The following is a 56,343-nucleotide window of genomic DNA, read 5'->3' on the forward strand; positions in this document are numbered from 1 at the left end:
ATCTTCGGGAACGCCGTCTGGCTGGGGCCGTCCGCGGGGATCCAGCCCCGGTTCACCAGCAGGACCTTGCCGTCGTCCAGGACGAAGGGCGTCAGGACGTGGAAGCCGACCTCGTCGTCCGCGTTGGTGCGGCGGCGGACGACGACCTCGTGCGCGGTGTCGAAGCGGCCCTTCGCCGTGACCCGGCGGTACAGGTCGGCCTTGCCGACCTCGGCGCCGGGCGAGGTCATCGACTCGGCCGCCACCGGCTCGGCCGCCAGTGAGTCGGCGATCACCTTGTTCAGCGCGACCCGCTGCTCGTGTCGGTGCAGCTGCCAGAAGCCCAGCTCGATCATCGTGGGGATGAGCGCGACGGCGACGAGGGTGAGGATCACCCACTGCCGGGACAACAGGAAGCGGTACACCCCACGACCGTACATCTCGGGCCGCGGGGTGCTGCCGGTGGGGTGCGGTCGCCGGGTCCCGGTCAGGGGGTGCCGCCGGTGCGGCGGCGCCGCGCTTCTCCGGTCACTGGAGTGCCTCTGGTGGGTGCGGTGGGTGCGGTGCGGCCCGGCTGTCCGGTGCGTGCCGCGGGCGGATGCCGGAGCGGCGCCTCTCCGCCCGCCGGTGCGGCCCGGGGCTCAGACCCGGTCCACGATCCCCGCCTTCCCTTCCGCGCGGGCACAGTGGGCGCCGCAGTACCACTGGCCCTCGACCTCGACGCCCTGTCCGATGATCTGGACCCGGCAGTGCTCGCAGATCGGTGCCATGCGGTGGATCGCACAGGAGAAGCAGTCGAAGACGTGCACGGCGCCCTGTGCGTGCACCTCGAACGTCATTCCGTAGTTGTTGCCGCAGACTTCACATGTCGCCATGCGCCACAGGGTGAGCCGTCGCCGCGGCACGGGCGAGCGGGCGCCGGGCGAGTCGCCCGGCAATCACCCGTCCGTACGGCTGCCCCCCGGGGGTCCCCGCCGTCATGGCTCCCGCGCCGGTTCCACGTCCTCGAGGAGTTGGCCGAACGCCGCCTCGTCGACCACCGGTGTGCCGTACTGCCCGGCCTTGACCACCTTCGACGTGCCCGAGTCCGGGTCGTTGGTGACCAGGAGGCTGGTCAGCCGGGACAGGCTCGTGGCGACATGCAGTCCGGCCTCGGTCGCGCGGTCCTCCAGCAGCTCGCGCTCGACCGACGTGTCGCCGGAGAACGCGATCCGCATGCCCTGCTTGAGCCTTTTGCCCTCTTCGTAGCGGCCCGGGTTGGGATACGGGCAGGCAGGCCTCTTGCGCGAGGGACGCCACGAACTCGGCCGGTACCCGCCGTACCCGCCCGAGGCCTGCTGCCCGATGCGGGGCGCGGTCGACCACTCCGTCAGCGGCCGGCACTCGTGCAGCGGCAGCCGCACACCGCTCCGCGCCGCCGCCCGCAGGCTCGGCCGGAACGCCTCCGCCAGCACGCGCGCGTCGTCCAGCGCGTGGTGCGCGCGCTGCTGCACCACGCTGAAGTGCGCGGCCAGCGACGCCAGCTTGTGGTTGGGCAGCGGCAGCCCCAGCGTCTTGGACAGGGCGATGGTGCACAGCCGCTGACGCACCGGTGCCTCGCGCTCCGCGCGCGCGTACTCCCGGGCGATCATCTGCCAGTCGAACACGGCGTTGTGCGCGACGAGCACCCGGCCGTCCAGGCGCGTCGCGAACTCCTCGGCGATGTCCGCGAAGAGCGGCGCCCCTTCGAGCACCTCGCTCGTCAGTCCGTGGATCCACACGGGTCCGGGGTCCCGCTCCGGATTGACCAGCGTGTACCAGTGGTCCTCGACCTCGCCGCGCGCGTCCAGCCGGTAGACGGCCGCGGAGATTATCCGGTCGTCGCGGGCGAGTCCGGTGGTCTCCACGTCAACGACCGCGTACCCGTGGGGGTACGCGGCCGGCCACGCGGCGGAGGAGGACGCTGCGGTCGTGTGGTCTTCGAGCATGGTCACTGAGAATACGGGCCCGGACCGACACCCCTGTCCGTCAGGTGCGCGGCCACGGCCGCCTGTTCGGGCACCGTGCGCGTGGCCGGGGACGGAGCTGACGGACCGATACCCCTTGCCGGGGTGCCTCGTTGCGGCGGGCGCGCGGCGGGCCGGGGACCGGTCCGCCCGCCCGGATTTCGGGGGCACGCGCGTGCGCCATTGGCGGAGATCACCAAAAGCGGGGCGGTACCCCCGGTAATACTTGTCGGTAACAACCTCTAGCCCTGGCCGATCCGCCGTCCTACGGTGCAGCCATGCCGAACCTCCCCGATGTCGTGGTCTGGTCGATACCCGCCTTCGTGCTGCTCGCCGTGATCGAGATGATCAGCGTCCGGCTCCATCCCGACGAGGACGCGGCCGGCTACGAGGCGAAGGACGTCGCCACCAGCGTCACCATGGGGCTCGGCAGCCTGTTCTTCGACTTCCTCTGGAAGATCCCGATCGTCGCCCTCTACACGGCGGTCCACGAACTCACACCGCTGCGCGTGCCCGTGCTGTGGTGGACGATTCCGCTGATGCTGCTGGCCCAGGACTTCTTCTACTACTGGTCCCACCGCGGCCACCACGTCATCCGCATCCTGTGGGCCTGCCACGTCGTCCACCACTCCAGCCGCAAGTTCAACCTCACCACCGCGCTGCGCCAGCCGTGGACCTCGGTGACCGGCTGGCCGTTCTACGTCCCGCTCATCGTCCTCGGTGTGCATCCGGCCGCGCTGGCGTTCTGCTCCTCCGCGAACCTCGTCTACCAGTTCTGGATCCACACCGAGCGGATCGACAGGATGCCGCGGTGGTTCGAGTTCGCCCTCAACACGCCGTCCCACCACCGGGTGCACCACGCCTCCCAGGGCGGCTACCTGGACCGCAACTTCGGCGGGATCCTCATCGTCTGGGACCGTCTCTTCGGCTCGTTCGCCGCCGAGACCGAGCGGCCGGTGTACGGGCTGACGAAGAACATCGCCACCCACAACCCGCTGAGGGTCGCCACCCATGAGTACGCGGCCATCGCCAAGGACCTGAGGACGGCGGCCGACTGGCGCGAGCGGGCGGGTCGCGTGTTCCGCGGGCCGGGCTGGCAACCGGCGCCCGCGCCGAACCCGGAACCGGAACCGGAACCGGCGCCCGCGTCGAAGCCCGAACCGGCGCCGATGCCGCAGGCCGCGTCGAAGCCGGAACCCGCCGAGGAGACGGCGACCGCGTGAGACGCGCCCGCATCCTGCTCGCCGCCTTCGCCCTCGCCGCCGGCGCGGACCTCGTCTCCCTCGCCGTCGGCTTCGGCCCCGGGCACACCGCCGCCAAGCCGCTCCTGATGCTTCTGCTCGCCTCCTGGGCCGCCGTGCGGGGCGCTCCCCGACTGCTCGTCGCCGCGCTGCTGTTCGGCTGGGGCGGGGACGTGCTGCTGCTGTCCGACGCACAGCCCGCGTTCCTCGCGGGGATGGCCTCGTTCGCGGCGGGCCACGTCTGCTACCTCGCCCTGTTCCGGACGCACGGCCGGAACGCCGTACCACGTGCGCGTGCGGGTCTGCTCGCCGCCGGCTACGCCATCGCCCTCGTCGGCATCCTGGTCCTGCTGTGGCCCGGTCTGCCCGCCGGTCTGCGGGTGCCCGTGGCCGCGTACAGCGTCCTGCTGACGGCGATGGCGTACTTCGCCCTGACCCGGCTCGGTGCGGTCGCCGGGGCCGGCGGGGCGCTGTTCATGTTCTCCGACACGCTCATCGCCACCGGTCTCGCCGACCTGGCGCAACCGCCGCTGCCGGACCTGTGGATCATGGCCACGTATCCGGCCGCGCAATTCCTGCTGGCGCGGGGCGCGCCGGCCACGGAGCGGCCGGCACCGACGACGCGTCCGGCGGCACGGCCGGCCACGGTCGGAGCGGCCCGCGGCGGTGGCCTCCGGCCGCTCGGCGGCGGCCTGCGGTCCAGGCGTCCGGCTGCCGCACCGGCCGACCCCGGCCGACGCCCTGACCCCTCACCCTGACCCGGCCGGGGCGCCCGGACCTCTCACCACCGGATCGGCAGCGGCAGTGCCGTCAGCAGGCCCGAGACCGCGACCACCACGCCCAGTACGACGACCTCCGAGCGCGCGGGAGCACAGGCGGTCAGCGGGTCGGCCGCACGGCGCAGCCGGATCCGCGCCCACAGGGCGAGCAGCGCGACCGCGGCCACCAGAAGCACCTTGGCGAGCAGCACACGCCCGTACGCCGTGTCCGTCAGCTGGTCCAGCACCGTCTCCGGCGGCATCCGGCGCAGCGTGCTCCAGATGCCCGTCGCGGTGATCGCACCGAGGAGAAGGGCCGCCACACGCGCGTACCGGCCGAGCAGGGCCGCGCCCGTCGCCGTGCCGCCCCAGCGGCGAACGGTCCGCAGCACCTGCACCAGGCCGCCCACCCACAAGGCCGCACCGGTGAGGTGAACGAGTGTCAGGCCCGCGCCGACGAGCGGGGTGTGCTCGGTCGGGGGGTGGGCCCGCAGCGCCTCCGCGACGACCAGGGCGGCCAGCGGCCACACCTGCGTGCCCGGCCGGCGCGACAACGCGCACAAGCCCGCCACCGCGAACGCGTTGACCTCCAGAAGGGCCAGCCGGCCGTCCCGGGACGCGTACAGGCCGCCGACGTCGATCTGGTCGACGCTGTCCGGTACGAGGTTGCCCGTCGCGACCACGGAGGCCAGACCGAGCGCCGCGACGAAACCGACACCCGCCGCGTACGGCGACCAGCCGCGCGGCCGTTCGGCCGGGGCGCCGGGCAGGGAGCGCGCCAGCCGGTCCACGAACAACTCGCCCACCTGGACGCACAGCGCGGCGAACAACGCAGTGCGCAGCAGCGTCACTCCCTCGACCCCGGGGGCGGCGGCCTCCCCGGTGCGGTGCAGGGCGGTGGACGGTCCGAGCAGGGGTATCAGCGCGCCGAGCGCCACCAGGACGAGTACCGCGACGGCCCGGCCGACGCCGGGTCCCGGCACCGGCGCCACCCCGGGAGTGGGTCGTATCAAAGTCACCTCGAGATCTTCACCAGCCCGTACAGACCCGGGCAAGTGCCGGAAAACAACTGGGCGTAGACCATTCCGCCCATCGGTACGATCTCGATCCCCCCGGCGTTCGGATCCGACACGCGCAAAGGGCCACCGGAGGGCCGGACGCATCCCCTCCGCCGGCCGCCGGGCCGTCGGCGCCGGCCACGTCATCCGGTCCGTCCGTACCGTGCGGGCCCTGACTCAGTGGGCCTCCGCCGCGGCGGCCCATCGCAGCCGCACCTTCTTGCGCACGTCGGACGGCAGCAGTTCCCAGCCCTGCGCGGTGGCGGTCTCGACGACGTAGCGCCCGCCCACACCGCGGTAGAAGGAGAGCGGTATCTCGCACTCCACGGGCGGCTCGGGCTTGTCCGGTTCGGGCGGTGCCGACGCCAGCGCGGTCCAGTGGGCCACGATCTTGTCCACCCGCGCCCGGTAGTGAGCGGTGTCGCCCTCGTGCCGCAGCTGCCGCCAGCCGACGAACCAGGAGCCCAGGCGGACCACCCGGTCCAGCGCCGACTCCATCACGTCGCCGAAGCCACGCTCGTAGCCGGAGCTGAACATCGCGATCAGCTCCGTCAGCAGAGCGAGGACGATGAAGACGAGGAAGGTCGCGAGCCCCACCACGCACAGCACCGGGAAGCACACCACGGTCGCGACGAAACGCAGGGTCAGCAGCCACCTGGGCCGGACCGGCTCGGGGCCCCAGTTCGCGGGGTCTTGGTTGTCGGGCATGACGGAGATCCTGCCCTACGCCGTGCCCGGGCCGGACGGAGACCCCGTCCGGCCCGGATCACGAGGCCTTACCTGCTGACCGCGTCCAGCGCGTCCGCCATGCCCCAGCCGTAGAAGCCGTTGCGGTTCTTCGGGCCCTCGCACACCGCGTCGACCTTGCCGTCGCCGTTGATGTCGTAGGGGTTCGTGCAGGACGTGGCGTCCGCCTGCGCGTACAGCAGGGCCTTGACCATGCCCGGAGTCGCGTGCGGGTGCGTCGACTTGATCAGCGCGGCGACGCCCGCGACGTGCGGCGAGGCCATCGACGTACCGGCCATGTAGCCCCACCGGCCGCCGGGCAGCGTGCCCAGGATCAGACCGCTGGTCGCGGGCGGTGCCGGCGTCTGGTACGCGGTCGAGTCACCGCCGGGCGCGGCGATGTCGACGACGCCCAGACCGTGGTTGGAGAAGGAGGACTTGAGCCCCTTGGCGCCGGTCGCCGCCACCGTGACCACGCCGGGCAGCTGGGTCGGGATGTCGTAGCACTCGGACGGGTCGATCACCCGCTCCGTGGGCGTGGTGTCGTTGGGGGAGACCGGGTCGGTGATCTCGTCGGCGGAGAGGTCGTAGTTCTCGTTGCCGGCCGCGGCGACGTTGACCGCGCCCTTGCGCTCCGCGTACTTCGTGGACCGGGTGATGGCCTCCACGAGGGCCTTCTGGTCCGGGTCGTTCTTGCAGTTGAAGTACCAGGGGTCGGTGTAATAGCTGTTGTTCGTCACGTCGACGCCGTGCTCGGCGGCCCAGACGAAGCCGCAGACGACGGCCTCCGTGTAGAAGAAGCCGGCGGGGGTGGACACCTTGATGCCGGACACCTTCACCCCGGGCGCGACACCGGTCATGCCGACGCCGTTCTTGGCGGCGGCTATCTCGCCGGCCACGTGGGTGCCGTGCGGGCTCTCCGCCGCGCCGGGCCGCCAGGCTCCGTCCGCGGTGTCCGGCTTGCCGGTGACGCAGTTGACGGACGCGGCGCGGTCGAAGTTCGGGGCTATGTCCGGGTGGGTGTCGTCGACACCGGTGTCGATCACGGCGACCGTGACCTTCCGGCTGCCGAGCGACTTCTCGTGCGCCTTGTCCGCCTTGATGGCCGGCAGATCCCACTGCAGCGGCTCCAGCGGGTCCTGTCCCGCAGCGGCCCGGGCGGCGGAGACCTCCTGCGCGCCGAGCACCTTCGGCGTCCCCACGTCGGTGGTGGACTGCGCGGGCAGCGGAGCGGTCCGGGTCGAGCCGGCCGACTCCACTCCGCGCACCTTGCGGATGGTCCTGGCGAAGTCGGCGTTCGACGAGTGGACGACGACCACGCCGATCTGGTCGTACGACGTCACGATCGTGCCGCCGGCCTCGGCTATCGCCTTCTTCACGTGCTTCGAGGGGCCGTGCCCGGCACGGACGTTGACGACGTAGCTGAGCGAGGTGGCGTCGGCGGCGGTCGCGGCGGCCGTGGTCGGCTCCACCGCGGTCGCGGTGGCGTTCGGCAGGAACGCGAGAGTCGTGGCCATCGCCATTCCGACGGGGATCACCAGGGCGCGGCGGTGGCGCGAGTGAGGCGCTGTCATGGGTGTGAAGTCTCCATATGGTTCACGGAACGATGAACGTGCGGGAGCGTGGATGCGGCGCGACCGTTCCGGCCGCGCCGCACGTGGTGTGGCGGTCTACTTCACCGCGCGCAGGGCGTTGACGATGCCGGAGCCGTAGAAGCCGTTGACCCGCTTCGGGCCCGCGCAGGTGGCGTCCTGGACGCCGTCGCCGTCCTGGTCGTAGGACTCGGGGCAGCCCGGGTTGTCCGCCTGCGCCTTCAGGAGCGCCTGCAACTGCGCCGGACCCGCAAAGGGGTGCTCGGACTTCAGCAGCGCGGCGACGCCCGCGGCGTGCGGGGAGGCCATCGAGGTGCCCTGGAGGAAGGCGTACTGGTTGTTCGGCATGGTCGACAGGATGCGGCCGTTCTTCGACGGCGTGTCCGGGATCTGGTAGAGCCGGTCGCCGCCCGGCGCCGCCACGTCGACGACACCCTTGCCGTACGAGGAGTAGTACGACTTGAGGTTCTGCACGCCCGTCGCGCTCACCGTGACGATGCCCGGGAGCTGGGTCGGCACGTCGAAGCACTCGTGCGGGTCGATGGTGCGCTCGACCGGGGTGGAGTCGTCCGGGCTGGTGTCGTCCACGATCGCGTCGGAGTCGAGGTCGTGGTTGGAGTTGCCCGCCGAGGCCAGGTGCAGGGTGCCCTTCTTCTGGGCGTACAGCTGGGCGCGGTTGACCGCGTCGACGATGGCCTTCTGGTCGGGGTCGTCCATGCAGTTGTACAGCCACGGGTCCACGTAGTAGCTGTTGTTGGTGATCTCGACGCCCCGGTCGGCCGCGAACACGAAGGCGCACACGACGCTCTCCGGGTAGAACAGGCCGTTGTGCGGGTCGCTCACCTTGATGCTGGACACCTTCACGCCGGGCGCGACACCGGCGACACCGATGCCGTTGCGGGCCGCGGCGATCTCACCGGCGACGTGGGTGCCGTGGTAGTCGTCCGCGGTGTACGGGCGCCAGGCGCCGGCGCTGGTGTCCGCGACACCGCCGACGCAGTTGGCGGACTGGCCGGCGGAGAAGTTCGGGGCCAGGTCCGGGTGCGTGTCGTCGACGCCCGTGTCGATGACGGCGACGGTGACCTTCTTGCTGCCGGGGTTGATCCGCGCGGCCTTGTCGGCGCCGATCGCGCGCAGATCCCACTGGTCGGCCTCCAGCGGCTCGCTCGCGGGGCTCGCCGCCGAGGCGGCCTCGACCTTCGCGGCCTGAGCGGCGGTCAGATAGTCGGCCGCGCCGTCGTCCGTGGTGCCCGCGGCGACCAGCGGCGTGGTGCGCGTGGCGCCCGCCGACTGCACGCCGCGGACCTTGCGTATCTGGGCGCCGAAGCCGGGGTTGGCCGAGTGGACGACGATCACGCCGATCCTGTCGTACGTGATGACGACGGTGCCGTCGGCCTTGGCGATCGCCTTCTCCACCGACGCGATCGTGCGCCGGTCCGTCCTGGTGTTGACGACATACGCCAGGCTGGGCGCGTCCGTTGCTCGGGTGGCGGTCTCCGCCCGTGGTGAGGCTGCCGAGGCGGCCGTCGGCAGGAAGCCGAGCGAGGCGGTCAGCGACAGTACGACGGGCACGGCCAGCGCCAGCCGGCGTCTGGAGCGCAGATGAGCCATGGGGTCTCCACATCATCCGGAACGAAACCGGCCCGAGACACGTGTGGTGTCCGGGCAGGTGCATGACGAGCGGTGCAGGGTGAAGCTATCTCTCGACCTCGCTGGCCAGCAACGACTTACCGCGACAACTTCGGCCTTTCGCCGCATCGATTTTCGAAAGAAGTCCAACCGGTTGAACCGGTCCGCACGTGCCGCCGTGACGTTGAACAGGGAGCCCGAGCACGGTCGAGCCCCCTTTTGGATCACGGTCCGCGCCCACTAACATCGCGGCCCGGCCCATGTGATCCACATCACCATCACTGCATCCGCAACGCGAGGAGACTCCGTGGCCACCGACGCACCGCCCCCCTCGAAATCAGAACACCGACTCCCCTCGACCGAGGAGTTCGTCGAGGTGCAGCAGAGCGCGGAGTTCGGTGAACTGCGCCGCTCCTACCGCTCCTTCGCCTTCCCCCTCACCGTCGCCTTCATCGCCTGGTACCTGCTGTACGTCCTGCTGTCGAACTACGCGGGCGGCTTCATGGGCTCCAAGCTGTTCGGCAACATCAACGTCGCCTTCGTCTTCGGCGTCGCCCAGTTCGTCACCACGTTCCTCATCGCCTGGTGGTACTCGCGGCACGCCGCCGAGAAGCTCGACCCCAAGGCCGAAGCGATCAAGACCCGGATGGAGGGCGGCGCATGAGCCCCGTTCAGCAGACAGTTCTCGCCGCGGGTGAGGCGAGCGAGCACCGGCCGCTGATCATCACCCTGTTCGCGGCCTTCGTGGTGGCGACGCTGTTCATCACCGTCTGGGCGGGCCGGCAGACGAAGGACGCCGCCGACTTCTACGCGGGCGGGCGCCAGTTCAGCGCCTTCCAGAACGGCCTCGCGGTCTCCGGTGACTACATGTCAGCCGCGTCGTTCCTCGGCATCGCGGGCGCCATCGCCATCTTCGGCTACGACGGCTTCCTGTACTCCATCGGCTTCCTCGTCGCCTGGCTGGTCGCCCTGCTCCTGGTGGCCGAACCGCTGCGGAACTCCGGCCGCTACACGATGGGCGACGTCCTCGCCTACCGCATGCGCCAGCGCCCGGTCCGCACCGCGGCCGGCACCTCCACCATCGTCGTCTCGATCTTCTACCTGCTCGCGCAGATGGCGGGCGCGGGCGTCCTGGTCTCGCTGCTCCTCGGCATCACCTCGGACGCGGGCAAGGTCCTCATCGTCGCCCTCGTCGGCGTCCTGATGATCGTGTACGTCTCCATCGGCGGCATGAAGGGCACCACCTGGGTCCAGATGGTCAAGGCCGTGCTGCTCATCGGCGGCACCCTGCTGATCACCTTCCTGGTGCTGCTGAAGTTCAACTTCAACATCTCCGACCTGCTCGGCAAGGCCGCCGAGAACAGCGAGAAGGGCGCCGCCTTCCTGGAGCCCGGCCTCCAGTACGGCGCGACCGGCACCTCCAAGCTGGACTTCATCTCCCTCGGCATCGCCCTGGTGCTCGGCACGGCCGGCCTGCCGCACATCCTGATCCGCTTCTACACGGTGCCCAACGCCAAGGCCGCCCGTAAGTCCGTCAACTGGGCGATCGGCATCATCGGCGGCTTCTACCTGATGACCATCGCGCTCGGCTTCGGTGCGGCCGCGCTGATCTCACAGGAAGAGATCATCGAGTCCAATCCGTCCGGCAACACCGCGGCGCCACTGCTCGCCCTGCATCTCGGCGGCGTCGACTCCACCTGGGGAGCGATCCTGCTGGCCACCATCTCGGCGGTGGCCTTCGCCACGATCCTCGCCGTGGTCGCCGGTCTGACCCTCGCCTCGTCGTCCTCGTTCGCGCACGACATCTACGCCAACGTCATCCGCAGGGGGAAGGCCACCGGCGCGGAAGAGGTCCGCGCGGCCCGCTGGGCGACCGTCTTCATCGGCATCGTGTCCATCGGCCTGGGCGCCCTGGCCCGCGACCTGAACGTGGCCGGCCTGGTCGCCCTGGCCTTCGCCGTCGCCGCGTCCGCCAACCTGCCGACCATCCTGTACAGCCTGTTCTGGAAGCGGTTCACCACCCAGGGCGCGCTGTGGTCGATCTACGGCGGTCTGATCGTGGCCGTGGGACTCGTCCTGTTCTCGCCCGTGGTCTCCGGCGACCCCAAGGCGATGTTCCCCGACGTCGACTTCGCCTGGTTCCCGCTGAAGAACCCGGGCATCATCTCCATCCCGTTCGGATTCCTGATGGGCTGGCTCGGCACCGTCCTGTCCAAGGAGGAGCCGGACACCGGCAAGTACGCCGAGCTGGAGGTCCGGTCCCTGACCGGCACCGGCGCCCACTGAGCCCCACCCCGGTACGCGGCCGCGTCGTAGGCCTGTAGGTCCCTACGACGCGGCCGCGTCGTCGCTCGTGGGATCGGGCCGCTGATCCCGGCGCGCCGGTCGCGTAGGCTCGCAGGTGCCGGAGAATGGGTAGTGCCACGTGTGATCCGTCAGAGAGAACCACGAGGGAGGGGGCCACGTGCTCATCGACACCTATGGCCGGATCGCCACCGACCTGAGGGTCTCGCTCACCGACCGCTGCAACCTGCGCTGCACGTACTGCATGCCCGAGGAGGGTCTGCAGTGGCTCGCCAAACCCGACCTCCTCACGGACGACGAGATCGTCCGGCTCATCGACATCGCGGTCACGTCCCTCGGTATCAGGGAAGTCCGCTTCACCGGCGGCGAGCCCCTGCTGCGCCCAGGGCTGGTCGGGATCGTCGAGCGCGTCGCGGCCCTCCGGCCGCGCCCACAGACGTCCCTCACCACCAACGGCATCGGACTCAGGCGCACGGCGGCCGCGCTGAAGGCGGCGGGTCTGGACAGGGTCAACGTCTCGCTGGACACCCTCCGCCCCGACGTCTTCAAGACCCTCACCCGGCGCGACCGCCACAAGGACGTCATCGAGGGACTGCACGCGGCGCGCGAGGCGGGCCTGACCCCGGTCAAGGTCAACTCGGTGCTGATGCCCGGCCTCAACGACGACGAGGCCCCCGACCTGCTCGCCTGGGCCGTCGAGCACGACTACGAGCTGCGCTTCATCGAGCAGATGCCGCTGGACGCCCAGCACGGCTGGAAGCGCGACGGCATGATCACGGCGGGCGACCTCCTGGCCTCGCTGCGCACCCGCTTCGAGCTGACGGCCGAGGGCGACGACGCGCGCGGCTCGGCCCCGGCCGAACGCTGGCTGGTCGACGGCGGCCCGCACCGCGTCGGCGTGATCGCCTCCGTCACCCGCCCCTTCTGCTCCGCCTGCGACCGCACCCGGCTCACGGCCGACGGCCAGGTGCGCACCTGCCTGTTCGCCCGCGAGGAGACCGATCTGCGGGCCGCCCTGCGCTCCGGCGCGCCGGACGAGGAGATCGCCCGTATCTGGCGCCTGGCGATGTGGGGCAAGAAGGCGGGCGCGGGCCTCGACGATCCGGCGTTCGTCCAGCCGGACCGGCCGATGTCGGCGATAGGCGGCTGAGCGCTGCGGCTTGCGGACCGAACGGCCTCAACTCGCGGACTTCTGCCACTCCCGAAGAAGAACGACATCCTTCAAAAAGCCCCGGACACCGAGGAACTGAGAAAGGTGTTCCCGGTGTTCTTCGCAGGCGAGCCAGGTCTTGCGCCGTTCCGGCGTGTGAATCTTCGGATTGTTCCACGCCAGTACCCACACGGCGTCGGTACGGCAGCCCTTCGCGGAACAGATGGGTGTCTCGTCACTCACGGGTTCGTCTCACCACTGCGCAGAAAAGGCGACGCCGAGCAGCCACGGGGGGAGCTGCCCGGCGTCGGTCCGTCGCTCCGACGGGGGATGCGGAGCGCTTACGAAGTATGTCACGGGTAACCGGTTGCCGGGCACCGGAACAACATGATTGATCTGAGCTTTTCCTGAGCTTCCGACGCGCCCTTATTCAGGGCGTCCTCGCGCCGGATCACCCACGACGTCTTCCGGGACGGATTCCGAGAAGTCGCCGTTCCCGGCCCGCGGCGGCGCGATCATCGGCGGTGGCTGCACGGACACGAACGTCGTCGGCAGATCGGGTACGTTCTCCCGGCCGGCGTTCGCGATCACCACGGAGATGTAGGGGAGGATCGCGCCGAGGACCAGTGCCACGATCGCGACGTGCTGCTCGACGTTCCAGAGCACGGCCGCCAGGATCACCGCGAGGGTGCGGAACGACATCGAGATGACGTACCGGCGCTGCCGGCCGCGCACGTCCTCCTGGAGGCCCCGCCGGGCGCCGGTGATCCGGAACACCTGGGCGCTCCGGCCGTCACCATGCTTCCGCATCACATTCCACCATCCGCCCGCGAGCGACACTCTCCGGACCGCCCTGGATCCGCATCCGGCCGCAGACCGTTGCCGGACACCGTCCACGTTACGCCGCGCCTGCGCCGCGTACGAGACCGGGGCACCCCCTGCCTGCGCGAACGGCGTCCGCCGTAGCGCGTACGGGGCCACCCGACGTGCGCCGTACGACCGGCGGCCCGAGACTTGGCGTATTGCTCCTGTCGAGCGGTGCGAGGAGGCAGCCATGGGCTGGTTGTGGGCCATCATCGTCGGATTCGTGCTGGGCCTGATCGCCAAGGCGATCATTCCGGGCAAGCAGCACAGCCCCCTCTGGCTGACCACGATCTTCGGCATCCTCGGAGCGATCGCCGGCAACGCCATCGCCCAGGGACTCGGCGTGGCCGAGACGCCCGGCATCGACTGGAGCCGCCACGCGTTCCAGCTGATCGCCGCGGTGATCATCGTCTTCTTCGGCGACATGGCCTACATGTCGCTGCGCCGCGGCAGGCGAAGGGCGTAGCGCACCTGCCCGCGGACGGGCCCCGGCCGCGGACGACGGCGCGGGCCCGGGTACGGCGAAGGGGGCGGCCCCTGATGCGTGCGGGCCGCCCCCTTCGCCGTGCGCGCCCGCTCAGGCCCGGGTGACCTCGACCGCCGCCAGGTTCTTCTTGCCGCGGCGCAGCACCAGCCAGCGCCCGTGCAGCAGGTCCTCCTTGGCGGGGACCGCGTCCTCGGAGAGGACCTTCACGTTGTTCACGTAGGCGCCGCCCTCCTTCACCGTGCGGCGCGCGGCCGACTTGCTGGCCACCAGGCCCACCCCGGCGAACAGGTCCACCACGGGGCCCAGCTCGGTGACCTGGATGTGCGGCACCTCGGACAGGGCGGCGGCGAGCGTCCGGTCGTCCAGCGCGGTCAGCTCGCCCTGGCCGAAGAGGGCCTTGGACGCGGCGATCACGGCGGCCGTCTGGTCGGCGCCGTGCACCAGCGTCGTCAGCTCCTCGGCGAGCGCGCGCTGCGCGGCCCGCGCCTGCGGACGCTCCTGCGTCTGCTTCTCCAGCTCCTCCAGCTCGTCACGGGACTTGAAGGACAGGATGCGCATGTACCCCGAGATGTCCCGGTCGTCCACGTTCAGCCAGAACTGGTAGAACGCGTACGGCGTCGTCATCTCCGGGTCGAGCCAGACGGCGCCGCCCTCGGTCTTGCCGAACTTGGTGCCGTCGGCCTTCGTCATCAGCGGCGTCGCGATCGCGTGCGCCGCGGCGTCCGGCTCCAGCCGGTGGATCAGGTCCAGCCCGGCGGTGAGGTTGCCCCACTGGTCGCTGCCGCCCTGCTGGAGGGTGCAGCCGTACCGGCGGTACAGCTGGAGGAAGTCCATGCCCTGGAGGATCTGGTAGCTGAACTCCGTGTAGCTGATGCCCTCGGAGGACTCCAGGCGGCGCGCGACCGAGTCCTTCGTCAGCATCTTGTTGACGCGGAAGTGCTTGCCGATGTCACGCAGGAACTCGATCGCGGACAGGTTCTGCGTCCAGTCGAGGTTGTTGACCATGACGGCCGCGTTCTCGCCCTCGAAGGACAGGAACGGCTCGATCTGGCCGCGCAGCTTCTCCACCCAGCCGGCGACCGTCTCCGGGTCGTTCAGCGTGCGCTCCGCCGTGGGGCGCGGGTCGCCGATGAGGCCCGTGGCGCCGCCCACCAGCGCCAGCGGCCGGTGGCCGGCCTGCTGGAGCCGGCGCACGGTGAGCACCTGCACCAGGTGCCCCACGTGCAGTGACGGCGCGGTCGGGTCGAAGCCGCAATAGAACGTGACGGGACCGTCCGCGAGCGCCTTGCGCAGTGCTTCCTCGTCGGTGGAGAGGGCGAACAGCCCCCGCCACTTGAGCTCGTCGACGATGTCCGTCACGGTTCTCTTGTCTCCTCGGATGATCTTCGGGCAGTCGGGTGACCACCGCCTACGAGGTTATACGCCCCGGCTGACAGAGCTCATATTGAAATCGGGCACGCGCAGCGGCGGCATCGCGGCCCTGGTGAACCAGTCGCTCCACTCCCGCGGCAGCGTCTTCTCCGTCCGTCCGGCCTCCGTCGCGCGGCCCAGCAGACCGACCGGCGACTCGTTGAACCGGAAGTTGTTGACCTCGCCGATGACCTCACCGTTCTCCACGAGGTAGACACCGTCCCGGGTCAGGCCCGTGAGCAGCAGCGTCGCCGGGTCGACCTCGCGGATGTACCACAGGCAGGTCAGCAGCAGCCCGCGCTCGGTGCTCGCGACCATCTCCTCGAGGGAGCGCTCCCCGCCTCCCTCCAGGATCAGATTGTCGATCACCGGCGCCGTCGGCAGCCCGGTCACCCCCGCGCTGTGCCGGCTGGTGATCAGGTGCTTCAGCACGCCCTCGGCGACCCATTCGGTGGACGTCAGCGGCAGCCCGTTGTCGAACACCGACGAGTCGCCGCCCGAGGAGTGCGCCAGCATGAACGGCGCCGCCTCCAGCCCCGGCTCGCCGGGGCTGCTGCGCAGTGTCAGCGGCAGCTCGCTCAGCCGCTCCCCGACGCGCGTGCCGCCGCCCGGCTTGGAGAACACCGTCCGGCCCTCGGCGGCGTCCCGGCCCGACGCCGACCACATCTGGTAGATCAGCAGATCCGCCACGGCGGTCGGCGGCAGCAGCGTCTCGTACCGCCCGGCGGGCAGGTCGATCCGCCGCTCGGCCCAGCCGAGGCGTACGGCCAGTTCCGCGTCCAGCGCCGCCGGGTCGACGTCCTTGAAGTCCCGCGTCGACCGGCCCGCCCACGCCGAACGCGTACGGTCCGGCGACTTGGCGTTCAGCTCCAGCGTGCCGTTGGGCTGGTCGTGGCGCAGCCGCAGCCCCGCCGACGTGCCCAGATAGCTGGAGGTCAGCTCGTGGTTGGCGAAGCCGTACAGCTCGCGGCCGCCCGCCCGGGCCTGGGCGAAGGACTCGCCCAGCGCCGGCGCGAAGTCGGCGAAGACCGCGGACGACGTCTGGGCGGGCGCGTCGGTGAAGTCCGGCGACTCCGGCACGCCCGTGACCAGCGGCTGCGCGTCCTCGGCGGGCCCCGCCCCGCGCGCGGCGGCCTCCGCGGCCCGCACCAGCGGCTCCAGCTCGTCCACGGTCACCGCGGACCGCGAGACCACTCCGGAGGCCGTTCCCTCCGTGCCGTCGACGGTCGCGATGACGGTCAGGGTGCGCCCGCGCGTGACACCGTTCGTGGTCAGCGCGTTGCCCGCCCAGCGCAGATTGGCGGTCGAGTGCTCGTCCGCGATCACGACGCAGCCGTCGGCCCGGGACAGTTCGAGGGCGCGCTCGACGATCTCGTGCGGCTTGTTCACAGCAGCGCTCATCGGCCCGCCTCCTGCGTGGTGTTCAGAATGTTGACGCTCCGGAAGAGGGCGGACGGGCAGCCGTGCGACACGGCCGCGACCTGGCCCGGCTGGGCCTTGCCGCAGTTGAAGGCGCCGCCCAGGACATAGGTCTGCGGACCGCCGACGGCCGCCATGGACCCCCAGAAGTCGGTGGTGGTCGCCTGGTAGGCGACGTCCCGCAGCTGACCGGCCAGCCGGCCGTTCTCGATCCGGAAGAAGCGCTGCCCGGTGAACTGGAAGTTGTAGCGCTGCATGTCGATCGACCACGACCGGTCGCCGACCACGTAGATGCCGCGCTCCACCCCGCCGATCAGGTCCTCCGTCGACATCCCGGCGGGATCGGGCTGCAAGGACACGTTGGCCATGCGCTGCACGGGCACATGCGCGGGGGAGTCGGCGAAGGCGCACCCGTTGGACCGGTCGAAGCCGGTCAGCCGCGCGATACGGCGGTCCAGTTGGTAGCCGACGAGCGTCCCGTCCCTCACCAGGTCCCAGGACTGCGCCTCGACGCCCTCGTCGTCGTAGCCGACGGTCGCCAGTCCGTGCTCGGCGGTGCGGTCGCCGGTGACGTTCATCAGCTCCGAGCCGTAGCGCAGCTTGCCGAGCTGGTCGAAGGTGGCGAACGAGGTGCCGGCGTAGGCGGCCTCGTAGCCGAGCGCCCGGTCCAGTTCCGTGGCGTGCCCGATGGACTCGTGGATGGTCAGCCACAGGTTGGACGGGTCGACGACGAGGTCGTACAGGCCCGGTTCGACACTCGGCGCGCGCATCTTCTCGGCGAGCAGCTCGGGCAGCCGCGCGAGCTCGGCGTCCCAGTCCCAGCCGGTGCCGGTGAGGTACTCCCAGCCGCGTCCCACGGGGGGCGCGACGGTGCGCATCGAGTCGAACTCGCCGGTCGACTCGTCGACCGACACGGCGGTCAGCTGCGGGTGCAGCCGCACCCGCTGCTGCGTGGTCACGGTCCCGGCCGTGTCGGCGTAGAACTTGTTCTCGTGCACGGTGAGCAGCGAGGCGTCGACGTGGTCCACCCCGTCCGCCGCCAGCAGCCGCGCGCTCCACTCGCCCAGCAGCGCCGACTTCTCCTCGTCGGGGACGGTGAAGGGATCGATCTCGTACGCCGAGATCCAGGTCTTCTCGGTGTGCACCGGCTCGGCGGCCAGCTCCACCCGCTCCGACGACCCGGCGGCCTTGATCACCTGGGCGGACAGCTTCGCCATCGCCACGGCCTGCGCGGCGACCCGGGCCGCCGCGTCCATGGTGAGGTCCACGCCGGACGCGAACCCCCAGGTACCGCCGTGCACCACCCGCACCGCGTACCCGAGGTCGGTGGTGTCCGACGACCCCGACGGCCTGCCGTCCCGCAGCCGCCAGGACGCGCTGCGCACCCGCTCCAGCCGGAAGTCCGCGTGGTCCGCCCCCAGCGCACGCGCGCGTGCCAGCGCCGCGTCGGCCAGGGCGCGTAGGGGCAGCGCCGTGAAGGCCGCGTCGATGGTATGTGGCATCGAGGTCTCCCTGCTGTCGTCGCCTGTCGGGTCCGATCATGTCGCGCGGACGGTGTCGCGGACCACACGTTCGCGTTCGGCGCACGGACCTTTCTGTAGGGAACCGACAGTGAGTCCCCTGAGCCACTGTCGGTGATCGAATGTCCCGGAGAGCGGGCGGCCCGATAGGTTTTCGTACGAAGCCGCCTGTCATCCAGGTGTCCGGGCGGGTGTCAGACCGCTATCGAAAGGGTGATCCGTTGAGCCGCTCGGTTCTCGTCACCGGAGGCAACCGGGGCATCGGCCTCGCCATCGCCCGCGCATTCGCCGACGCCGGCGACAAAGTCGCGATCACATACCGCTCGGGTGAGCCGCCGGCCGGCTTCCTGGCCGTCAAGTGCGACATCACCGACCCCGAACAGGTGGAGCAGGCCTACAAGGAGATCGAGGCCGAGCACGGCAACGTGGAGGTGCTCGTCGCCAACGCGGGTGTCACCCGGGACCAGCTCCTGATGCGGATGTCCGAGGACGACTTCACCTCGGTCATCGACACCAACCTCACCGGCACCTACCGGGTGGTCAAGCGCGCCAACCGCGGCATGCTGCGCGCCAAGAAGGGCCGCGTCGTGCTGATCTCTTCGGTGGTCGGGCTGCTCGGCTCGGCGGGGCAGGCGAACTACGCCGCCTCGAAGGCCGGCCTGGTCGGCTTCGCGCGCTCCCTGGCCCGTGAGCTGGGCTCGCGCAACATCACTTTCAACGTCGTAGCGCCCGGTTTCGTCGACACCGACATGACCCGGGTGCTGTCCGACGAGCAGCGCGCCGAGTACGTGGCGCAGGTGCCGCTGCGCCGCTACGCGCAGCCCGAGGAGATCGCCGCCGCGGTGCGGTTCCTCGCCTCGGACGACGCCTCGTACATCACTGGAGCCGTCATCCCCGTAGACGGCGGACTGGGAATGGGTCACTGATCACCATGAGCGGAATTCTCGAGGGCAAGCGCGTCCTGATCACCGGTGTGCTGATGGAGTCCTCCATCGCCTTCCACACCGCGAAGCTGGCCCAGGAGCAGGGCGCCGAGATCATCCTGACCGCGTTCCCGCGGCCCACCCTGACCGAGCGCATCGCGAAGAAGCTTCCGAAGCCCACCAAGGTCATCGAGCTCGACGTGACCAACGAGGAGCACCTCGGGCGGCTGGCCGACGTCGTCGGCGAGGAGCTGGGCAGCCTGGACGGCGTCGTGCACTCCATCGGCTTCGCCCCGCAGGACGCGCTCGGCGGCAACTTCCTCAACACGCCGTTCGAGTCGGTCGCCACGGCCATGCACGTCTCCGCGTACTCCCTGAAGTCGCTGACCATGGCCTGCCTGCCGCTGATGCAGAACGGCGGCTCCGTCGTCGGCCTCACCTTCGACGCGCAGTTCGCCTGGCCGCAGTACGACTGGATGGGCCCCGCCAAGGCCGCCCTGGAGGCGACCAGCCGCTACATGGCCCGTGACCTGGGCAAGCAGAACATCCGCTGCAACCTCGTCTCGGCGGGCCCGATCGGCTCCATGGCCGCCAAGTCCATCCCGGGCTTCAACGAGCTGGCCTCCGTGTGGGACAGCCGCTCCCCGCTGGAGTGGGACCTGAAGGACCCGGAGCCGGCCGGCCGCGGAGTCGTCGCCCTGCTGAGCGACTGGTTCCCGAAGACCACGGGCGAGATCGTCCACGTCGACGGAGGACTGCACGCCATCGGCGCCTGAGCGCCGGCACGGACGTCCGCGTCACCGCCGAGGGCCCGCACCCACCCGGGTGCGGGCCTCGGCGTGTCCCCCGTTCGGCCCAGCAGGCCGGGCGGGGCGGGGGACGACTGGGCAGTCTGGATTACACACTCACCGCACGTCCCTCCCCAGCACGGCCGAGGAGGTCCCCCTTGTGCGCCTGTACCGCAGCCCGGCCCCGCTGACCGTCGCCCTGGCTCTCGCGCTCTCCCTGTCGTTCGGCGTGACGACGCACGCGCGCGTACCGTCCGAGGACTCGGCCGCCGCGCCGTTCGGCGCCGAGTGCCGGACCAGTGTCCAGGGCTCCCATGTGGTCGCCCACTGCCACAATCCGTATGTGGAGACCGACCGGGTCCAACTGCACATCGAGTGCGTCCGCTGGTGGGACCTGGACACCGACAGCGTCCCCGTGGACGCCGGGCCCGCGACGAGCGTCCGGCTCTCCGGCCGCTGCTGGAAGGAGATCGGCTCGGCCTGGGTCAGTCACCAGAACCGGGGGAGCTGAGCCGGCCGGGACGGCACATGAACGGATAGCCGGCCGCCTCCCGCGCTGCCGTCGCCGTGTCGCCCGCGCGGATCGCGTCCAGCAGCCGGGCGTGGTCCATGTACGTCTCCGGCGTCAGCTCGTGCCCGATGTCCTCGCGCAGCCAGTCCCGCAGCACCTCGCCCAGGTCCGCGTACATCGCGGTCATCACGTCGTTGTGCGAGGCGGCGACCACCGCCAGGTGGAAGGTCGCGTCCGCCGCCACGAACGCTTCCGCGTCACCGGACTCCCAGGCCTCCTCACGGCGGCGCAGCAGCGCGTCCAGGTGCTTGAGGTCCTTCTCGGTGCGCCGTTCGGCGGCGAGCTTGGCGGCGGCCGACTCCAGCGTCGACCGCAGTTCGGCGATGTGCCGCGGGTCGGCGCCCGCGAAACGGCGGTGCATCACCCCGGCCAGCTCGCTGGTCGCCACGACATAGGTGCCGGAGCCCTGGCGGATGTCCAGCAGACCGTTGTGCGCCAGCGCCCGGACGGCCTCACGGACCGTGTTGCGGGCGACGCCGAGCTGCTCGACGAGCTCGGGCTCGGTCGGGATACGGGAGCCGACCGGCCACTCGCCCGAGGTGATCTGGTTGCGCAGCTCGGCGATGACCTGCTCGGACAGGGCCGAACGGCGCGGATGGCTCAGGGGCATGGCACACCTTCGCACGGCAGGGGCGGCAGCGGCCCGCGGAGGGTTGGACAGCCAATCATCCCATGATTCTATGATGGGCCTCATGGTGAGCGAGGAAACCCGGACGGAGAGCCGGACGACGATGCAGCCCGACATACCCGGTCCGCCGGAGCAGGCCGGCCGGACCCTGCGTGAGACGTCGCCCGCACGCGCGTGGACCACGCGACTGGTGATCCTCGGCATCGTGCTGTCCGCCCTGAACCTCCGCCCCGCCATCACCAGCCTCGGCGCGCTCCTGGAGGAGGTCCGCGACGGGCTCGGCATGAGCGGCAGCGTCGCCGGTCTGCTCACCTCCGTGCCACCGCTGTGCTTCGCCGTCTTCGGCGTCATGGCGCCGCGCCTGGCCCGCCGCTTCGGCCCCGGCGCCGTGGTCTGCGCCGGGATGGCGGCCATCGCGACGGGCCTGCTGATCCGGCCGTACGCGGGCGGTACGGTCGGATTCCTGGCCGGCAGCGCACTCGCCCTGATGGGCATCGCGGTCAGCAACGTCCTGATGCCGGTGATCGTCAAGCGCTGGTTCCCGGACCGGGTCGGCTCCATGACCGGCCTGTACTCCATGGCGCTCGCCCTCGGCACGTCCGCGGCGGCCGCGGTGACCGTACCCATGACCGAGGCACTGGACGGCAGTTGGCAGTACGGGCTGGCGGCCTGGGCGGCCCTGGCGGCGGCAGCCGTACTGCCGTGGATCCCGCTGGTCCGGGACCGGGGAGCGGCGCCCTCCGGCCGGTCCGACCGGTCCGGCCCGTCCGACCGGTCGGACGGGCGGCAGCGGCACGCGCGTGACGAGGCGCCCGCGCTGCGCATCACCCGCAGCCGCACCGCCTGGGCCCTCGCCGTCTTCTTCGGTCTCCAGGCCACCGCCGCCTACATCACCATGGGCTGGATGGCACAGATCTTCCGCGACGCGGGCGTCGCCGCGAGCACGGCGGGCCTGCTCCTGGCCGTCACGATGGTGATGGGCGTACCGCTCGCCTTCGTGATCCCCCGGCTCGCCACCCGGCTGCCCCACCAGGGGCCGATCGCGCTCGCCCTGGGCGCGTGCGGTCTGGCCGGATACGCGGGTCTGTACTTCGCGCCGGCCGCCGGCGCGTGGCTCTGGGCCCTGCTGCTCGGCGTCTCGAACTGCGCCTTTCCGCTGGCGCTCACCATGGTCGGGATGCGGGCGAGGACGGGTGCCGGCGTGGCCCAGCTGTCGGCCTTCGCGCAGAGCACCGGCTATCTGATCTCCATCCCGGGTCCGCTCCTGGTGGGCGTCCTGTACCAGCACAGCGGCGGCTGGGGGCTGCCGATCGCCCTGATGGCCGCCCTCATGATCCCCCAGATGGCGGTGGGCGTCCTGGCCGGCCGCAACCGCACGGTCGAGGAGGAGGCGGCGGCCCGCTGACCCCGGCGGAACGCGGACGGGCGCCGGATGGGACACTTGCCGCATGCCAGTGCTCGAACCCAACCCCCCGAACGGCCAGAAGAAGATGCTCTTCGTCTTCGGCTCGTTCGTCGCCATTTTCGTGATCATCGGCGTCATCGCGGCGGTCGCCGCGCCGTGACGGAGTGTGCGCGGGTACCCCTGGGGGGTTCCTGCGCAGGCGCCGTGGCGGGTGCCGGTGCCGTGAGACGGGGTTCCGTCCGGCGCAGGCCCTCTCCGGGGCCGGTCCAGGCCGCCCATGGTGGTGCTGGCCCCACCATCCCCTAGGGGGTAAGGGTCAGGGTCAAGTGGGTGGATCACCGGATGGGTTGGCGGCTCCTACTTCCGTAGCTTCGAATCGTGGCCGCGGGAAGCGGGCCACGCCCCATCCGAGGACGGCCCCACGGAGGCATCATGTCGGCCCGCACGCACACCCGGCCCCCGGTCACCACGGGCCGCGTCGAGATCCGGCTGCCGTGGTGGGCGCTCGCCCTCCCCGTGATCGCCTTCGTCGCCCTGCTGACGCTGATGCTGAACCCGTCCGACGCCCACGCGACGACGGACCAGCCCGCGATCACCCACCTCGTCGAACGCGCCCAGCAGCTCATGACCCGCTGAGCACGGCTGGAGGCGCCCGTCAACTACCTGCGCCCCATGGCCTGTTTCATGCGAAGCTGGGACTCATGAGCGTCGCTGAACCCCGCAGGATTGTCCTCTTCCGGCATGCGAAAGCCGACTGGCCACAGGTGAACGATCACGAGCGGCCGCTCGCCGAGCGGGGCCGGACGGACGCCGCCGTCGCCGGACTCAAGCTGGCCGACACCGGCATCCCCTTCGACCTGGCCCTCTGCTCCACCGCGACCCGGACGCGCGAGACCTGGAAGATCGCCGTCCACGAGTTCTCGCACCGGCCGAAAACCGTCTACGAGGAGCGGATCTACGAGGCCTCGCCCGGTGAGCTGATCGCCGTGCTGAACGAGATCCCCGACGACGCGCAGAACGTCCTCCTCATCGGCCACAACCCCGGCGTGCAGGGACTGGCCGAGGTCCTGGCGGGCTCCGCCGAGCAGGAGCCCCGGGAGCACCTGAGCCGTCGCGGCTTCCCGGCCGCCGCCTACGCGGTGCTGACCTTCACCGGCTCCTGGAAGACGCTGGAACCGGGCGTGGCCACCCTGAGCGACTACTGGACGCCCTCCGACTGAGCGGCTGAGCGGCACCCGGCGCCCACCCGTCCGACCCGCACACGACGGGGCCCGGCACCCGCGCGGTGCCGGGCAGTCCCGGTCACAGGCCACAGGTCCGTGGGACGCCGGTCGGCAGGGACCGACGGCGCCGGTCGGCAGGGACCGATAGCGCCGGTCAGCTTTCCTCGTGCGCGTCCGCCGCCTCGACCTCTTCACGGGTGACGCCCAGCAGATACAGGACCGTGTCGAGGAACGGCACGTTCACGGCCGTGTGCGCCGCCTCGCGCACCACCGGCTTGGCATTGAAGGCGACCCCCAGCCCGGCCGCGTTCAGCATGTCCAGGTCGTTGGCGCCGTCACCGATCGCCACCGTCTGTGCCAGCGGTACGCCCGCCTCCGCGGCGAACCTGCGCAGCAGCCGTGCCTTGCCCGCCCGGTCGACGATCTCGCCGGTGACCCGGCCGGTGAGCCTGCCGTCGACGATCTCCAGCGTGTTGGCCTGCGCGAAGTCGAGACCGAGCCGCTCCTTGAGGTCGTCGGTGACCTGGGTGAACCCGCCCGAGACGACGCCCACTTGGTAGCCGAGCCGTTTCAGCGTACGGATCAGCGTGCGCGCGCCCGGGGTCAGCCGGACCTCGGCGCGCACCTTGTCCACCACGGAGGCGTCGAGCCCCTTCAGCAGCGCCACACGCGCGTGCAGGGACTGCTCGAAGTCGAGCTCACCGCGCATCGCGGCGGCCGTGACCTCGGCGACCTCCGCCTCGCAGCCGGCGTGCGCGGCGAACAGCTCGATCACCTCGTCCTGGATCAGCGTCGAGTCCACGTCCATGACGACCAGGCGCTGAGCGCGCCGGTGCAGGCCCGCCGCGACGACCGCGACGTCGACACCGAGCGCCGCCGCGTCCGTCACCAGCGCGGTGCGCAGCGGTTCGGTCTCCACACCGGACACCGCGAACTCGACCGCGGTCACGGGGTACTTGGCGAGCCGGAAGATACGGTCGATGTTGCCGCCGGTCCCGGTGATCCGGCCGGCGATCGCGGCCGTCGCCTCGGCGGTCAGCGGGTGCCCCAGGACCGTGACCAGGGAGCGGCCGAGGCCGCGGGGCCGGTTGTCGCCCAGGCCGGAGATGACCTCCGCCTGCATCTTCATCGAGTCCGCCCAGTTGTGGACGGTCGCCCGCAGGTCGCCCTCCAGCCCGCGGGGCGGCTCGGTCACCAGCACGCACAGCACCATCCGGCCCCGCGTGACGACCTGCTCGATGTCGACCACGTCGACGGAGAAGGCGGCGAGGGTGTCGAAGAGGCCGGCCGTGATGCCCGGCCTGTCCTTGCCGAAGATCTTGACGAGGAGTGTGGGGACGTCAGAGGTCTGCGAAGCGCTCATGGTGTTCCCACCGTAACCGGCACGCAGTGCCCCACGCCCCCGAGGTCCGCTCAGCGGACACCGAACAGTGGGTGACACCGGGTGTCGCTCCGGTGTCCGGAGACCGACACCGCGGCAACACGACGGCGGGACCCGACCGCGCCGGGCTGGTCAGCGCCCCCGGGGCCTCCCCGGTGGCGGCGGCCCCTCCTCCGGAGGTGGGGGGTCCTTCGGCCGTCGGGGTGGCGGCTCCACGGGCCGGACGACCGTGGGCGCCCCGTACACGTCGTCCACCGGCTCGGACCGGTCCGGCACGTCGCCGGGCGTCCCGCCTCCCTCGGACGGCTGCCCGGTGCCGTACGGCAGTGTCCCCGCGGGCTGCCCGGCGCCGTAGGGCAGTGTCCCCGCGGGCGGCCGGTGGGCGGGGGGCGGCGGCGTGGTGTCGGGCGGTCGACGGGGGTGGGGCGGTCCCGTGTCCCCGGGTGGTCGATGGGCGTGGTCGGGTGCGGGCGTGGCGTCCGACGGCCGGTGAGGGCGCGGCGGTCGCACGTCCTCGGGCGGTGGCGCGTCCCCGGGGGGCCGCGCGGCGCCCGAGGGCCGGCCCGCCGGCGGCGGCCACTCCGGGTCCGCCGGCCGTGCTCCGTCGGGGCGGGGCGCGCGACCGGGCCGCGGTGTCCCCGGCGGCGGCCACTCCGGGGCGGGCGCCCGCAACCCCTCCGACGGCCCCGCCGCGCCGGACGGCCCCGCCGCGCCGGACGGCCCTGCCCCCGGCCACCCGGTGCCGGAGGCCCGCGGGGCTTCGGAGCCCGGCGCCGCGCCGGGCGGCGGCCACGTCCCCCCGCTCTCGCGCAGTTCCTCCGGCACGCGCAGGTACGGATTGGTGTCGGGGTTCGGCGGCCGGTACGGAGCGCCGGGCACATACGGTCCCGCGGCGCCGGTCCCGCCCGGACCGCCGGTCCCGGTCCCCACGTCACCGAGTGCCAACGGCGCCGCCCGCCGCCCCGCGGCGCCGGTCGCGAGGGCCAGCAGCGCGCCGGCCGCACCCGCGCCGGCCCCCCACAGGGCGCCGAGCAGCAGCGCCGTCTCCGACCGGCCGCTCAGTTCGAGGCCCGCCCCGAACGCGTCGAACCCCAGCACCGACAGCGACGCGTCCAGCGACACCTCCGTCAGCCACGCGAGCAGTGGCAGCGCCACCGCGGTCACCAGGCCCAGGCGCAGCGCACACCGCCCGGCGAAGCCGAGGGCGCCGGGTTCCCGTACCGGCGTCCGGACCGCCTGCAGCACCCCCGCCAGCAGCATCGCCAGGGCCGCCGCCACGGCGAGCAGCCACACCCGTCCGTCCAGTTCGGCGAGCCGGCCGAGTGTGACGGGCTGGTCGGTGTCGACGAGCAGGTCGTCCAGCGGATCGGGCAGGAAACGGGTCAGCGCGCCGGACGCCTCCCCGTCCCACGGCACGAACAGGCCGAGCGGGATCCCCAGCCACACGCCGTTCGGCGCGCCGAGCAGCGCGGCTCCCGCGATCCGCTTCGGATGGTCGTCGCCCACGGCCGCGTACCCCGCCGCCGCGAGTCCCGCCGCCACCGCGACCAGCAGCACCGCGACGAGCGCCGAGACGGCGGGCCGTACGACCCGGTGCACGGCGTCCCAGCCGAGCGGCAGGGGAGTGCGGCGCGAGGCCAGCAGGGCGATCAGCAGCACACCCGCCGACCACACCAGACCGCCGAGCAGCGTGGCCGGCGTGTCCACGGAGAAGCCGACCGCCGCCTCCGCGTCGATCAGGTCGCCCACCCGGTCCGGCAGCAGTCCGCCGATGTCCCCGACGTCACCGAGTCCGGGGATCTCCAGACCGCCGGAGCCCGAACCGCCGGGCAGGTCGTCCAGGCCCAGCGAGCCGCCGTCGATCGTGATGACGTCGTGCCCGGCCCAGGCCAGCCCGCCGAGCGTCGCCACGAACAGGGCCGTCACCGCACCGGCGCGCGCGAGGAGTTCGGCCGGTGCGACGACAACTCCCGCCGTACGCAGGGACCGCAGGAAGAACCAGGACAAAAAGAGCGCACCGACGAGGCTCACCCCGAGTGGCGTGATCTCTATGGCCGTGGTGGCCTCCGCGCCTTTCAGTCCGAACGCGGACACATCGCCCGACGGCGTGACCGAACCGCCCGCCGCGAGCGCCACGACGGCCGCGGTCATCGGTCCGAGCGAAGCGGCCGAGTCCGCTTCCAGCAGATGCAGGCCGAGCGCCGCCGTCCCCGCCATCGCGATCAACGCCCAGCTCACGGAGGCGACGGCGGACAGCAGGATGTCCGCCCACGGCAGCCTCCTGCCGTACCGCGAGTTCTCGACTCTCATGGCAGACCCCCCGATCCGCGGCGCGGTGTGTCCCCGCGCTTGTCCCCCTCGCGTGGGATTACCACTCTCCGGGCCGGTTTCAACCCCGTCAACGGCACGAGCCGTTATGTCCGGACGCGGTCTTCACAAGGCCCGACTTTCGGTCAGGGGGCCGCTCCTGAAATAGTTCCCCCCGATGTTCGACATCCCTAGACTCCCTGCGACGGGGGTAACTCGGGGGACAACTCAGTGGGGCATGGAGTGCCGGAACTCGTACTGCAAACCAATGGACGAACCTGGACGCTCGACCCGTCCAGGGCATACACACTCGGACGCGATCCGCAGGGCGACATCGTGTACGACGACGCCAGGGTCTCCTGGCGCCACGCCACGGTCAGCTTCAACGGCCGCAGTTGGGTCATCGAAGACCACGGCAGCACCAACGGCACGTTCGTACAGGGGCAGCGGATCCATCAGCTGGAGATCGGCCCCGGTTCGTCGCTCAACCTGGGCAACGCGACCGACGGGCCGAAGCTGAGCCTGTCCGGAGACGCGGCGGCCGCCGCGCCCCAGTCGCAGCCCCGGCAGCAGCCGTACGCCGCTCAGGGCGCGAACCCCGGCTGGTCGCAGCAGGCGCCGCAGCCGCAGGCCCCGCAGGCCGGCTGGCAGCAGCCCGCCCAGTCGATCCCGCAGCAGCAGGGCGCGTCCGGGGGCCAGACGCCGAACATGCCCGGTGGAGGCGCGGGGGCGCCGCCGGTGTACGGGGACCGCAGCCCGACCACGTTCCACCAGTTCTCGCTGGGCCGCGTCATGCGCATCGGCCGCGCCCTGGAGAACGACCTGGTCGTCTCCGACCTCCAGGTCTCCCGCAACCACGCCGAGTTCCACTCGACGCCCGACGGTCGCATGGAGATCCGCGACCTCGGCTCGCACAACGGCACGTACGTCAACGGTCAGCCGATCGCCAAGGGCGGCTCCCAACTCCTCGGCCCGACCGACATCGTCGGCGTCGGACACTCGACGTTCCGGATCGTCGGCGACCGGCTGGAGGAGTTCGTCGACACCGGCGAGGTGTCCTTCTCCGCCCGCCATCTGACCGTCACGGTCGACGGCGGCAAGCAGATCCTCAAGGACGTCTCCTTCGGCGTCCCGGAGAAGTCGCTGATCGCGGTCATCGGCCCCTCCGGATCCGGCAAGTCGACCCTGCTCAAGGCGCTCACCGGCTACCGGCCCGCCAACGAGGGCGAGGTCCTGTACGACAACCGGAACCTCTACAAGCAGTTCGCCGAGCTGCGCCAGCGCATCGGTCTGGTCCCGCAGGACGACATCCTGCACAAGGAGCTGACCGTCAAGAAGGCCCTCAAGTACGCGGCCAAGCTCCGTTTCCCCGCCGACACCACGGCGCAGGAGCGCGAGGCCCGCATCGACGAGGTGCTGCGCGAGCTGAAGCTCGACATCCACAAGGACAAGAAGGTCACGTCCCTGTCCGGCGGCCAGCGCAAGCGTGTCTCGGTCGCCCTGGAGCTGCTCACCAAGCCCTCGCTGATCTTCCTGGACGAGCCGACCTCCGGTCTCGACCCGGGTATGGACCGCGACGTCATGCAGCTGCTGCGCGGTCTCGCCGACGACGGCCGCACGGTCCTCGTCGTCACGCACTCGGTGGCCGAGCTGGCACTGTGCGACAAGCTCCTGGTGATGGCACCGGGCGGTTCGGTGGCCTACTTCGGCCCGCCCGAGGAGGCGCTGAACTTCTTCGGCTACGACACCTGGGCCGATGTCTTCTCCGCCTTCGAGAACTACCGCGACTACGACTGGGCGGGCCGCTGGAAGGGCTCGCAGCACTACCAGATGTACGCCGCGGACATCGACGCCGTCGCCCCGCAGTCCGTACAGGTTCCGGCGATGCAGGCGATGAAGCCGCCCAAGCCGCAGGGCTGGATGTCGCAGTGGGTCACGCTGGTGCGCCGCTACACCTCGGTGATCGTCTCCGACAAGGGCTTCCTCGCCCTGATGGTGATCCTGCCGGCCGTGCTCGGCGCGGTGAGCCTGCTGATCGACGCCGACAAGGGCCTGCTGCCCAACCCGGTCAACCCGCAGACCGGCCGGATCGTCCCGAACGGCACGGCCACCACCGTGCTGCTGATCCTCGCGGTCGGCGCGTGCTTCGCCGGTGCGGCGAACTCGGTCCGTGAGCTGATCAAGGAACGGGTGATCTACGAGCGGGAGCGCGCGACCGGCCTGTCACGCTCCGCGTACCTGATGTCCAAGGTGTTCGTGCTCGGCATGATCACCGTGTTCCAGGGTCTGCTGGTCGGTGTCATCGGCTTCTCCAGCCGGGAGATCCCCGAGGAGGGCCTGGTCCTCGGCGGGCTGACGCTGGTGGAGCTGTCCCTGCCGATCATGGCGCTGGGCTTCACCTCGATGATGTTCGGCCTGATCATCTCCGCGCTGGTGAAGACCGCCGAGAAGACGATGCCGCTGCTGGTGATGTTCGCGATCATCCAGGTCGTCTTCACCGGCTGTCTGTTCGCCCTGAACGGCGCGGTCGGCGTCAACCAGTTCTCGTACCTGATGCCGTCCCGCTGGGCGGTGGGGGCCGCCGGGGCCACGCTGGACTTCAACAGGATCAGCCCGCCCGAGGAGGCCGGGAACAACGACCCGCTGTGGGAGCACACCGTCGGCGCCTGGGGCATGGACATGGCCGCGCTGCTCGCCCTCGGTGTGATCTGCGGGTTCTTCGTCGCCCGCTTCCTGCGCCGCCACGAGCCCGAGGTCATGCGCAAGTAGTCGTGCCCGCCGTACGCCGAAGGGCGGCACCCCCGTCAGGAGGGGTGCCGCCCTTCGGCGTACGGGACCGGAGGTCCGCGCCGGCCTCGGTCCACGCGGTGGTGTCAGTACGCTCCGAAGACGTTGTCGATCGAGCCGTACTTGTCCGCCGCGTAGTTCGCGGCGGCCGTGATGTTGGCGACCGGGTCGTAGATGTTCCACGACGTACCGGGGACGTGGTACGCCTGGAAGGTCGGCGGGATCACCTGGAGCAGGCCCTTGGACGGGACGCCGTTGACGGCGTTGATGTCCCAGTCGTTGATGGCGTTCGGGTTGCCCGAGGACTCCCGCATGATGTTGCGGTGCAGGCCGTGGTAGGAGCCGGGGATGCCCCGGTCCTGCATGATGTCCAGCGACTCCCGGATCCAGCCGTCGAGGTTGTCGGCGTAGCTCTTCGTCGCGGCGACGGTCTGCACCTCGACGCGCTGCGCTGCCCGGCTCGCGGCCGCCTCGGCGGCCCGCGCCTGCTCTGCCTGCCGCGCGGCGGCGGCCCGGGCGGCGGCCTTCTTCTCGGCAGCGGCCTTGGCGGCCTGCGCGGCGGCCTTCTTCTTCGCCTCGATCGCCTCGACCTTGAGGCTGGCGGTGGCCAGCTGGTCGGTGACGCTGGCCCGGACGTCCTTGACCGGCTCCGAGTGGAACACGACGGAGGACGACGGGGCGGCCTCGGTCGTGGTCGTCTGGCCGCCCGAGGGCACCGTGGTGAAGGCGAGGGCGGCGGCGCCGAGCGCGGCGACACCGACGGTAGCGATCTTGGTGTTCTTGGTCAGGGCGCGACCACGATCGCGAAGGCGAATGTTCTTGGGTATCACTGATGGACCTCTTCGAATAGCGCGGAGGTCGCTCTGCGTCCGGCGGGTGATCGTTCTTTCCCGCACTAACGCCGCGGGTGGAGACCCGCGGCGCTGAGCGACGGCAGCCATTCTTAGCGGCCGCAAAATTCCGAGGCAAAGGTGTGACCTACGACCCCGGGTAGTAGTCCATGCAGTGACAAAACGGGACAGACTGGGCTGTCTGTCCCGCTCCGACGGGAGTCTTTATCTCCTATTGACTTTCGTAAGTGATCTGCGCCCTATGTGCGGGCTCACACCCGGGGCGCACCGGTCTCACCGACCGTCGTCCGTGCGCTGCTCTGCGTAGGCCCCCTCCTCCGGAAGGAGGAGATGCACATCGCCGAACTCGTGCCAGAGGTAACGCGCCCGCAGCGCCGCTTCATACCCGCGATCGATCGCCGCCCTTCCGGCGACCGCCTCCAGCATCAGAAGGTGCGACGCCTCCGGCTCGTGGAGCCCGGTCAGCAGCCCGTCCACCACGCACACGCCCCGCTCCGGCGTGACCACCAGATCCGTCCAGCCCGCCGCGCCCCGGACCACCCCGTCCGGCCCCGCCGCGGACTCCACGGCCCGCACGGCGGTCGTACCCACCGCGATCACCCGCCCGTCGCCCGCCCGCACCGCGTTGATCAGCCGCGCCGACGCCGCCGGCACCGCGAACCGCTCCGGATACGGCGGCTCGTGCGCCTCCGCGGACGCCACCCCCGTGTGCAGCGTGACCGGCGCGAACTGCACCCCCCGGCTCACCAGCTCCGCCACCAGACGGTGCGTGAAGGGCCGCGCCGCGCTCGGCATCTCCGCGCTGCCCGCCCCGTCGGCCGACGGCAGCGCGAACACCGTCTGGTGGGCGGACAGGTCCTGGTCCCGCTCCGTATAGGAGTAGCGGATGGGCCGCCCGTGGTCCCGCAGCACCCCGAGGACCCCGGCACCGCAAGCCCGCCCCCACCACAACCGCCCGCCCCGCGCGCCGAGCGGCTCCTCCAGGACCAGCACCCCGCCCCCGGGCAGTCGCACCTCGGTCCCCTCCGGGCCGCCCCCACGGGCGCGCGTGGTGCCCCTGCCGTCCGGCTCCCGCAGCTCCACCGCCCACCGCCCGTCGTCCCCGCACGTCGAGAAGTGCACCACCACGCGCGCGTGCCCCACCCACCCGTCCACCGCGGCGGCCAGCGTGGCGGACGTGTTGACCACCAGCAGGTCCCCCGCCCGCAGCAGCCGCGGCAGCTCCACGAACGCGTGGTGCGACACCCTCGCGCCCCGCGACACCAGCAGCCGTACGGCGTCCCGGTCCAGCCCCGGCGCCCGCTGCTCCACCGGCACCCGCGCGGACAGCTCCTCCGGCACCCGCACCGCCAGCGTCATCGAGCCCCCTGCAGCAGGGCCGGCGCCCCATAGCGTCCGCTCGCCGGCCGCTCGTCCAGCAGCCGCAGGAAACCCGGCACGACGACGGCGGGCTCGGGCCGCGCACCGGCGTCGTCCGGCACGGCCGCCGCGTACAGGTCCGTGGCCATGTCGCCCGGGTCGACCGCCCACACCCGCAGCTCCGGCTCCTCGACGGCCAGCACCGCGGTCAGCTGGTCCAGGGCCGCCTTCGACGCCCCGTAGCCGCCCCACGCCCCGTACGCCTCGGCCGCCGCGTCCGAGCTGACCGAGATCACCGCCCTCGCCCCGGCCGCCCGCAGCAGCGGCAGCGCCTCCTGCACCAGGCCCAGCGCGGCCACCAGGTTCACCTCCAGTGCCCGCCGCAGCCCGTCCAGGGGCAGTTCCTCCAGGCGCACGAGCGGCTCGGCACCGAGCGCGCTCGCGTTGTTCACCAGCAGATCGACGCCGCCCAGCTTCCACGCCGCCGCCACCAGCCCGGCCCGGTGCGCGGCGTCCGTGACGTCCCCGGGCAGGGCCTCCACCCGCGTCCCGTGCGCCGAGAGCGCCGCCGCCGTCTCCCGCAGCGCCTCGGCCCCCCGCGCGTCCAGCACCAGATCCCAGCCGCGTGCGGCCAGCGCCTCGGCGAGCGCCCGCCCCAACCCCCTGGAGGCCCCCGTGATGATCGCTACCGGCATGACGCCCGTCCCCTCGTCGTTCCAGTCGTTCCGGTTGTGCCGCTCGTTCCGCACGTTGCTCGATCGGCTGCCCCCAACCTAGGAACCGGGCGGGCCGGGCCACCTCCGTCGCGGGCCGCAGAGCGGCGGGGTCCTTCGTCCTACGCCGACGGGCCGCGACCTGGGACCTAGGCCCTGCGGCCCAGGCGGGCGCGTCACCGGTCCGATCCGCGCTGTCGCACCCCGCCGGTACCGTGAGGACATGAATCACGGCCCCCGGTCCGGCCTCGCCGCGGTGAGTTCAGCGCTGCTGGCCATGAGCAGGCATCTGGAGGTGCGCGACGTCCTCAAGACGATCGTCGCCTCGGCCAGAGAGCTGCTCGACGCGCAGTACGCGGCACTCGGCGTCCCGGACGACCACGGCGGCTTCGCGCAGTTCGTGGTCGACGGCGTCAGCGACGCCCAGTGGCGGGCCATCGGCCCCCTGCCGCGCCAGCACGGCATCCTCGCCGCGATGCTCCGCGAGGCCACGCCCCAGCGCCTGGGCGACGTCCGCACCGACCCGCGCTTCGGGGGCTGGCCCGCCGCCCATCCCGAGCTGGCGGACTTCCTCGGCCTGCCGATCCGGGACGGCGACGAGGTCATCGGCGCCCTGTTCCTCGCCAACAAGAACTGCCCCAAACCGGAGGGCACCTGCGGCTTCACCGCGGAGGACGAGGAACTGCTGTCGATCCTCGCGCAGCACGCGGCGATCGCCCTGACCAACGCCCGCCTCTACGAACGCAGCCGTGAACTGACCATCGCCGAGGAGCGCTCCCGCCTCGCCCACGAACTGCACGACGCGGTCAGCCAGAAGCTGTTCTCCCTGCGACTGACGGCACAGGCGGCAGCGGCCCTGGTCGACCGCGACCCGGCCCGCGCCAAGGGCGAGCTGCAGCAGGTGGCCGTGCTCGCTGCCGAGGCCGCCGACGAACTGCGCGCCGCCGTCGTCGAACTGCGCCCCGCGGCGCTCGACGAGGACGGTCTGGTCGCCACCCTGCGCACCCAGATCCAGGTCCTCGACCGCGCCCACAGCGCGCGGGTGACCTTCACCGGCCGCGGTGTGCGCGCCCTGCCCGCGGCCCAGGAGGAGGCCGTGCTGCGGGTCGCCCAGGAGGCCCTGCACAACGCCCTGCGCCACTCCGGGGCCGACCGGGTCGACGTGACCCTGATCCGGCGCGGCAACGGCGCCGTCCTGCGGGTCGCGGACGACGGCGGCGGATTCGAACCGGGCACGGTGCGCCGGGCGGGTCGCCACCTGGGCCTGGTTTCCATGCGGGACCGGGCGAACGGCGTCGGTGGAAGCCTGACTGTGGAATCGGCGCCCGGGAAGGGCACGACCATCGAAATGGAGGTACCCGGTGGCTGAAGCGATCAAGGTGCTGCTCGTCGACGACCACCAGGTGGTCCGCCGGGGGCTGCGCACCTTCCTGGAAGTGCAGGACGACATCGAGGTCGTGGGGGAGGCCTCCGACGGTGCCGAGGGCGTCGCCCGCGCCGAGGAGCTCAGACCCGACGTCGTCCTGATGGACGTCAAGATGCCCGGCATGGACGGCGTCGAGGCACTGCGCAGACTCCGCGAGCTGGACAACCCCGCGCGCGTGCTGATCGTGACGAGCTTCACCGAGCAGCGCACCGTCGTCCCGGCCCTGCGCGCCGGCGCCGCGGGATACGTGTACAAGGACATCGACCCCGACGCCCTGGCCGGCGCCATCCGCTCCGTGCACGCCGGCCACGTCCTGCTCCAGCCGGAGGTGGCGGGCGCCCTGCTGTCCCAGGAGGAGGCCGGCTCCGGCCAGGGGAGGGCGGGCTCGCTCACCGAGCGCGAGCGCGAGGTGCTCGGTCTGATCGCCGACGGCCGCTCCAACCGCGAGATCGCCCGCGCCCTGGTGCTCTCCGAGAAGACGGTCAAGACCCACGTCTCGAACATCCTGATGAAGCTCGACCTCGCCGACCGCACCCAGGCGGCGCTGTGGGCCGTACGCCACGGGGTGACCGGCTGATCCGCACGCCCGTACGGCAACTCGGAAGGTTCCGCTCCGGGCTGAGATTCATACCGTCGTGGGAATGTCCCCCGAATGGCGCATCCTCCCTCCGCCCCCGCCGTTCTCCAAGGCGTGCTGCGGCGACTGCCGCGGCTATCGCACAGGAGGGCTCAGAAGTGAAGAACCTGAAGAAGGCGGCGGCAGTGACGATGGTGGCCGGTGGACTGGTCGCCGCCGGGGCCGGCATGGCCTCCGCCACCGACGGCGCCACGGCCGCCGGCAAGGCCCACAACTCGCCGGGCGTCCTCTCGGGCAACGTCATCCAGGCCCCGGTGCACATCCCCGTGAACGTCGTCGGCAACAGCGTGAACGTCATCGGCGTGCTGAACCCGGCCTTCGGCAACCTCGGCATCAACCGCTGAGCTGCCTGCGCCGACGGCCGGTGACCGCGCCGTTGCACTGATCCGGGCGGCCGGTCCGCCCCGGTCGCCCGGGGCGGGCCCGATCCGAACGGTGGCGGTGCGCCGTCGCGGTGGACGACGCGACCGCCGTGGTCGCCGGGCGGCGGACCCGGGTCATGCGGGCAAGCTCCCGTCCGCATCCCGGCCGACGCCCGCGGCCACACCGCCGAACTCGCCGAGGCCCGCCCCGAGCGCCCCGGAGACGAGGCGGAGCACGGTGCGGCACCCGGCCGTACACACAGGCCCCGCCGGTCCTGCACGACCGGCGGGGCCTTCCCGCGCGCCCGCACCGGGCGCCGAGTCTTCTCAGGCGGCCGACGCGTTCAGCGAGCGCCGCGCTCCCGCTCCTCCACAACCGCGTTGTACGCCGCCACCTGTGCCCGCCGAGCCGTCCGCTCCACCGGCCGCAACGCCTCCGCCCGAGCCGCCATCTCCCCGGCGCTGACCGCGCCCCCGTGTCCGTTCTCGTACGCCACGGAGATCAGCAGCCCCACCCGCTGCGCCAGCTCCAGCACCCGCACCGCCCGTCCGGGATAGCCCGGCGCCAACGCCTCCCGCCCCCGCTCGGCCCGCGCCCGGTACGCGTCGATCGCGGACTGCGCCACCGGCCCCGACCCGGCCACGTCCAGCCGCGTCAGCACCTCGGTCGCCTCCCGCAGGGCCTCCGCCAGCTCCCGCTCGGCCTCGCCCAGCGACGGCACGTCCGCGGGCGGTGCCTCCCGGACCGGCAACACATGCCAGACGACCTCCACATGGAGATCGCCCTCGGGCCCGGCCTCGGCCACCTCGGGAACCAGCCCCAGCGCACCGCCGTGGCAGATCACCGCTTCCTCGGCCTCCAGCGCTCGCGCGTTGAACTCCGGCGGCCCGCTCAGCCCCAGCGGATGCCCGGGAGCCGGCAGCGCGACCCGCAGCCCGGTGACGCCGAGCGCCCGCAGTCGCCCCAGCGCGAGCGTGAGACCGACCGGCGCCGCCTCACCGGGCAACCCCTCCACCCGGTGCACGGCGTCGTCACCGACGATGGCGAGTACGGCGTCATCCGGCGAGACAAGTCCGGCAATCAGGGCATTTCCCCAAGCGGCAAGGCGTCCGGAGCGTGGTTCGGAAAGCATGCCTCCACCCTAAGTACCGGACCGATGGAATAGACCGGCCGACCAGTGGCGTAGATTTCCTTGAGGGCTGCGCCCACCGGCGCGGCGGACCGAGCCACAGGCGTACGCAACAGCCGAGAAGGCCACACTGCAAGGGGAGACAACGCGCTCATGAGCGATGTTCTGGAACTTCAGGACGTATCCGTGATCCGTGAGGGCCGGGCTCTCGTGGACCAGGTCTCCTGGTCGGTCAAGGAGGGCGAGCGCTGGGTCATCCTCGGCCCCAACGGCGCCGGCAAGACCACCCTCCTCAACGTCGCCTCCAGCTACCTCTACCCCACCAAGGGCACCGCCACCATCCTCGGCGAGACCCTCGGCACCCCCGGCACCGACGTCTTCGAGCTGCGCCCCCGCATCGGCGTGGCGGGCATCGCCATGGCCGAAAAACTCCCCAAGCGGCAGACCGTCCTCCAGACCGTGCTCACCGCCGCGTACGGCATGACCGCCGGCTGGCACGAGGACTACGAGGAAGTGGACGAGCAGCGCGCCCGCGCCTTCCTCGACCGCCTCGGCATGTCCGACTACCTGGACCGCAAGTTCGGCAGCCTCTCCGAGGGCGAACGCAAGCGCACCCTCATCGCGCGCGCCCTGATGACCGACCCCGAGCTGCTCCTGCTCGACGAGCCCGCCGCCGGCCTCGACCTCGGCGGCCGCGAGGACCTCGTCCGCCGGCTCGGCCGCCTCGCCCGCGACCCGATCGCCCCCTCGATGCTGATGGTCACCCACCACGTCGAGGAGATCGCCCCCGGCTTCACCCACGTCCTCATGATCCGCCAGGGCAAGGTCCTCGCCGCCGGCCCCCTCGAGCTCGAACTCTCCTCCCGCAACCTCTCCCTCTGCTTCGGCCTGCCGCTCGTCGTCGAGCAGGTCGGCGACCGCTGGACCGCCCAGGGCCTCCCGCTGTCCTGAACCGGTGAAACACCCGCGAAGAGACGGGTGAGAACGCCCGCCCCAGCCCGATCGCGCCCTGTCCGCGCACGATCCGCGGTCCTACCATGACCGTGTGGAAATCGACGCGTGGGTATGGTGGTTGGTCGGAGCGACGGGGCTCGGCATCGCGCTCGTCATCACCGCGATGCCCGAACTCGGCATGCTGGCCCTGGGCGCCGTCGCGGCGTCGGTCGTCGCCGGCATCTTCGGCGGTGACGCCGTGTTCCAGGTCGTGGTGTTCGCCGTCGTCTCGACGGCCCTGATCGCCGTCGTCCGGCCCATCGCCAACCGGCACCGCGCCCAGCGCCCCCAACTCGCCACCGGCGTCGAGGCGCTGAAGGGCAGACAGGCCGTCGTGCTGGAGCGCGTCGACGGCTCCGGCGGACGCATCAAACTGGCCGGCGAGGTCTGGTCGGCCCGCTCGCTCGACGCCGGCCGCACCTTCGAGGCAGGCCAGGAAGTGGACGTCGTGGACATCGAGGGAGCCACGGCGATCGTGATGTGACCTCGCACGACGCAAGGTGGCCGAACACCTCCCGCACGGTGCGACGGTCTGTCAGACTCGACCAGCAAGATCTTCAACAACCATAAGATCTGCACCATAAGAACTGCCGAAGGTGCCGAGGCGGAAGAAGGGTACGGGGAGCGACGATGGAACCGGTCATCATCGTCCTGATCATTCTGGTGGTGTTGGTCTTCATCGCCCTGATCAAGACGATCCAAGTCATCCCACAGGCCAGCGCCGCCATCGTGGAGCGGTTCGGCCGCTACACACGCACGCTGAACGCGGGCCTCAACATCGTCGTCCCGTTCATAGACACCATCCGCAACCGCATCGACCTGCGTGAACAGGTCGTGCCGTTCCCGCCGCAGCCGGTGATCACCCAGGACAACCTGGTGGTCAACATCGACACCGTCATCTATTACCAGGTCACCGACGCACGGGCCGCCACCTACGAGGTCGCCAGCTACATCCAGGCGATCGAGCAACTCACCGTCACCACACTGCGCAACATCATCGGCGGCATGGACCTGGAGCGCACCCTCACCTCACGCGAGGAGATCAACGCGGCCCTGCGCGGCGTCCTCGACGAGGCCACCGGCAAGTGGGGCATCCGCGTCAACCGCGTCGAACTCAAGGCGATCGAACCGCCCACCTCCATCCAGGACTCGATGGAGAAGCAGATGCGCGCCGACCGAGACAAGCGCGCCGCGATCCTCCAGGCCGAAGGTGTCCGGCAGTCCGAGATCCTGCGCGCCGAGGGCGAGAAGCAGTCGCAGATCCTGCGCGCCGAGGGCGAGGCCAAGGCCGCCGCGCTGCGCGCCGAGGGCGAGGCCCAGGCGATCCGCACCGTCTTCGAGTCCATCCACGCCGGCGACCCGGACCAGAAGCTGCTCTCCTACCAGTACCTCCAGATGCTGCCGAAGATCGCCGAGGGCGACGCCAACAAGCTCTGGATCGTCCCCAGCGAGATCGGCGACGCCCTCAAGGGCCTGTCCGGAGCGCTCGGCAACTTCAACCCCATGGGCGGAGGTTCGGCCGGACCCGGCTCCGCGACCAACGGCGGCCCGGGCGCGGAGCGCCGGGAGAAGCCGAGCATCGACTGACGACGCAGTGAGGCCCCCGCACCCTACGGTGCGGGGGCCTCACTGCGTCCGGTCACCCCTCAGGCAGCGGGCTGCGACAGCCAGTCCGGAAGCGCCTCCAGATCGTCCCGGGACATCGCCAGCAGCATCGCGTCCGCCGGCGTCGGCTCGAACGGCCTGTGCAGCAGCGGCATACCCGCCTCGTCCGGCGTCCGGTTCGCCTTGCGGTGGTTGTCCTCCGCACACGACGCCACCGTGTTCAGCCAGGTGTCCTGACCACCCTGCGACCGCGGCAGCACGTGGTCCACGGTCGTCGCCCGCCGCCCGCAGTACGCGCACCTGTGCCGGTCGCGCACCAGGACACCCCGCCTCGACCACGGCGCTTGTCTTCGGAAAGGCACCCGTACGTATCTGCACAGCCTGATCACCCTGGGCGCGGGTATGTCGACCTCGGCTCCGCGCATGCGCAGTTCGGGGTGGGCCTGCTCGACCACGGCCTTGTCCTGAAGCACCAGAACCACGGCCCGGTTCAAAGTCACCGTCGACAGCGGCTCGAAGCTCGCGTTCAGTACCAGCGTGTCCCGCATAAACCAGCCCACCTCCCGTGTGCACCGGCCCACCCCTCGGCGGGCTGGGATCAACTCTGGCCGGGCTCGCCGAGATGGACAACGCAATATCTGCTGCTCCACGGGGGTGCACCCCACGGCCCCCGGCAACAAAAATGCCCGCCCCTGATCACTTCCAAGACCAGGGGCGGGCAAACGTTCAGTGAACGTCAGACTTCGGCGGGCACCTCGTACTCGCCGATGAACTGGGCACGCGCCAGCGCGTGGAAACGCAGATTGAAGCCCACGACCGCAGGGCTGGCGTCCGAGCCGGGACCGAGCTTCTCCTGATCGACGGCGTACACCGTGAACACGTACCGGTGCGGCCCGTCCCCGGGGGGCGGCGCGGCACCGCCGAAGTCCTTGGTGCCGTAGTCGTTGCGCGCCTGCACCGCTCCCTCCGGCAGACCCTCGAACTTCCCGCTGCCCGCACCGGTCGGCAGCTCCGTCACCGACACCGGGATGTCGAACACGACCCAGTGCCAGAAGCCGCTCCCGGTCGGGGCGTCCGGGTCGTAGCAGGTCACGGCGAAACTCTTGGTCTCGGGCGGAAAGCCCTCCCACCGCAGCTGCGGTGAGGTGTTGCCGGCCGCGTGGACCTGAGCGTCCTTGAGCGTCGCGCCTTCCTCCACGTCCTCACTCGTGACCGCGAACGACGGCACGGGCGGGTGGAAGTCGTGGGGGAGCGGCCGCCGCTTGAGCTCGGTCACCTGGTACCTCCTGATCGGCTGGTTCAGTGGGTTCCGAGCCTAGAACCAGTTCCGCTTGCTGCCGACCTCGGACAGCCACTGGTTGAGGTACGCCACCCAGTCGGTGCCCTGGTAGTCGTGCAGCCCCACCTGGAACGAGCGGAAGGTGTCACTGCCCTCACTGAACAGGCCGGGCTTCTTGTCCATCTCCAGCACGACGTCCATGACCTGATCGTCGGCCACGAAGCTCAACTCGACCTGGTGCAGCCCGCGGTACTGCTGCGGCGGAAGGAACTCGATCTCCTGGTAGAACGGCAGCTTCTGGCGCGTGCCCCGGATGTGCCCGCGCTCCATGTCCGCGTTCTTGAAGCGGAAGCCCAGCTGGATGAAGGCGTCGAGAATCGCCTTCTGCGCGGGCAGCGGGTGCACGTTGATCGGGTCCAGGTCACCGGAGTCCACCGCACGCGCGATCTCCAGCTCCGTGGTCACCCCGATGTGCATCCCGCGCAGCGCCTGGCCGTCGATCATCGTGATCGGCGTCTCCCACGGGATGTCCAGCCCGAACGGCACCGCGTGCACGGCGTTCGCCTGCAGCTCGAAGGCGCCGCCCAGCCGCACCTTCGTGAACTCGACGTCCTGCTTGTACTCGGTGTCCTGGCCCTCGACCTCCACCTTGGCCTGGAGCCCGACCGACAGCGCCTCGATCTGCTGGTTGACGGACCCGCCCTGGATCCGCACCTCACCCTGGACGACACCGCCCGGAACGACGTTGACCTCGGTCAGCACCGTCTCGACCGAAGCCCCACCGGCCCCCAGGCTTGCGAGCAGCTTCTTGAACGCCATGTCTCTCCCTCGTTCACTACGTCTTTGACCACTACAAACGCAATCCGGCCGTGGCCGGTTCCGCTACCCCACCCTGGCAAGGCGACCGCACCGGTCGCCACCCCGCGTCCCCGACACGTCTGCATTACCCTCGGACGGCATGATCGCGACCCTCGACCGTACGCCCCTGCCGCGGGCGTTCTTCGACCGGCCCGTACTGGACGTCGCCCCCGACCTCCTCGGCCGCATCGTCGTCCGTACGACCCCGGACGGTCCGATCGCACTGCGCCTGACGGAGGTCGAGGCCTACGACGGCCCGAGCGACCCGGGCTCCCACGCCTATCGCGGGCGCACACCCCGCAACGACGTGATGTTCGGTCCGCCCGGCCATGTGTACGTCTACTTCACCTACGGCATGTGGCACTGCATGAACCTGGTGTGCGGTCCCGGCGGACGCGCGAGCGCCGTCCTGCTCCGCGCCGGCGAGATCATCGAGGGGGCGGAGCTGACGCGCAAACGTCGACTCTCGGCCCGAAATGACAAGGAACTGGCCAAAGGCCCGGCCCGTCTGGCGACCGCGCTGGACGTCGACCGCTCCCTGGACGGCACCGACGCCTGTGCCGCCGGAGACACCCCCCTCCGAGCCCTGACGGGCACCCCGGTGCCGCCCGACCAGGTAAGGAACGGTCCCCGCACCGGAGTCGCCGGCGACGGTGGCGTCCACCCGTGGCGCTTCTGGATCGCCAACGACCCGACTGTGAGCCCCTATCGGGCCCACACCCCCAGGCGGCGCCGAAGTTGACGCGTCTGCGGAAGGTGCGTAATGTAGCCCGAGCCGCTGAACCGGGTACTGCGATCGTCAGCAGCCGGAGCGGCCAAACCACTACCTATGTCACTCCCTCAGTGGGGCTTAATTCGTCATGTCCGCATGCTCGAATTCTGATCCCGAGGAACTCGATTATGAGTTGCCGAGGGAATCGGCTAACGTAGTGAATGTCGAAAGGCCGACAGGCGAAAGCCGACAAGCCCAAGACAAACCCCGCTGACTGGGGATCAGGTCGAGAAAAGGTCTGATAGAGTCGGAAACACCGAAGGGAAGCGCCCGGAGGAAAGCCCGAGAGGGTGAGTACGAAGGAAGCGTCCGTTCCTTGAGAACTCAACAGCGTGCCAAAAGTCAACGCCAGATATGTTGATACCCCGTCTCCAGCATCTGCTGGGGCGAGGTTCCTTTGAAATAACACAGCGAGGACGCTGTGAACGGTCGGATTATTCCTCCGATCGTTCCGCTCTCGTGGTGTTCGCCCCGATCACGGGGAAGCATTCACGGAGAGTTTGATCCTGGCTCAGGACGAACGCTGGCGGCGTGCTTAACACATGCAAGTCGAACGATGAAGCCCTTCGGGGTGGATTAGTGGCGAACGGGTGAGTAACACGTGGGCAATCTGCCCTGCACTCTGGGACAAGCCCTGGAAACGGGGTCTAATACCGGATATGAGCCTCTTCCGCATGGTTGAGGTTGTAAAGCTCCGGCGGTGCAGGATGAGCCCGCGGCCTATCAGCTTGTTGGTGAGGTAACGGCTCACCAAGGCGACGACGGGTAGCCGGCCTGAGAGGGCGACCGGCCACACTGGGACTGAGACACGGCCCAGACTCCTACGGGAGGCAGCAGTGGGGAATATTGCACAATGGGCGAAAGCCTGATGCAGCGACGCCGCGTGAGGGATGACGGCCTTCGGGTTGTAAACCTCTTTCAGCAGGGAAGAAGCGAAAGTGACGGTACCTGCAGAAGAAGCGCCGGCTAACTACGTGCCAGCAGCCGCGGTAATACGTAGGGCGCAAGCGTTGTCCGGAATTATTGGGCGTAAAGAGCTCGTAGGCGGCTTGTCACGTCGGTTGTGAAAGCCCGGGGCTTAACCCCGGGTCTGCAGTCGATACGGGCAGGCTAGAGTTCGGTAGGGGAGATCGGAATTCCTGGTGTAGCGGTGAAATGCGCAGATATCAGGAGGAACACCGGTGGCGAAGGCGGATCTCTGGGCCGATACTGACGCTGAGGAGCGAAAGCGTGGGGAGCGAACAGGATTAGATACCCTGGTAGTCCACGCCGTAAACGGTGGGCACTAGGTGTGGGCAACATTCCACGTTGTCCGTGCCGCAGCTAACGCATTAAGTGCCCCGCCTGGGGAGTACGGCCGCAAGGCTAAAACTCAAAGGAATTGACGGGGGCCCGCACAAGCGGCGGAGCATGTGGCTTAATTCGACGCAACGCGAAGAACCTTACCAAGGCTTGACATACACCGGAAACGTCTGGAGACAGGCGCCCCCTTGTGGTCGGTGTACAGGTGGTGCATGGCTGTCGTCAGCTCGTGTCGTGAGATGTTGGGTTAAGTCCCGCAACGAGCGCAACCCTTGTCCCGTGTTGCCAGCAGGCCCTTGTGGTGCTGGGGACTCACGGGAGACCGCCGGGGTCAACTCGGAGGAAGGTGGGGACGACGTCAAGTCATCATGCCCCTTATGTCTTGGGCTGCACACGTGCTACAATGGCCGGTACAATGAGCTGCGATACCGTGAGGTGGAGCGAATCTCAAAAAGCCGGTCTCAGTTCGGATTGGGGTCTGCAACTCGACCCCATGAAGTCGGAGTCGCTAGTAATCGCAGATCAGCATTGCTGCGGTGAATACGTTCCCGGGCCTTGTACACACCGCCCGTCACGTCACGAAAGTCGGTAACACCCGAAGCCGGTGGCCCAACCCTTGTGGAGGGAGCTGTCGAAGGTGGGACTGGCGATTGGGACGAAGTCGTAACAAGGTAGCCGTACCGGAAGGTGCGGCTGGATCACCTCCTTTCTAAGGAGCACTTCTTAATCAGCTTCGGCTGGTTCAGAGGCCAGGATGCGAGCGAACGTCTCGCACTGGTTGCTCATGGGTGGAACGTTGACTATTCGGCCAGGTCTTGGGTCGGGGGCTGCTAGTACTGCTCGTCAGAGCGTGGAACGCATGATCTTCGGACGGGAGCTGGCCGGGCACGCTGTTGGGTGTCTGAGGGAATGAACTTCCCCTCAGCTGCCGGCCCCGGTAAAAGTCCGCTTCGGTGGGCTGTGACGGGTGGTTGGTCGTTGTTTGAGAACTGCACAGTGGACGCGAGCATCTGTGGCCAAGTTTTTAAGGGCGCACGGTGGATGCCTTGGCACCAGGAACCGATGAAGGACGTGGGAGGCCACGATAGTCCCCGGGGAGTCGTCAACCAGGCTTTGATCCGGGGGTTTCCGAATGGGGAAACCCGGCAGTCGTCATGGGCTGTCACCCGCTGCTGAACACATAGGCAGTGTGGAGGGAACGAGGGGAAGTGAAACATCTCAGTACCCTCAGGAAGAGAAAACAACCGTGATTCCGGGAGTAGTGGCGAGCGAAACTGGATGAGGCCAAACCGTGTACGTGTGAGACCCGGCAGGGGTTGCGTATACGGGGTTGTGGGATCTCTCTTTTGCGGTCTGCCGGCCGTGAGACGAGTCAGAAACCGTTGATGTAGACGAAGGACATGCGAAAGGTCCGGCGTAGAGGGTAAGACCCCCGTAGTCGAAATGTCAGCGGCTTGTTTGAGAGACACCCAAGTAGCACGGGGCCCGAGAAATCCCGTGTGAATCTGGCGGGACCACCCGCTAAGCCTAAATATTCCCTGGTGACCGATAGCGGATAGTACCGTGAGGGAATGGTGAAAAGTACCCCGGGAGGGGAGTGAAATAGTACCTGAAACCGTGTGCCTACAAGCCGTGGGAGCGTCGGAATGTGCTTGCACATTCTCGTGACTGCGTGCCTTTTGAAGAATGAGCCTGCGAGTTTGCGGTGTGTTGCGAGGTTAACCCGGGTGGGGTAGCCGTAGCGAAAGCGAGTCCGAACAGGGCGTTTTTAGTAGCACGCTCAAGACCCGAAGCGGAGTGATCTAGCCATGGGCAGGTTGAAGCGGAGGTAAGACTTCGTGGAGGACCGAACCCACCAGGGTTGAAAACCTGGGGGATGACCTGTGGTTAGGGGTGAAAGGCCAATCAAACTCCGTGATAGCTGGTTCTCCCCGAAATGCATTTAGGTGCAGCGTCGTGTGTTTCTTGCCGGAGGTAGAGCACTGGATAGGCGATGGGCCCTACCGGGTTACTGACCTTAGCCAAACTCCGAATGCCGGTAAGTGAGAGCGCGGCAGTGAGACTGTGGGGGATAAGCTCCATGGTCGAGAGGGAAACAGCCCAGAGCATCGACTAAGGCCCCTAAGCGTACGCTAAGTGGGAAAGGATGTGGAGTCGCACAGACAACCAGGAGGTTGGCTTAGAAGCAGCCACCCTTGAAAGAGTGCGTAATAGCTCACTGGTCTAGTGATTCCGCGCCGACAATGTAGCGGGGCTCAAGCGTACCGCCGAAGTCGTGTCATTGCAGCATGTAGGGCCAACGCCCGCTGTGATGGGTAGGGGAGCGTCGTCTGCCGGGTGAAGCAGCACCGGAAGGTAGTTGTGGACGGTTGACGAGTGAGAATGCAGGCATGAGTAGCGATACAAACGTGAGAAACGTTTGCGCCGATTGACTAAGGGTTCCTGGGTCAAGCTGATCTGCCCAGGGTAAGTCGGGACCTAAGGCGAGGCCGACAGGCGTAGTCGATGGATAACCGGTTGATATTCCGGTACCCGCTGTGAAGCGTCAAACATCGAGCATCGTGATGCTAAGGCCGTGAAGCCGCCCTGATCTCTTCGGAGTTGAGGGGAGTGGTGGAGCCGCCGGACCAAGCGGTTAGTAGGTGAGTGATGGGGTGACGCAGGAAGGTAGTCCATCCCGGGCGGTGGTTGTCCCGGGGTAAGGGTGTAGGCCGTGCGATAGGTAAATCCGTCGCACTTGAGGCTGAGACCTGATGCCGAGCCGATTGTGGTGAAGTGGATGATCCTATGCTGTCGAGAAAAGCCTCTAGCGAGTTTCATGGCGGCCCGTACCCTAAACCGACTCAGGTGGTCAGGTAGAGAATACCGAGGCGTTCGGGTGAACTATGGTTAAGGAACTCGGCAAAATGCCCCCGTAACTTCGGGAGAAGGGGGGCCACGCCTGGTGAGAGCATTTACTGTTCGAGCTGGGGGTGGCCGCAGAGACCAGCGAGAAGCGACTGTTTACTAAAAACACAGGTCCGTGCGAAGCCGTAAGGCGATGTATACGGACTGACGCCTGCCCGGTGCTGGAACGTTAAGGGGACCGGTTAGCTCCATTTCGGTGGGGCGAAGCTGAGAACTTAAGCGCCAGTAAACGGCGGTGGTAACTATAACCATCCTAAGGTAGCGAAATTCCTTGTCGGGTAAGTTCCGACCTGCACGAATGGCGTAACGACTTCTCGACTGTCTCAACCATAGGCCCGGTGAAATTGCACTACGAGTAAAGATGCTCGTTTCGCGCAGCAGGACGGAAAGACCCCGGGACCTTTACTACAGTTTGATATTGGTGTTCGGTTCGGCTTGTGTAGGATAGCTGGGAGACTTTGAAGCTTGGACGCCAGTTCAGGTGGAGTCGTCGTTGAAATACCAGTCTGGTCGTGCTGGATGTCTAACCTGGGTCCGTGATCCGGATCAGGGACAGTGTCTGATGGGTAGTTTAACTGGGGCGGTTGCCTCCTAAAGAGTAACGGAGGCGCCCAAAGGTTCCCTCAGCCTGGTTGGTAATCAGGTGTTGAGTGTAAGTGCACAAGGGAGCTTGACTGTGAGACCGACGGGTCGAGCAGGGACGAAAGTCGGGACTAGTGATCCGGCGGTGGCTTGTGGAAGCGCCGTCGCTCAACGGATAAAAGGTACCCCGGGGATAACAGGCTGATCTTCCCCAAGAGTCCATATCGACGGGATGGTTTGGCACCTCGATGTCGGCTCGTCGCATCCTGGGGCTGGAGTCGGTCCCAAGGGTTGGGCTGTTCGCCCATTAAAGCGGTACGCGAGCTGGGTTTAGAACGTCGTGAGACAGTTCGGTCCCTATCCGCTGTGCGCGTAGGAGTCTTGAGAAGGGCTGTCCCTAGTACGAGAGGACCGGGACGGACGAACCTCTGGTGTGCCAGTTGTTCTGCCAAGGGCATGGCTGGTTGGCTACGTTCGGGAGGGATAACCGCTGAAAGCATCTAAGCGGGAAGCCTGCTTCGAGATGAGGGCTCCCACCCACTTGATGGGGTAAGGCTCCCAGTAGACGACTGGGTTGATAGGCCGGATATGGAAGCACGGTAACGTGTGGAGTTGACCGGTACTAATAGGCCGAGGGCTTGTCCTCAGTTGCTCGCGTCCACTGTGTCAGTTCTGAGGCAACGAACAGTTGCCGGCTTTGAGCCGAACAGACAATTGAAGAGTGTGCTTGTTCGCTCGAAACCAATAGGGTTTCGGTGGTTATAGCGTGAGGGAAACGCCCGGTTACATTCCGAACCCGGAAGCTAAGCCTCACAGCGCCGATGGTACTGCAGGGGGGACCCTGTGGGAGAGTAGGACGCCGCCGAACAATCTTTGAAAGGACCCCTGGTCACCAGCGATAAGCTGGGACCAGGGGTCCTTTTTGTTTTCCAGAGCGCGCCGGATGCACGGCTGCGCGAGAATGACTTGCGGTACCAAAGACAGGAGTCACCGATGTCCACCAACTCTCCCGAGGAACGACCGGAGCGCGACCAGCGCCGACGGGATGGTGGAGACCGCGGCGACCGTGGTGGTTACCGTGGCGGGGACCGTCGTGACCAAGGCGGCTTCCGGCGCGACAACGACCGGCGCGACAACAACCGTGGCGGCCACGACCGTGACCGTGGCGGATACGGCCGTCGTGATGATCGGCGTGGTGACGACCGTCGTGACGACCGCCGCGGTGACGACCGCGGTGATCGCGGCGGTTTCCGCCGTGACGATCGGCGGGACGACCGCCGCGACGACCGCCGTGACGGTGATCGGGGCGGGTACGTTCGGCGTGACGGCGACCGTGGTGGTGCGCGTCCGTCGGTCCAGCGTGACGACCGTGACCGCGGGCCGCGTCGGGACGACCGAGGCAGCCGCGCCGGTGGTTTCCGCCGTGACGATCGAGGCGGACGCCCTGGCGGCTTCCGTCGTGACGACCGCGATGACCGTCCCACCCCCCGCCGTGACGACCACCGCGGCGGATACGGCTCGCGTGACGATCGCCGCGGGGACGACCGTGGGGACCGAGGCGGATTCCGTCGCGACGATCGGCGGGATGACCGGCGCGACGACCGCCGTGACGACCGTCCCTCCTTCCGGCGGGATGACAGCCGTGGCAGCTACGGCCGGCGGGACGATCGCCGTGATGACCGGCGGGACGACCGTCCCTCCTTCCGGCGGGATGACAGCCGTGGCAGCTACGGCCGGCGGGACGACCGCCGTGATGACGGCGACCGAGGCTTCCGGCGTGATGACCGAGGCGACCGAGGCGATCGGAACGACCGAGGTTTTCGCCGTGACGACCGTGGCGACCGTGGTGGGTTCCGGCGGGACGACCGTGGCGGGTTCCGGCGCGACGACCGTGGCGACCGTGGTGGTTTCGAGCGTCGCGGCGATGACCGCGGCGACCGTGGGAACTACGAGCGTCGGGGTGATGACCGCGGGGATCGTGGTGGCTTCGAGCGTCGGGGTGACGATCGTGGCGACCGCGGCAGTTATGCGCGTCGGGACGACAGCCGCGGTGATCGTGGTGGGTTCCGCGGCCGTGACGACCGTGGGGCGCGCGGGCCGCGCCGGGACGACCGCGGTGGGCGGCCCGGTGGTTTCCGGGGCCGTGACGACCGGCGCGGTGGCACCGGTGGCCCCCGGTTCCGTGACGATCGGGACCGGGACAGGGACCGTGAGCCGATCAAGCGGCTGCCGATCCCCGAGGACGTGACCGGCGACGAGATCGACAAGGACGTACGGCAGGAACTGCAGAGCCTGCCGAAGACGCTCGCGGAGGACGTCGCCAAGAACCTGGTGATGGTCGCCAGGCTCATCGACGAGGACCCCGAGGGTGCCTACGGCTACTCCAAGGTCGCGCTGCGGCTGGCTTCCCGTGTGGCGGCCGTGCGTGAGGCGGCCGGGTTCGCGGCGTACGCGAACCAGAAGTACGGAGAGGCGCTGGCCGAGTTCCGGGCGGCACGTCGGATGACGGGCAGTGTGGAGCTCTGGCCCGTCATGGCCGACTGCGAGCGTGGGCTGGGGCGGCCTGAGAAGGCGCTGGACATGGCCGGGGCGCCCGAGGTGCACAAGCTGGACAAGGCCGGGCAGGTCGAGATGCGCCTGGTCGCGGCCGGTGCGCGACGCGACATGGGGCAGCTCGAGGCAGCCATCGTGACGCTGCAGAGCCCGGAACTGGCTTCCAGCTCCGTGCAGTCGTGGACCGCCCGGCTGCGGTACGCCTACGCCGACGCGCTGCTCGCCGCCGGTCGGGAGCGTGAGGCGCGTGAGTGGTTCGCGAAGGCCGTCGAGGCGGACCGGGACGGCAGCACCGATGCCTCGGACCGGCTCGCCGAGCTGGACGGCGTGGAGTTCGTCGACGCGCTCGACGCGCTCGACGAGAGCGACGACGGCGACAGCGTCCGTGCGGACGGCGACTCGGAGGCGGACGATCAGCAGGACCGCGAGGAGTGACGTCGGCCGACGGTTCCGTGTGAACGCGTGAAGGGGTGGGACCCGGTACGGGTCCCACCCCTTTTTTCGTGTCCTTCGTGACCTTCGTGTTCCTGGTGTTTCCGCGTGCCCCGCGTCAGGGTTCCAGCGCGCGGAGCACCAGTCCGGACGCCGGCTTCGGTCCGAAGGACGTCGACTTGCGGGGCATCGTGACGCCCTGGCGGGCCAGATCGCGTACGACTTCCTCGTGGACGGGGTGCATCAGTACGGCCGTGCCGCCGTCGCGTTCCGCCTTGGCGACCGTGGCGGCGGCGTCGTGGATGTACGCGATGTGCGCGGGGGAGTCCTCGGGAATGTCCCAGACGTGCGCGAGGAGTGTGGCGTGCAGGACCGTCGCGTCGAGGGTGCGCCAGGCGGCGGGGTGCTCGGCCGGGACCGTGCGCGCGAGCAGGTCCGGGTCGGGGCGGTCCACCAGGTGGAAGGCGCCGTCTCCGGCGAGGAGGAAGGCGTTGCCCGTGGCGGCGGCCTCGCCGAGCACCGCCAGGGCGTCGGCGAGCGACGCGTCGAGGCGGCTCACACGGAACCGGCCTTCGAGGGCGGCGAGGGCGTCGGCCACGGGCAACCCGTGCAGCAGGCGGTGGATGGCGCGGACGCGCAGCGGGTAGCGGACGGTGTCGACCAGGAGGACCAGGCCGTAGTCCCAGGGGCTCGGGGAGGGGTGCTCGGTGCGCAGGCGGAGGTAGGTCGCCCAGCGGTGGTGGCCGTCGGCGATCAGGGCCTGGTGCCGGGCGAGGTCGGACTGGATCCGGGCGAGGTCCCCGGGGTCCGTGACCGACCACAGGCGGTGGCTGAAGCCGTCCTCCGTGGTGGTCGCGAGGAGCGGGGGCTTTTCGGCGGTGCGTTCCACCACCTCGGTGGTGAGGGCCGCCGCGTCGTCGCCGCGGTAGGTCAGCAGGAGGGGCTCGAGGTTCGTGCAGGTGGCGCGCATCAGCGCCGCGCGGTCGGCGACGATGTGCGGCATGACGTCCTCGTGCGGCAGCACCACGCCTTCCGCCGGCTCCGAGACGCGCAGGGCGCCGATGACGCCGCGCTGGAGCATGCCCCGGCCGTCGCACTGCTCGTAGACGTAGAGGCCGGGCTCGGAGTCGGTGACGAGGATTCCGTCGGCGACCCAGCGGTGCAGGGTGTCGGCGGCCTGGGCGTCACGGGCCGCGGGGGTCGCGGCCTCCGGAAGGATCAGCCGAACGATGTTGTGCGGGTCCGCCGACTGGAGGTGGTGCAGGCCGTCGGGGCGTACGACCACGTCGTACGGCGGGGATGTCACGGCGGCCAGGCTGCCGACCCGATCGGGGTCGTAGCGGAGCCCTCGGAACGGCGTGAGTTCGAGGCCTCGGCGCGTCGTTGCTTCCGGGTGACCTGCTGTGTTCATCCCGGCATCGTACGTGTGCCAGTGACATGAGGGATGATCGAGGAAAGACACCGAGCCGAGGAGAGTAACCGAATGAGCCAGGGGGTCAGGACCAGGCCCGAGGGCAGTGGTCAGACGCTCAGCGGGGCGTACGACACGGCACTGCTCGATCTGGACGGGGTGGTGTACGCGGGCGGGAGCGCGATCGCGCACGCGGTGGATTCGCTGCGTTCGGCCAGTGCGGGCGGGATGCACCTCGCGTACGTCACCAACAACGCGCTGCGGACGCCGGACACCGTGGCCGCGCACCTGACCGCGCTGGGCATCCCGACGGCGGCGTCCGACGTGATCACCTCGGCGCAGGCGGTGGCGCGGCTGATCGCCGAGCAGGTGCCGTCGGGCGCCAGGGTTCTGGTGATCGGCGGCGAGGGGCTGCGGGTGGCGCTTCGGGAGCGCGGGCTCGTGCCGGTCGAGTCGGCGGACGATGATCCGGCCGCGGTGGTGCAGGGGTTCGGTGGGCCGGAGCTGCCGTGGGGGCGGTTCAACGAGGCGTGCTACGCGATCGCGCGGGGCGTCCCGTGGTTCGCGTCGAACACCGATCTGACGATACCGAGCGTCCGCGGGATCGTGCCGGGCAATGGCGCCGGGGTGGAGGTGGTGCGGATCGCGACCGGCGCGGAGCCGCAGATCGCGGGCAAGCCGCTGCCGCCGATGCACCGGGAGACGATCCTGCGCACCGGGGCGAAGCGGCCGCTGGTGGTGGGGGACCGGCTGGACACCGACATCGAGGGCGCGTTCAACGGGGAGGTCGACTCGCTGCTCGTGCTGACCGGGGTGACCGACGCGGCGCAGTTGCTCGCCGCGCCGCCGCAGCACCGGCCGACGTACGTCGACGCCGATCTGCGCGGCCTGCTCACCGGCCAGCCCGAGGTGACCGGGGCGGGCGACGGGTTCCGGTGCGGCGGCTGGACGGCGAAGGCCGGGGCGGAGCGACTGGAACTCGACGGTGACGGCGCGTCCTTGGACGGGCTGCGGGTCCTGTGCGCGGCGGCCTGGACGGCGGCCGGTGACGGCACGTGCGCGCTGGACGCGGAGAAGGCGCTGGCACGGCTGGGGTTGTGACGTGGCGTGGGCGTCCGGGCCGGCATCCGGATCTTGATTCAATCAGAGGGTAGGCTAACCTAACCCGCGTGTTGGTTGAAAGCCCTCCCGAACAGCGCGCGGACGTCATGCCCGCGCCTCCACGTCGCCGGGTGACGCGTGCCCTCGGGCTGCTCGCGGCCGCGTCGATCATGGTGCTCGTCGCGTTGTCGAGCATCACGATCGGCGCCAAGGAACTGTCCCTGGGGCAGGTCTGGCACGGGCTGTTCGAGAGCACGGGGACGTACGGCGACGTCGTGGTCGACGAGCGCCTGTCCCGCACCGTCCTCGGGCTCCTCGCCGGTGCGGCGCTCGGCCTGGCCGGTGCCGTGCTGCAGGCGCTCACCCGCAACCCGCTGGCCGATCCCGGACTGCTCGGCATCAACGCGGGCGCGTCCGCGGCGGTCGTCACCGCCATCAGCTTCTTCGGCGTCACCAGCCTGAGCGGCTATGTGTGGTTCGCCTTCTTCGGCGCGGCCGCGGTCGGGGCGCTGGTCTGGTTCCTGGGCGGCAGCCGGGGGGCCACACCGGTCCGGCTCGCGCTCGCCGGCACCGCGATCAGCGCCGCCCTCTACGGCTATCTCCAGGCCGCGATGATCCTGGACGACGCGGCGCTCGCCAAGATGCGCTTCTGGACGATCGGTTCGCTGAGCACGGCGACCGACGAGACCATCGCGCAGGTGCTGCCGTTCCTGGTGACCGGCTCGGTGCTCGCGCTGGCCCTGGCCCGGCCGCTGAACGCCATGGCCATGGGCGACGACACCGCCAAGGCGCTCGGCGCCAACCTCAACCGGACGCGGGCGCTGTCCATGCTCGCCGCCACCGTGCTGTGCGGGGCCGCGACCGCAGCTTGCGGGCCCATCGTGTTCGTCGGGCTGATGGTTCCGCACGTGGTCCGCTCGTTCACCGGGCCCGACCTGCGCTGGATCCTGCCCTACGCCGCCGTCCTGTCGCCCGTGCTGCTGCTCGGCGCGGACGTGCTCGGCCGGGTCGTCGCCCGGCCCGCGGAACTCCAGGTCGGCATCGTCACCGCGATCCTCGGCGGCCCGGTCTTCATCTTTCTCGTACGACGCCGGAGGACGGCCAAGCTGTGAAGAGCAACCGTGCCCTGCGCACGCCCGGCGGGCTGTCGGTGCGTCTGGACGTCCGGTCCCTCGTCGTCGTCCTCCTGCTGCTGCTCGCCGCGCTCGCCGCGAGCGTGCTGCTGATCGGCACCGGCGACTTCCCCATCTCGGCCGGCGACGTGCTCAAGACGCTGCTCGGCAACGGCGACGCCGGTCAGCAGTTCATCGTCAACGAGCTGCGGCTGCCGCGGGTCCTCGTCGCGCTGCTGGTCGGCGCCTCGCTCGGACTCGGTGGCGCGCTGTTCCAGTCGATCTCCCGCAATCCGCTGGGCAGCCCGGACGTGCTCGGCCTCGGCCAGGGCGCCACGGCCGGCGCGCTCGTCGTGATCGTGCTGTTCTCCGGTGACGCCGGCGCCGTCACGGCCGGCGCGCTCGTGGGCGGTCTGGCAACCGGTCTGGCCATCTACCTGCTGGCCTGGAAGCAGGGGGTGCACGGCTACCGGCTGGTGCTGGTCGGCATCGGCGTCTCCGCCGTCGTCACGGCCGTCAACGGCTATCTGCTGACCAAGGCCGACATCGTCGACGCGGCCCGCGCGGTGGTCTGGATGACCGGCTCGCTCAGCGGCCGGGACTGGGACCAGGTCTGGCCGCTGCTCGCGCTGAGCGCGGTCCTCGTACCGCTCGTCCTCGCGAACGGGCGCGGCCTGCGGATGATGGAGATGGGCGACGACGTGTCGTACGCCCTCGGGGTGCGCGTCGAGCGCGTACGGATGCTGCTGCTGGTGGCCGCCGTCCTGCTGACCGCCGCGGCCACCGCCGCCGCCGGACCGGTCGGGTTCGTGGCGCTCACCGCGCCGCAGCTCGCGCGCCGCCTGACCCGCTCACCGGGCCCGAACCTGGTGCCCTCGCTGTGCATGGGCGCGGCCCTCCTGGTCACCGCCGACTGGGTCTCGCAGCGCCTCCTGGGCGCGGACCAGCTGCCCGTGGGCGTGGTCACCGGCGTCCTCGGCGGGGTCTACCTGCTGTGGCTGCTGGTCACCGAACGCAGGGCGGGCCGGATATGAGCGGCCCCGCGACGCCGGGGGCGAAAGGCCCCGGGCAGAAGCCGGACACGAGCGGCTCAGCCGACGAGAACACCCGAAGGAGCACAGTGAACCGCCTGTCCGCCGAGAGCGTCACCCTCGCCTACGACCAGCGTGTCATCGCCGAGCAGCTGTCGGTGGAGATCCCCGACAACTCCTTCACCGTGATCGTCGGCCCGAACGCCTGCGGCAAGTCGACGCTGCTGCGCGCGCTGTCGCGGATGCTCAAGCCCGACCGGGGCCGCGTGCTGCTGGACGGGCAGGTCATCCAGTCGATGCCCGCGAAGAAGGTCGCCCGCACGCTCGGACTGCTGCCCCAGTCGTCCATCGCGCCGGACGGGATCACGGTCGGCGACCTCGTGGGCCGCGGCCGGTACCCGCACCAGGGCATCCTGCGCCAGTGGTCGGCCGAGGACGAGCGGGTGGTCCAGGAGTCCATGGCGCAGACCGGCGTCGCCGAGCTCGCCGACCGGTTCGTCGACGAACTGTCCGGCGGTCAGCGGCAGCGTGTGTGGATCGCGATGGCGCTCGCCCAGCAGACGCCGCTGCTGCTGCTCGACGAGCCGACGACGTATCTGGACATCCAGCACCAGATAGACGTCCTCGACCTGTGCGCGCAGCTGCACGAGGAGCAGGGCCGCACTCTCGTCGCCGTCCTGCACGACCTCAACCACGCCGCCCGGTACGCCACGCACCTGATCGCGCTGCGCGGGGGAGAGGTGATCGCCGCGGGCGCGCCGAACGACATCGTGACCGCCGAGCTGGTGGAGGACGTCTTCGGGCTGCGCTGCCAGATCATCGACGATCCGGAGACCGGGACCCCGCTGGTGGTGCCGGCGGCCCGCCGGGCACGCGCGCGTGCGACGGCGGACCGGACTTCCGTGGCCGCTTCCTGAGGCCGCGCTGCCGCTGAGGGGCCGCCTGAGGCAGCTTCCCCGCTGAGGGGGCCGCCTGGAGGCAGAGTCCCCGTACAAGGGGCTTCGTCAGGCAGGGACGCGGTGCCGCTGAACGGGCTCCCCGAGGCCGTACCGGCGCACGAACGGGCTGCCCCGGGCACCGCTCGGCCAAGGGCACGTCCGACGCCGCACCGCCGCTACAGGAGCTTCCTGAGGCGGAACACGTCCAACAGGCCGGCCTCCAGCTTCACCCGGCCCGATCCCCATGCCTTGGCGAAGTTCAGCTCGCCGGCGACGAGGGCCACCAGATCGTCGCCGGTCATGGCGAGCCGTATCTGCGCCCTCTCCAGCGGCTTGCCCGCAACCGTATGGTGCACCTCGATCCGGCCGTCCACGAGGCGGCCGACGAAGGTGGTGTCCAGGTCGGTGATGTGGCAGCTCACCGAGCGGTCCAGGGCGGCGGCGGCGCGGACGTCGCCCTCGGCGCCCCGCATGTGGTCCGAGAGTTTCTCCAGTGCGGCGCGGCACTCGTCGATCGTGGCCATCGCGACCGACGGTACCTCAGTGGTTCGGGGTAGCGTCGGGGCATGAACGACTCGGCTCCGCAGACGGAGATCCCGGAGGGGGAGGCGCCGGCGCGGCCGGAGCACGATCCGGCCGCCCCCGCCCCGCTCGGTGTGCCCCGCACTCCCACCGGCAACGCCGAGGTCGACGCGCAGCTGGAGCGGCTGGCCGACACCGACCACCTCGCCACCGACGGGCACGTCGAGGTGTACGAGGATGTGCACCGGGGGCTGCGTGACACGCTCACCGCGCTCGACGCCCGCACGGGGCCGCCGGCTCCCGTCCGGCACCCGGGTCCCGACCCTCACCGT

General features: G+C 70.1%; 50 protein-coding genes, 3 rRNA genes and 2 pseudogenes (2 of these 55 running past the window's edge). 31 read left to right on the forward strand and 24 right to left on the reverse strand.

From position 1 onward, the window contains the following. The 3 genes from DN051_RS29400 to DN051_RS29410 all read right to left on the reverse strand — a co-directional run. Positions 1–404: the 5' portion of an SURF1 family cytochrome oxidase biogenesis protein gene (locus DN051_RS29400; protein ID WP_053759601.1), read on the reverse strand. Its footprint begins 391 nt before the window's first position; only the first 404 of its 795 coding nucleotides appear in the window; its start codon is at positions 402–404; its stop codon lies off the left edge, out of view. A 216-nt stretch (positions 405–620) separates the two neighbouring features. Beyond that, a complete protein-coding gene (locus DN051_RS29405) occupies positions 621–854 on the reverse strand; it encodes a hypothetical protein (protein WP_053759641.1) in 234 nt (77 codons plus the stop codon). A gap of 102 nt (positions 855–956) precedes the next feature. Next, on the reverse strand, positions 957–1,946 hold the full coding sequence (locus DN051_RS29410; protein WP_112442502.1) for a DEDDh family exonuclease: 990 nt from the start codon (positions 1,944–1,946) through the stop codon (positions 957–959). A 296-nt stretch (positions 1,947–2,242) separates the two neighbouring features. Between DN051_RS29410 and DN051_RS29415 the strand changes: the two genes are divergently transcribed. Both DN051_RS29415 and DN051_RS29420 read left to right on the forward strand, forming a co-directional pair. After that, entirely contained in the window at positions 2,243–3,187 is a 945-nt protein-coding gene (locus DN051_RS29415) for a sterol desaturase family protein (RefSeq protein ID WP_112439839.1), read from the forward strand. Next, a complete protein-coding gene (locus DN051_RS29420; protein WP_079000988.1) occupies positions 3,184–3,963 on the forward strand; it encodes a lysoplasmalogenase in 780 nt (259 codons plus the stop codon). The genes DN051_RS29415 and DN051_RS29420 overlap by 4 nt, the downstream gene beginning before the upstream one ends. A gap of 23 nt (positions 3,964–3,986) precedes the next feature. On the opposite strand, the gene DN051_RS29425 is transcribed toward DN051_RS29420, so the two are convergent. The 4 genes from DN051_RS29425 to DN051_RS29440 all read right to left on the reverse strand — a co-directional run bounded on the left by DN051_RS29425 (position 3,987) and on the right by DN051_RS29440 (position 8,950). Continuing rightward, complete coding sequence (locus DN051_RS29425; protein ID WP_053759603.1) at positions 3,987–4,982, reverse strand: CopD family protein; 996 nt, start codon at positions 4,980–4,982, stop codon at positions 3,987–3,989. A gap of 216 nt (positions 4,983–5,198) precedes the next feature. Beyond that, entirely contained in the window at positions 5,199–5,729 is a 531-nt protein-coding gene (locus DN051_RS29430; protein ID WP_053759604.1) for a hypothetical protein, read from the reverse strand. 68 nt (positions 5,730–5,797) lie between these two features. Next, positions 5,798–7,321: a S8 family peptidase gene (locus DN051_RS29435; RefSeq protein WP_112439841.1), complete on the reverse strand. Its 1,524-nt coding sequence runs from the start codon at positions 7,319–7,321 to the stop codon at positions 5,798–5,800. 96 nt (positions 7,322–7,417) lie between these two features. Continuing rightward, positions 7,418–8,950: a S8 family peptidase gene (locus DN051_RS29440; RefSeq protein ID WP_053759606.1), complete on the reverse strand. Its 1,533-nt coding sequence runs from the start codon at positions 8,948–8,950 to the stop codon at positions 7,418–7,420. Between the two features lie 325 nt (positions 8,951–9,275). Here DN051_RS29440 and DN051_RS29445 point away from each other — a divergent pair, with 325 nt between their 5' ends. The 3 genes from DN051_RS29445 (at position 9,276) to moaA (ending at position 12,422) form a co-directional block, all read left to right on the forward strand. Continuing rightward, complete coding sequence (locus tag DN051_RS29445; RefSeq protein ID WP_053759607.1) at positions 9,276–9,632, forward strand: DUF485 domain-containing protein; 357 nt, start codon at positions 9,276–9,278, stop codon at positions 9,630–9,632. Next, the gene (locus DN051_RS29450; RefSeq protein WP_053759608.1) at positions 9,629–11,254 is read left to right on the forward strand and encodes a solute symporter family protein; all 1,626 of its coding nucleotides are present in this window, start codon (positions 9,629–9,631) and stop codon (positions 11,252–11,254) included. Before DN051_RS29445 ends, DN051_RS29450 begins: the two co-directional genes overlap by 4 nt. Before the next feature lie 178 nt (positions 11,255–11,432). Next, a complete protein-coding gene (gene moaA, locus DN051_RS29455) occupies positions 11,433–12,422 on the forward strand; it encodes a GTP 3',8-cyclase MoaA (RefSeq protein ID WP_112439843.1) in 990 nt (329 codons plus the stop codon). Positions 12,423–12,449: 27 nt separating this feature from the next. Here the strand turns inward: moaA and DN051_RS29460 are convergent, their stop codons facing one another. Further along, a complete protein-coding gene (locus DN051_RS29460; protein WP_079000990.1) occupies positions 12,450–12,665 on the reverse strand; it encodes a hypothetical protein in 216 nt (71 codons plus the stop codon). A gap of 183 nt (positions 12,666–12,848) precedes the next feature. Further along, positions 12,849–13,232: a DUF3099 domain-containing protein gene (locus tag DN051_RS29465; RefSeq protein ID WP_112439845.1), complete on the reverse strand. Its 384-nt coding sequence runs from the start codon at positions 13,230–13,232 to the stop codon at positions 12,849–12,851. A gap of 244 nt (positions 13,233–13,476) precedes the next feature. Between DN051_RS29465 and DN051_RS29470 the strand changes: the two genes are divergently transcribed. After that, positions 13,477–13,752, forward strand: coding sequence for a GlsB/YeaQ/YmgE family stress response membrane protein (locus tag DN051_RS29470; RefSeq protein WP_053759611.1), 276 nt, complete (start codon positions 13,477–13,479; stop codon positions 13,750–13,752). Positions 13,753–13,863: 111 nt separating this feature from the next. Here DN051_RS29470 and tyrS read toward each other — a convergent pair whose 3' ends face one another. Genes tyrS through DN051_RS29485 form a run of 3 tightly spaced genes read right to left on the reverse strand, consistent with a single transcriptional unit; the run spans position 13,864 to position 18,104 of the window. Then, positions 13,864–15,132: a tyrosine--tRNA ligase gene (gene tyrS / locus DN051_RS29475; protein ID WP_053759612.1), complete on the reverse strand. Its 1,269-nt coding sequence runs from the start codon at positions 15,130–15,132 to the stop codon at positions 13,864–13,866. A 57-nt stretch (positions 15,133–15,189) separates the two neighbouring features. After that, a complete protein-coding gene (locus DN051_RS29480; RefSeq protein ID WP_112439847.1) occupies positions 15,190–16,584 on the reverse strand; it encodes a metallopeptidase TldD-related protein in 1,395 nt (464 codons plus the stop codon). Then, positions 16,581–18,104, reverse strand: a complete 1,524-nt coding sequence (locus DN051_RS29485; RefSeq protein WP_053759614.1) for a TldD/PmbA family protein — start codon at positions 18,102–18,104, stop codon at positions 16,581–16,583. Before DN051_RS29485 ends, DN051_RS29480 begins: the two co-directional genes overlap by 4 nt. A 239-nt stretch (positions 18,105–18,343) precedes the next feature. On the opposite strand from DN051_RS29485, the gene fabG reads away from it, so the two are divergent. The 3 genes from fabG to DN051_RS29500 all read left to right on the forward strand — a co-directional run bounded on the left by fabG (position 18,344) and on the right by DN051_RS29500 (position 20,344). After that, entirely contained in the window at positions 18,344–19,048 is a 705-nt protein-coding gene (gene fabG / locus DN051_RS29490) for a 3-oxoacyl-[acyl-carrier-protein] reductase (RefSeq protein WP_053759615.1), read from the forward strand. 5 nt (positions 19,049–19,053) lie between these two features. Further along, positions 19,054–19,821, forward strand: a complete 768-nt coding sequence (gene fabI, locus DN051_RS29495; RefSeq protein ID WP_112439849.1) for an enoyl-ACP reductase FabI — start codon at positions 19,054–19,056, stop codon at positions 19,819–19,821. Positions 19,822–19,993: 172 nt separating this feature from the next. Continuing rightward, positions 19,994–20,344, forward strand: coding sequence for a hypothetical protein (locus tag DN051_RS29500; protein ID WP_053759617.1), 351 nt, complete (start codon positions 19,994–19,996; stop codon positions 20,342–20,344). Here the strand turns inward: DN051_RS29500 and DN051_RS29505 are convergent. Then, the gene (locus tag DN051_RS29505; protein ID WP_053759618.1) at positions 20,319–21,014 is read right to left on the reverse strand and encodes a FadR/GntR family transcriptional regulator; all 696 of its coding nucleotides are present in this window, start codon (positions 21,012–21,014) and stop codon (positions 20,319–20,321) included. The genes DN051_RS29500 and DN051_RS29505 overlap by 26 nt on opposite strands. Positions 21,015–21,135: 121 nt before the next feature. Between DN051_RS29505 and DN051_RS29510 the strand changes: the two genes are divergently transcribed. The 4 genes from DN051_RS29510 (at position 21,136) to DN051_RS29525 (ending at position 23,657) form a co-directional block, all read left to right on the forward strand. Continuing rightward, positions 21,136–22,437 (forward strand): CynX/NimT family MFS transporter, encoded by a 1,302-nt coding sequence (locus DN051_RS29510; protein ID WP_425471791.1) that lies wholly within the window; start codon positions 21,136–21,138, stop codon positions 22,435–22,437. A 43-nt stretch (positions 22,438–22,480) separates the two neighbouring features. Continuing rightward, on the forward strand, positions 22,481–22,597 hold the full coding sequence (locus tag DN051_RS47315) for an SGM_5486 family transporter-associated protein (protein ID WP_112439854.1): 117 nt from the start codon (positions 22,481–22,483) through the stop codon (positions 22,595–22,597). Between the two features lie 272 nt (positions 22,598–22,869). Beyond that, positions 22,870–23,073: a hypothetical protein gene (locus DN051_RS29520; protein ID WP_053759620.1), complete on the forward strand. Its 204-nt coding sequence runs from the start codon at positions 22,870–22,872 to the stop codon at positions 23,071–23,073. A gap of 65 nt (positions 23,074–23,138) precedes the next feature. After that, positions 23,139–23,657, forward strand: a complete 519-nt coding sequence (locus DN051_RS29525; protein ID WP_053759621.1) for a SixA phosphatase family protein — start codon at positions 23,139–23,141, stop codon at positions 23,655–23,657. 157 nt (positions 23,658–23,814) lie between these two features. Here the strand turns inward: DN051_RS29525 and serB are convergent, their stop codons facing one another. Next, complete coding sequence (gene serB / locus DN051_RS29530) at positions 23,815–25,023, reverse strand: phosphoserine phosphatase SerB (protein WP_053759622.1); 1,209 nt, start codon at positions 25,021–25,023, stop codon at positions 23,815–23,817. Between the two features lie 534 nt (positions 25,024–25,557). After that, positions 25,558–27,351 (reverse strand): annotated as a pseudogene (locus DN051_RS29535) (streptophobe family protein); the annotation flags it as partial. Between the two features lie 240 nt (positions 27,352–27,591). Here DN051_RS29535 and DN051_RS29540 point away from each other — a divergent pair. Continuing rightward, positions 27,592–30,117, forward strand: a complete 2,526-nt coding sequence (locus DN051_RS29540; protein WP_199314705.1) for an ABC transporter ATP-binding protein/permease — start codon at positions 27,592–27,594, stop codon at positions 30,115–30,117. 104 nt (positions 30,118–30,221) lie between these two features. Here the strand turns inward: DN051_RS29540 and DN051_RS29545 are convergent, their stop codons facing one another. The 3 genes from DN051_RS29545 to DN051_RS29555 form a co-directional block, all read right to left on the reverse strand. After that, on the reverse strand, positions 30,222–30,962 hold the full coding sequence (locus DN051_RS29545; RefSeq protein ID WP_053759643.1) for a transglycosylase SLT domain-containing protein: 741 nt from the start codon (positions 30,960–30,962) through the stop codon (positions 30,222–30,224). A 297-nt stretch (positions 30,963–31,259) separates the two neighbouring features. Next, entirely contained in the window at positions 31,260–32,345 is a 1,086-nt protein-coding gene (locus tag DN051_RS29550; protein WP_112439858.1) for an S-adenosylmethionine:tRNA ribosyltransferase-isomerase, read from the reverse strand. After that, on the reverse strand, positions 32,342–33,040 hold the full coding sequence (locus DN051_RS29555) for an SDR family NAD(P)-dependent oxidoreductase (RefSeq protein ID WP_112442504.1): 699 nt from the start codon (positions 33,038–33,040) through the stop codon (positions 32,342–32,344). Before DN051_RS29555 ends, DN051_RS29550 begins: the two co-directional genes overlap by 4 nt. A 241-nt stretch (positions 33,041–33,281) precedes the next feature. Between DN051_RS29555 and DN051_RS29560 the strand changes: the two genes are divergently transcribed. The 3 genes from DN051_RS29560 (at position 33,282) to chpE (ending at position 35,465) form a co-directional block, all read left to right on the forward strand. Then, complete coding sequence (locus DN051_RS29560) at positions 33,282–34,427, forward strand: GAF domain-containing sensor histidine kinase (RefSeq protein ID WP_053759626.1); 1,146 nt, start codon at positions 33,282–33,284, stop codon at positions 34,425–34,427. Then, positions 34,420–35,061, forward strand: coding sequence for a response regulator (locus tag DN051_RS29565; protein WP_053759627.1), 642 nt, complete (start codon positions 34,420–34,422; stop codon positions 35,059–35,061). Before DN051_RS29560 ends, DN051_RS29565 begins: the two co-directional genes overlap by 8 nt. A gap of 158 nt (positions 35,062–35,219) precedes the next feature. Beyond that, a complete protein-coding gene (chpE, locus tag DN051_RS29570; protein WP_053759628.1) occupies positions 35,220–35,465 on the forward strand; it encodes a chaplin ChpE in 246 nt (81 codons plus the stop codon). A gap of 362 nt (positions 35,466–35,827) precedes the next feature. On the opposite strand, the gene DN051_RS29575 is transcribed toward chpE, so the two are convergent. Next, positions 35,828–36,616, reverse strand: a complete 789-nt coding sequence (locus tag DN051_RS29575; protein ID WP_053759629.1) for a hypothetical protein — start codon at positions 36,614–36,616, stop codon at positions 35,828–35,830. A gap of 150 nt (positions 36,617–36,766) precedes the next feature. Here DN051_RS29575 and DN051_RS29580 point away from each other — a divergent pair, with 150 nt between their 5' ends. The 3 genes from DN051_RS29580 (at position 36,767) to DN051_RS29590 (ending at position 39,193) form a co-directional block, all read left to right on the forward strand. After that, a complete protein-coding gene (locus tag DN051_RS29580; protein WP_053759630.1) occupies positions 36,767–37,564 on the forward strand; it encodes an ABC transporter ATP-binding protein in 798 nt (265 codons plus the stop codon). A gap of 94 nt (positions 37,565–37,658) precedes the next feature. Next, positions 37,659–38,090 carry an NfeD family protein gene (locus DN051_RS29585; protein WP_079000994.1) on the forward strand — a complete coding sequence of 144 codons (432 nt, stop codon included), beginning with the start codon at positions 37,659–37,661 and terminating at the stop codon, positions 38,088–38,090. Positions 38,091–38,236: 146 nt separating this feature from the next. Then, positions 38,237–39,193 (forward strand): SPFH domain-containing protein, encoded by a 957-nt coding sequence (locus tag DN051_RS29590; protein WP_053759631.1) that lies wholly within the window; start codon positions 38,237–38,239, stop codon positions 39,191–39,193. Positions 39,194–39,252: 59 nt separating this feature from the next. Here the strand turns inward: DN051_RS29590 and DN051_RS29595 are convergent, their stop codons facing one another. From DN051_RS29595 to DN051_RS29605, 3 genes are all read right to left on the reverse strand, one after another. Continuing rightward, complete coding sequence (locus tag DN051_RS29595) at positions 39,253–39,759, reverse strand: HNH endonuclease (protein ID WP_053759632.1); 507 nt, start codon at positions 39,757–39,759, stop codon at positions 39,253–39,255. Between the two features lie 188 nt (positions 39,760–39,947). Continuing rightward, positions 39,948–40,487 (reverse strand): YbhB/YbcL family Raf kinase inhibitor-like protein, encoded by a 540-nt coding sequence (locus DN051_RS29600; RefSeq protein ID WP_112439860.1) that lies wholly within the window; start codon positions 40,485–40,487, stop codon positions 39,948–39,950. 39 nt (positions 40,488–40,526) lie between these two features. Next, positions 40,527–41,309 carry a sporulation protein gene (locus tag DN051_RS29605; protein ID WP_053759634.1) on the reverse strand — a complete coding sequence of 261 codons (783 nt, stop codon included), beginning with the start codon at positions 41,307–41,309 and terminating at the stop codon, positions 40,527–40,529. A 139-nt stretch (positions 41,310–41,448) separates the two neighbouring features. On the opposite strand from DN051_RS29605, the gene DN051_RS29610 reads away from it, so the two are divergent. From DN051_RS29610 to DN051_RS45930, 6 genes and pseudogenes are all read left to right on the forward strand, one after another. Further along, the gene (locus tag DN051_RS29610; RefSeq protein ID WP_112439862.1) at positions 41,449–42,090 is read left to right on the forward strand and encodes a DNA-3-methyladenine glycosylase; all 642 of its coding nucleotides are present in this window, start codon (positions 41,449–41,451) and stop codon (positions 42,088–42,090) included. Between the two features lie 518 nt (positions 42,091–42,608). Continuing rightward, a 16S ribosomal RNA gene (locus DN051_RS29620) occupies positions 42,609–44,131 on the forward strand. A gap of 305 nt (positions 44,132–44,436) precedes the next feature. Further along, a 23S ribosomal RNA gene (locus tag DN051_RS29625) occupies positions 44,437–47,557 on the forward strand. Positions 47,558–47,662: 105 nt separating this feature from the next. Then, positions 47,663–47,779 (forward strand): 5S ribosomal RNA (gene rrf, locus DN051_RS29630). The 16S, 23S and 5S rRNA genes sit together here, the layout of an rRNA operon. Before the next feature lie 311 nt (positions 47,780–48,090). Beyond that, positions 48,091–48,897: pseudogene (locus DN051_RS47835) on the forward strand (hypothetical protein); the annotation flags it as partial. 240 nt (positions 48,898–49,137) lie between these two features. Next, positions 49,138–49,899 carry a tetratricopeptide repeat protein gene (locus DN051_RS45930; protein ID WP_199315006.1) on the forward strand — a complete coding sequence of 254 codons (762 nt, stop codon included), beginning with the start codon at positions 49,138–49,140 and terminating at the stop codon, positions 49,897–49,899. A gap of 115 nt (positions 49,900–50,014) precedes the next feature. Here the strand turns inward: DN051_RS45930 and DN051_RS29640 are convergent, their stop codons facing one another. Next, entirely contained in the window at positions 50,015–51,307 is a 1,293-nt protein-coding gene (locus DN051_RS29640; RefSeq protein WP_053758152.1) for a DUF1015 family protein, read from the reverse strand. A 72-nt stretch (positions 51,308–51,379) separates the two neighbouring features. Between DN051_RS29640 and DN051_RS29645 the strand changes: the two genes are divergently transcribed. The 4 genes from DN051_RS29645 (at position 51,380) to DN051_RS29660 (ending at position 55,468) form a co-directional block, all read left to right on the forward strand. Further along, the gene (locus DN051_RS29645; RefSeq protein ID WP_112439868.1) at positions 51,380–52,408 is read left to right on the forward strand and encodes an HAD hydrolase-like protein; all 1,029 of its coding nucleotides are present in this window, start codon (positions 51,380–51,382) and stop codon (positions 52,406–52,408) included. Positions 52,409–52,476: 68 nt separating this feature from the next. Beyond that, a complete protein-coding gene (locus tag DN051_RS29650) occupies positions 52,477–53,520 on the forward strand; it encodes a FecCD family ABC transporter permease (RefSeq protein WP_079000699.1) in 1,044 nt (347 codons plus the stop codon). Beyond that, entirely contained in the window at positions 53,517–54,554 is a 1,038-nt protein-coding gene (locus DN051_RS29655; RefSeq protein WP_053758149.1) for a FecCD family ABC transporter permease, read from the forward strand. The genes DN051_RS29650 and DN051_RS29655 overlap by 4 nt, the downstream gene beginning before the upstream one ends. Next, the gene (locus DN051_RS29660) at positions 54,551–55,468 is read left to right on the forward strand and encodes an ABC transporter ATP-binding protein (RefSeq protein WP_112439870.1); all 918 of its coding nucleotides are present in this window, start codon (positions 54,551–54,553) and stop codon (positions 55,466–55,468) included. Before DN051_RS29655 ends, DN051_RS29660 begins: the two co-directional genes overlap by 4 nt. Positions 55,469–55,665: 197 nt before the next feature. Here DN051_RS29660 and DN051_RS29665 read toward each other — a convergent pair whose 3' ends face one another. After that, on the reverse strand, positions 55,666–56,013 hold the full coding sequence (locus DN051_RS29665; protein ID WP_053758147.1) for an SCP2 sterol-binding domain-containing protein: 348 nt from the start codon (positions 56,011–56,013) through the stop codon (positions 55,666–55,668). Positions 56,014–56,055: 42 nt separating this feature from the next. Between DN051_RS29665 and DN051_RS29670 the strand changes: the two genes are divergently transcribed. Beyond that, positions 56,056–56,343, forward strand: partial view of a hypothetical protein gene (locus DN051_RS29670; RefSeq protein WP_053758146.1) — the 5' portion only. Its footprint extends 48 nt past the window's final position; the window shows 288 of its 336 coding nt (coding positions 1–288); it begins with the start codon at positions 56,056–56,058; its stop codon lies off the right edge, out of view.

Origin of the sequence: Streptomyces cadmiisoli (genome assembly GCF_003261055.1) — a bacterium.
Taxonomy (GTDB): domain Bacteria; phylum Actinomycetota; class Actinomycetes; order Streptomycetales; family Streptomycetaceae; genus Streptomyces; species Streptomyces cadmiisoli.

Bases quoted from the DNA above. Each gene is read 5' to 3' on its own strand.
- DN051_RS29555 (WP_112442504.1), bottom strand. From the start codon at position 33,040: ATGCCGGTAGCGATCATCACGGGGGCCTCCAGGGGGTTGGGGCGGGCG.
- DN051_RS29405 (WP_053759641.1), bottom strand. From the start codon at position 854: ATGGCGACATGTGAAGTCTGCGGCAACAACTACGGAATGACGTTCGAG.
- DN051_RS29590 (WP_053759631.1), top strand. From the start codon at position 38,237: ATGGAACCGGTCATCATCGTCCTGATCATTCTGGTGGTGTTGGTCTTC.
- DN051_RS29575 (WP_053759629.1), bottom strand. From the start codon at position 36,616: ATGCTTTCCGAACCACGCTCCGGACGCCTTGCCGCTTGGGGAAATGCC.
- DN051_RS29610 (WP_112439862.1), top strand. From the start codon at position 41,449: ATGATCGCGACCCTCGACCGTACGCCCCTGCCGCGGGCGTTCTTCGAC.
- DN051_RS29665 (WP_053758147.1), bottom strand. From the start codon at position 56,013: ATGGCCACGATCGACGAGTGCCGCGCCGCACTGGAGAAACTCTCGGAC.
- DN051_RS29660 (WP_112439870.1), top strand. From the start codon at position 54,551: ATGAGCGGCCCCGCGACGCCGGGGGCGAAAGGCCCCGGGCAGAAGCCG.
- DN051_RS29645 (WP_112439868.1), top strand. From the start codon at position 51,380: ATGAGCCAGGGGGTCAGGACCAGGCCCGAGGGCAGTGGTCAGACGCTC.
- DN051_RS29465 (WP_112439845.1), bottom strand. From the start codon at position 13,232: ATGCGGAAGCATGGTGACGGCCGGAGCGCCCAGGTGTTCCGGATCACC.
- DN051_RS29470 (WP_053759611.1), top strand. From the start codon at position 13,477: ATGGGCTGGTTGTGGGCCATCATCGTCGGATTCGTGCTGGGCCTGATC.
- DN051_RS29415 (WP_112439839.1), top strand. From the start codon at position 2,243: ATGCCGAACCTCCCCGATGTCGTGGTCTGGTCGATACCCGCCTTCGTG.
- DN051_RS29430 (WP_053759604.1), bottom strand. From the start codon at position 5,729: ATGCCCGACAACCAAGACCCCGCGAACTGGGGCCCCGAGCCGGTCCGG.
- DN051_RS29605 (WP_053759634.1), bottom strand. From the start codon at position 41,309: ATGGCGTTCAAGAAGCTGCTCGCAAGCCTGGGGGCCGGTGGGGCTTCG.
- DN051_RS29520 (WP_053759620.1), top strand. From the start codon at position 22,870: ATGTCGGCCCGCACGCACACCCGGCCCCCGGTCACCACGGGCCGCGTC.
- DN051_RS29410 (WP_112442502.1), bottom strand. From the start codon at position 1,946: ATGCTCGAAGACCACACGACCGCAGCGTCCTCCTCCGCCGCGTGGCCG.
- DN051_RS29505 (WP_053759618.1), bottom strand. From the start codon at position 21,014: ATGCCCCTGAGCCATCCGCGCCGTTCGGCCCTGTCCGAGCAGGTCATC.
- DN051_RS29560 (WP_053759626.1), top strand. From the start codon at position 33,282: ATGAATCACGGCCCCCGGTCCGGCCTCGCCGCGGTGAGTTCAGCGCTG.
- fabI (WP_112439849.1), top strand. From the start codon at position 19,054: ATGAGCGGAATTCTCGAGGGCAAGCGCGTCCTGATCACCGGTGTGCTG.
- serB (WP_053759622.1), bottom strand. From the start codon at position 25,023: ATGAGCGCTTCGCAGACCTCTGACGTCCCCACACTCCTCGTCAAGATC.
- DN051_RS29435 (WP_112439841.1), bottom strand. From the start codon at position 7,321: ATGACAGCGCCTCACTCGCGCCACCGCCGCGCCCTGGTGATCCCCGTC.
- DN051_RS29580 (WP_053759630.1), top strand. From the start codon at position 36,767: ATGAGCGATGTTCTGGAACTTCAGGACGTATCCGTGATCCGTGAGGGC.
- DN051_RS29525 (WP_053759621.1), top strand. From the start codon at position 23,139: ATGAGCGTCGCTGAACCCCGCAGGATTGTCCTCTTCCGGCATGCGAAA.
- DN051_RS47315 (WP_112439854.1), top strand. From the start codon at position 22,481: ATGCCAGTGCTCGAACCCAACCCCCCGAACGGCCAGAAGAAGATGCTC.
- DN051_RS29550 (WP_112439858.1), bottom strand. From the start codon at position 32,345: ATGACGCTGGCGGTGCGGGTGCCGGAGGAGCTGTCCGCGCGGGTGCCG.
- DN051_RS29450 (WP_053759608.1), top strand. From the start codon at position 9,629: ATGAGCCCCGTTCAGCAGACAGTTCTCGCCGCGGGTGAGGCGAGCGAG.
- DN051_RS29440 (WP_053759606.1), bottom strand. From the start codon at position 8,950: ATGGCTCATCTGCGCTCCAGACGCCGGCTGGCGCTGGCCGTGCCCGTC.
- DN051_RS29595 (WP_053759632.1), bottom strand. From the start codon at position 39,759: ATGCGGGACACGCTGGTACTGAACGCGAGCTTCGAGCCGCTGTCGACG.
- DN051_RS29640 (WP_053758152.1), bottom strand. From the start codon at position 51,307: ATGAACACAGCAGGTCACCCGGAAGCAACGACGCGCCGAGGCCTCGAA.
- DN051_RS29485 (WP_053759614.1), bottom strand. From the start codon at position 18,104: ATGCCACATACCATCGACGCGGCCTTCACGGCGCTGCCCCTACGCGCC.
- DN051_RS29480 (WP_112439847.1), bottom strand. From the start codon at position 16,584: ATGAGCGCTGCTGTGAACAAGCCGCACGAGATCGTCGAGCGCGCCCTC.
- DN051_RS29510 (WP_425471791.1), top strand. From the start codon at position 21,136: ATGCAGCCCGACATACCCGGTCCGCCGGAGCAGGCCGGCCGGACCCTG.